Here is a 57,671-nt window from a genome sequence, read left to right as displayed (position 1 = left end):
GGTAAGCGGTGAGGCCGGCGGTGGGCGCGGTTGCGCCTGACACAGCAGATATCGCCGTGGCGCGCGGCATCAGGGCATGCAGGGGACACCGTTCGTCGCTGGAAAGACGAATCTGCGACCGGGTTAGCGCTTAGCGGTTCCGCTGCCGGGCTGCGCGCCGCCCTTAGGCAGCGCCGCAGTCAGATTGGTAGTGGAATTTTTACGTACGAAATATGTTCCATTTCCGCAGTTCTGGGCGCGTCGAAGGACCGCGGCCTTGAGCGCGTACGGCGGAATGCCTTGCGCCGGCGGCGCCGACAGCATGGCGCCGTCGCGCAAGGCGGTCAGATAGGCGCGCGATTCGCGGGTGGCGGGGCCCTCCGGTCCCTGGCGGCGCAGGTCGTCTTCGGCCGACTGGGTCAGCAGCGCCGCCGCATCGTCGTCGCGGCAGGTCTCATAGGCGTACAGCGCGCGGAACATCAGGCTCTCGTGGATGCCGGCGCTGGCGACATCGCTGTCGTCGGCGACATCGGCGGCCACCTGCCGCGCGAAGGCGGCGTCGGCGCGCGCGCGCTGTCCTTGCAGGTAGTCCAGCGAGATCGCCATCTGGCTGACCAGGCGGGTGAACGCGTCGTCGGTTTCGTAGTAGCGGGCCGCATCGGACTGGGCATGGCGCAGCAAGGCCTGCGCACGCGGCAGGTCGGCCGGCGTGCCGCGCAGCATCAGCACGCGCGCCAGCAGCTGCGCCTCGCGCGAGGAGGGCAGGCCGGCCTTTTCCTTGATGCGCAGGTTGTCGCTGAGCAGCGTTTCGATCTCGGCTGGATCGTCGGGCCGCTGGTTGCGCGGCGACAGGCTCAGCAGGCGCATCGCCAGCACGGTGTTCGCGCGTACCGTGGTTTCGTGGTTCCGGCCCAGGGTCCGCTCGCAGATCTGGGCGACTTCGCGCAAGGGAGCGATGCTGTCGCGGTTGTCGCCCGGCGCGGTGTAGGACGCGATCATCGACGCCATCGCGTATTCGGGGTGGTTACGCCCGTACGCGGCTTCGATCATCGCCAAGCCGGCCAGCAATTGCCGACGGGCGATCACCTTGCTGCCGGCCAGGTATTGGGTATAGCCGAGCAATATCCAGGCGCGGCCGGTCTTGGGATGGTGCTCGCCCAAGGTGCGTCGGCGGCTTTGCAGCAGGCGTTCGCTGAAGGCCGGGTCGACCCGGCGGCTCTTACGCAGCAGCATCATCACCAACTCGTCGCGGCCGTCGTCGGCGAGCACGGTGTTGGTCTTGTCGGCCAGCGCGATCGCCGAACTCAGATCGGCTTGCGCCTGTCGGAAGTAGGACACCCGCGAACGATAATTGCCGCGCCGGATCAGCACCTGCGCCTGCAGTTCTTCGTTGCCGGGCCCGAGTGCGCGCGCCTGCGCGACGGCTTCGTCCAGCGTGCGCAGCGCGGCCGGCGGATGGCCTTGCCCCCACTCGGCCTGGGCGAGTTCGGCGCTGAAGTTGACTTTTTCCCGGCGCGCGGACGCGTCGTTGCGGTCCGCCAACTGCGTCAGACGGGCCGTGGCCAAGCGCGCGGCGTCGTCGAAATGCGCGCGTGCATTGAGCATCGAAACCTGGGTGGCCGACACGTAGCCGTCGTCGTCCCCGACCTCGCCCAGGGCGCGCATCGCCTCGGCGGCCAGGTCTTCGGCGCGCTTGTAATCGCCGATCACCGCGTTGCCGCGCGCGAGCGTGGCCAGGCTGTGCGCGAGCAGTTGCGGGTGGTCGTGCAGCGACATTTGGCGCAGTTGCGCCTCGGTCTTGTTCAACAGGGCGCGCGAGGAAAACGGCGCGCTGCCGAGCCCGGACAAGGTGGCGGTGCCCAGCGTGGACGCGAACAGTTGGCCAACCGCGAGGGTGGCGCGCGCCTCGCGCGCGGCGCGCTGGCCTTGCCATAGGGTGATGCCGGTGCCCGCGATCAAGACCAGCAATAGCGACGCGGCCAAGGCGGTCGCGGCGCCGTTGCGACGCATCAGCTTGCCCAGGCGGGCCAGGCGGCCGAGCGGGCGCGCCAGCACCGGCCGACCTTGCTGCCAACGGCGCAGGTCGGCGCCGAGCTCGCTGGCGCTGGCGTAACGGTCTTGCGGTTGCTTGGCGACCGCCTTGAGCGCGATCGCGCTGAGGTCGCCGGCCAACGCGTCGGCCAAGGCCGCGACGCTGCGCGCGCCGCGCTGCCGCGCCACCGATGCGGGCGTCGACGCCTGCAGCAGGCGCTCCATGGGCTCGGCGGCCGCGGAACTCCAGCCGGGCATGAGTTCGTGCAGGCTGTGTTTGGGCGCCGGCCATTGCGCGCACAGCAGGCGATAGGCCAGCACGCCCAGCGAATAGATGTCGACCGCGGGGCCGCGAATGCCGTCTCGCAGGCTTTCCGGCGCGCTGTAGTCGGGCGTGGCCGCGAGCTGCGGATCGGCAAGCGCGCTGCCGGTGAACAGCGAGGAAATGCCGAAGTCGACCAGATGCAGATGGCCATCCGCGGTGACCAACAGGTTGGCCGGCTTGATGTCGCCATGCAGCACGCCCTGCGCGTGCGCATGCGCGAGCGCTTCGCAGGCCTGGATCAACAGGCCCACGCGGGTGCGCACATCGGCGTTGCGGGCGTCGCACCATTCGTCGATCGGGGTGCCGTCGACATAACGCATCGCGAACCAGGGCCGGCCATCGCCGTCGATGCCGCCATCGACCAGACTGGCGATGCCGGCGTGGTCCAGGCGCGCCAGGTGATGGCGCTCGTCCAGGAAGGCGGCGACCAGATCGGGCGAGACCAGTTCGTTGCGGATGCACTTGAGCGCGACGCGCTGCTGGTAATGGCCGTCGTCGCGATGCGCCTCGTAGACCGCGCCCATGCCGCCGCGCGCGATCAGGCGTTGCAGGCGCCAGGGCCCCAGGTGGGTACCGATGCGCGATTGGTCGGCGCAGTGCGCGTCGTCGTCGGGCGCGTCCTCGGAGTTGGCGGGCTGCTTGTCGGCCAGGAAATCCACGGCCGAGCGCCGCAAGACGACCTCGTCGCCGGCGTCGGCGTCCAGCAGCGCGCGCAGGGTCGCGTACAGCGGCGCGTCGCTGCGCGCCAGCGCCGCCAAGGCGCGCTCGCGCGCGGCCGATGGCATCGCCACGTACTCGTCGAACAATGTCAACGCACGCACGGACAAGGAGGTCATGGCGGTGTCGGCCAGGTCGGGCGTCCTGCGTTCAATGAGGTCTTACGTCGAGCCGTCGTCCGTGCCGCTCGGGTCCAGGGATGCGGCCAGGAAAGCGCGCGCTTTGCGCCAGTCGCGCCGCACCGTACGTTCGGTGACGCCTAGTACTTGTGCGATCTCCCCTTCGCTCATGCCGGCGAAGTAGCGCATTTCCACGACCTGACCCAGGCGCGGATCGACCGCGGCCAGATCGGTGAGCGCGCGGTCGATCGCGACCAACTGATCCAGTTCCGGGTCGTAGGAGGGTTCTTGTACGGAATCGATTTCGCCGGGGTGGTAGTGCTCGGCGCGCTTGCTGGCCTGCAGGCGCCGCACTTCGTCCAGCACGGCGTAACGCATCGCGCGCGACAGCACCGACAACAGATGCTGGCGATTGTTGAGCGTGACCTCGTCCTGGTTGAGGCGCAGCCAGGTGCGGTTGATCAGCGAAGTCGGCGAACGCTCGCTGCCGCGCCAGCGCCGGCGCAGGTGCAGCCCGGCGACTTTATGCAGTTCCTGATACAGCAAGGTGTAGACCCGGTCCCAGGCGCCGGCCTGGCCGTTCTGGGCGGCCAGGATCAGTTGGGTGACGGAATCCATGGTGTCGCAGCCGAATTCGAACCCGGACGGGCTGCCGTCCGGGGTGCCCTGAAGCGCTTCTTGGGCCTGCTGCGTCATGGTATGGAGTGTTTCCGAATACGAAAGTTGTGTCCTTGAGAACGATAAATACGCCAAAGGCCGTCCACTGTCGATTGTTGCGGGCGCAACCGATGGTGAGTGGTCAGGTTTCGCTAACTAAGCGCTGTGCGACGCAGGTGAAAACCCCTACGTTTTGTTAGTGATATGCGGTGATTGCCCGCCCGAGCCGTAGCAGGTTTTGCGTTGCACACGGGCTGTGCGCGGGCATCGCACGGTGCTTCCCTGCCACGCCGACGGACGGCGTCATTTCTCCCGGAAGGCGATGCTGTCGTGGGCGACGTTAGTGCTTCGCACTCCGTCATATTGTGACGATCGTCGCTTTCCGTGGCCGGTGCGCTCAGGCGGTTATGGCGGCCAGCCGCGCGCGCAGCGTCGCGTAGTCGGCGCGCAGGGGTTCGGCCGACGCCGGGCGCGCCAAGGCCTCGGCCAGGGCGTGGGGCGGCGGCACCGCGCGACCGACCAAGGGCTCGACGATGCTGTCGAACTTGGCCGGATGCGCGGTCGCGACCACCGCCCACGGCCGGCTATCGCCTTGCGCGCGCAAGCCTTCCAACAGGTGCAGGCCGGTGGCGGTATGCGGGCAGGGCACGATGCCGTGGCGCTGCGGTGCGCGTCGGATGGTGTCGGTGATGGTGGCGTCGTCGACGGCGGTGGCGACGATCGCGGCACGCAGTTGCGCGTCGCTGCCGAACCAGTGGCGCAGGCGCTCGTAGTTGCTGGGCGCGCCCACGTCCATGGCGTTGGCGAGGGTGGCGCGGGTCGGCTGCGCGGCGTAATCGGCGCCGGCGAAGTAGCGCGGCAGGGTGTCGTTGGCGTTGGTGGCCAGGCGGATCTCGCCGATCGGCGCACCCATGCGTTGCGCGACCAGGGCCGCGCAAGCGTTGCCCAGATTGCCGGTGGGCACGATGAAGTTGAGTGCTTGGCCGTTGCGCGCCTGGTGCTGTGCGGCGGCATGCGCGTAGTAGGCGGCCTGCGGCAGCAGGCGCCCCAGGCTGATGCTGTTGGCCGAACTCAGAGATAAGGTTGCGCGCAGGGCCTGATCGGACAGCGCCTGCTTGGCCAGGCGCTGGCAGGCGTCGAAATCGCCGTCGACGCGATAGGCCTGGACGTTGTCGCCCCAGCAGCCCAGGCCGTGGGCCTGGCGCGGCGAGACGCGGCCGTCGGGGTAGAGGATCGCCACGCGGAAGCCGGGCCGGCGATGGAACGCCGCCGCGACCGCGGCGCCGGTGTCGCCGGAGGTCGCGACCACGATGGTGGTGGTCGGCGCGTCGGGCCGGCGCAGGGCCGACAAGGCCTCGGCGAGGAAGCGCGCGGCGTAGTCCTTGAAGGCGGCGGTGGGGCCATGAAACAGCTCCAGCAGCAGGTCGTCGGCTTGCGAGAGCGCGCGCAGCGGCGCGGGGAAGTCGTAGGCGCGGCGGCACAGCTCGGGCAGGCGCTCGCGCAGGGCGGAGTCGGCGAAGTAGGGCGCGAGCAGGGCCTGCGCGGTATCGGCGAGCGCGTCGCGCGCGGGCTGCGGCGGCAGCTGCGGCAAGGCTTCGGGTACGTAGAGACCGCCATCGGGCGCGAGTCCGGCCGAGAGCGCGGCGTCGATCGAAGTCGCGGGCGTCTGGCCGCGCGTGCTGTAGTAATTCATGGGCGGTCTCTGGGCGGGGCGGCGTGGCTGCTTGGTGCGGTCGAAGAGCAAATCCCCCTCGATCCCCCTTTTTCAAAGGGGGAGGGCCAGCGGGTTTCTGGCGGGAAGGGGGATGTGTGCGGCGGTGGGCGACCGGCGGCGGTCGAAGAGCAAATCCCCCTCGGTCCCCCTTTTTCAAAGGGGGAGGGCCGGCGGGCTTTTGCGAAGGGGGAGGACCAATGGGTTTTTGCGAAGGGGGAGGACCAGCGGGACTTCAGCGTGATGGGAGATCCGTGCAACGGCGCAAGACGAGGCACGCGACGCCCTGCTGTTCCCCCCTTTGAAAAAGGGGGGCAGGGGGGATTTGCCGTTGCCGTTGCCGTTGTCGTTGTCGTTGTTGTTGTCGCTGCCGTTATCGCCTCACTCCTCACCGATCACCTCCGCGCGCGGTCCCGCTACCGGCGTCACGTAGGCGCGCGAATCGAAGCCGGCGTCGGCGAAGGCCTGGCGCATGGCCGCCGAGGCGGCTTGCGCCTGCGCCTTGGATTCGAACCAGGCGAAACAGCTGGGGCCGGCGCCGGAAATGCTGGCGCCCAGCGCGCCGTGGGCGAGCGCGGCCGCCTTGACCGCGGCGAAGCCGGGGATCAACGGCGCGCGTCGCGGTTCGACCAGCAGATCGACCAGTCCTTCGCGCAGCAGGCTGGCGTCGCCGCGCTGCAAGCCGGTCAGGAACAAGGCCAGGTGCGCGCTCTGCTCGACCACGGTGTGCAGCGGATAGGGTTCGGCGAGCACGGCGCGCGCGCGCCGCGTTTCCAGCACCTGGTCCGGATGCACCACCGCCGCATGCAGCCACTCGGGCACGGCCAACGGAATCATGCGCGTCGCCGTCGCCATGACCACGCCGCCGAGCAGCATCGGCGCGACGTTGTCGCCGTGGCGGCTGCCGCTGGAGACCGACTCGCCGTCCAGCGCGAATTCGTACAAGGCCTCGCGCGGCAGCGGCGCGTCCAGCAGCGCGTTGGCGGCGACCACCGCGGCCACGCAGGACGCGGCTGAGCCGCCCAGGCCGGAGCCCAGCGGGATGCCTTTCTCTAGTTCCAGCTCGAAGCCGTAGTCCAGGCTGAGCTTGTCGCGCAGCGCGATCAAAGCCTGGCCGGCGGTATTGCGCGCGGCTTCCAGTGGCAGGCCGGCGGCGCCGAGGCTGTCGCCGCGGATCGCGGCGATGCGCACCGTCGGCTCGGCGATGCGGCGCACCACGGCGACATCGCGCGGGCCCTCGATGGAATGCCCGAGCAGGTCGAAACCGACCCCGATGTTGCCGACGCTGCCGGGCGCGAAGGCGCGCACGCGGGAATGGGGTGTCGCAGCGCTCATGCGCGGGCTCCGAGGGTCTGCGCGATGGAAAGGATGTCGCCGAACACGCCGGCCGCGGTGACGTCCGGCCCCGCGCCGGGCCCTTGCACCACCAGCGGATTATCCGCGTAACGGCGGGTGCGGAACTGGATCAGGTTGTCGGTGAGCGCGCCATGCAAAGCGGCATGGCCGGGCGGCGGCGAAACCACGCCGACGCTGGCGCGGCCGTCGCGGTCCAGACGGGCCAGGTAACGCAGGCCCAGGCCGGCCGCGCGCGCCTCGTCGAAGCGCTGTTTCAGCGGCGCGTCCAGCTCGGACAAGCGGGCCATGAACTCGTCCTTGGAAACCGTGCGCAGCGCCTCGGGCACCAGGCTTTCGACCTCGACCTGCTCCAGCGACAAGGCGCGGCCGGCTTCGCGCGCCAGGATCACCAGCTTGCGGGCGACGTCGGTGCCGGACAGGTCGTCGCGCGGATCGGGCTCGGTGTAGCCCAGGCGATGGGCTTCGCGCACCAGCTCGGAAAACGCGGCGCTGCCGTCGTAGCGGTTGAACAGCCAGGCCAGGGTGCCGGACAGGATGCCTTCGACCTCGGTGAGCTCGTCGCCGGTGTCCAGCAGCGAGCGCAGGGTCTGGATCACCGGCAAGCCGGCGCCGACCGTGGCCTCGTAGCGGAACTTGGCGCCGCCGTTGCGGCTGGCGGCGCGGATCGCTTCGTAGCGCGGCAGCGGGCCGGCGCCGGCCTGTTTGTTGGGCGTGACCACGTGGATGCCGGCTTCCAGCCACTGCGGGTAGTAGGCGGCGACCGCATCGCTGCCGCTGCAATCGACGATCAGCGCATGCGGCAGGTGCTCGGCGCGCACGTGCGCGGCGAAACGCGCCAGGTCCAGCGCTTCGCCCTCGGCCAGCGCTTCGACCGCGCCCTGCGGCGCCATCGCCTTGGGCGTGAGCTGCATGCGCCGGCTGTCGGCGATCGCGCGCAGGCGCAGTTCCAGTTTCGAATCCGGGTGGTGTTCGGAACTCAGGCGCGGCTGCGCATCGGCCAGCTGCGCGAGCAGGGCGCGACCGACCTTGCCGGGGCCGATCAGCCCGACCGACACGCATTGCGGCGACAGCCAGAACGCGGAGTGGGCGGCGCGCAGCGCGCGGGTGGCGTCGCGCGCGCCGATCGCGACCGAGATGTTGCGCTCGCCCGCGCCCTGCGCGATCGCGCGCACGTTCACGCGCGCCTGCGCGAGTCCGCCGAGCAGGCGCGCGGCGACGCCGGGCGTGCCGACCATGCCGTCGCCGACCGCGGCCAGCACGCATACGTCCGGGGTGACGCTGACTTCCTGGGCCTGGCCGTCGGCCATGGCATCGGCGAACGCGGCGACGATGGCCGCGCGCCCGCGCTGGGCCTGATCGGCGCGCACCACGCAGCAGATCGAATGTTCGGACGAGCCCTGCGAAATCATGGTCACCGACACGCCGGCGCCGCGCAGCGCGCCGAACAGGCGTTCGGCGGTGCCGGGCACGCCGACCATGCCGTTGCCGACCAGTTCCAGCACCGCCAGATCGTGGACCAGGCTCAGGCCCTTCACCGGCGCGCCGTCCACCGACGGCTGCGGCGTGATCAGGGTGCCGGGCGCGTCGGGATTGCGCGCGTTGCGGATGCGCAGCGGGATGCCGCGCTGCTGCACCGGCGCCAGGGTCTGCGGATGCAGCACCTTGGCACCGAAATAGGCCAGCTCGCAGGCTTCGGCATAGGACATCGCCGGCAGACAGACCGCATCGGGCACCAGACGCGGATCGGCCGACAGCACGCCGTCGACATCGGTCCAGATGGTCAGCGCGTCGGCGTCGAACAGGTGGGCGAAGATCGCCGCGGAGTAGTCGCTGCCGTTGCGGCCCAGGGTGGTCGCTTCGCCCTGCGCGTCGCGGGCGACGAAGCCGGTGACGACGATGCGTTCGCCGGGATGGCGCGCGCGCCAATCGGCCAGGCGCGCGCGGCTGGCGTCCCAATCCACGCCCACGCCCATCTCGCCCGGATGCACCACCAACACCTCGCGCGCATCCAGGCGCAGCCAGCCGGCGGCATCGCCGCCGAGCGTGGCGTGCAGCAAGTACGAGGACAGCACTTCGCCCAGCCCGGGCAAGGCGGCGGCGATGCGTTCGGCCTGCTCCTCGTTCCAGTGCCCGGCCGCGAGTCGGTCCAACTGCGCTTTGAGTTCGGTCAGTTCCTGGCGCAGCGCAGGCGCCAGACCCTGCCTGCCGCTGGGGTCGAGCTCGGCGGCGACGTCGAGGTGGCGCTGACTCAGCGTGGACCATGCCGGTTCCAGCGCCTCGCGCCCGCGTGCGGCCGCGGCCAGCGCGACCAGGGCGTCGGTGACGCCCTGCATGGCCGAGACCACGACCATGCGCGCCTGCGCGCCGTCGTCGATCAGCGGCGGAACGGCGCGGTAGCGGACGGCGTCGGCGACGCTGCTGCCGCCGAACTTGTGCACGTGGCGAGCGGGTGGGGCGGCGGGCGAGGGTGGCGCGGACGACATGGCGAGAGCTCCGTTTGGGGCTCCGCGTCGCGACTGGGGTGTGGCCGGCAGGCCGCACCCGGATCGGGTGCGGAGCGGCGTGTTTGGATCAGTTGGACACGCCCGTCCGCACCACTGGAGTAGTGGTGGTACCGGTGGTGGTAATCGCCAGCGCTCGCGCGGCCGCGCCCCGGCCTTGCGGCTGGGCGGCGATGCGGGCGGTGGCGAGGGCGGGGTGCATGCGACAGCAATAACCGAGGTTTGTGCGGTGCGTCAAGCGGCGCGGATGGCCGTCACGCTCCGCAGGCGTTCGCCGGGCGCGGCGGACCTGGCGCGCGCGCGCGGATCAGCGCGGCTTCTTCGCGCGCGGCGCGCGCTTGGGCTTGGCCGGCGCGGGCGGCGGATCGCTCGCTCCCCAGGGCGGCGGCGGGGTCGCGATCGGCCGGGTCAGGTCGAACTCGACCCGGAACAGACGCCCGGGGCGCGCCAGCTTGTAGACGAAGCGGCGGCCGCTATCGAGTTCGATCGTCCATACGTTCTGCGCGGCCTCCGGCCGGCCCATGCGCCGGAACAGCGAACGCGAATCGGCATCCGCCGGGAATTGCGCTTCGGCGCTGTCGGCCGAGATCGCGATCTGCGCGCTGTCGCCGCCGTAGTGCGACAGAGGATCGGCGGCGCCGTCGGCGTGGCGGTGGTCGTGCTTGAGCCGCAGCTGGTGCCCGCGCGGGCTCAGCACCCAGGTGCGCGAGCGGTCGCTGCCGACGTGAAAGGGGATGCGGATCTCCTGCTTGTCGCATTCGCGCACGTGCATCACCAGGGCGCGGCCGGAATAGGGATCGGCCGCGTTCTCGGGGATGTCGGCGACCACGCGCCCCAGGTAGGCCTTGCCGCACAGGGCGGACAGGCGTCGAAACAGTTCGTGAGCGTCGTCGGCGACCGGTTCGGGCGCCGGCTCGCCGCGGAACGGCCATAGGGAGCAGGCGCTGGTCGCCAGCACGACGCAAAACAGGGCGATCAGGCGCGGCGAAGGTGGGTTCATGCGGCCGGAGCGTGCGTCGAGGTGATGACGTCATCGTGGCACGCGGTGCAGCCGTGCCGATAGGTGCAACCAATACGCTTCTAACGCACATCCGAGGCGCGCGATGTGAATACGGAAGCGGGGGGGCGTCCGGGCTTTCGATCGCCGATCCGGGCGGCGCCGGCCCGGCGGAATGGCTCATGTCGGAATGTAATAACAGAATTGGAGAATTGGTCTCATTTGAAACTAAATGAACGGGCCTGCGTCTCACGACAGCGCGGGCCATGCGCGCGAGAGTTTTTTTGCTGCGCGTTCCTCAAGGGCGACGGATGCCAGTGGAGTGGCGGGACGTTTAGCCGGACGTCACGGCTCGGCGCCGGGCCCGACGGCTGGGGCAGGCGCACGCAGTTCGCCCATTCGTTCATTCAAGGAGCAAGGCAATGAAGGACATATCCAAGGCAAGAAAGACGCTGCTGGCGTGCTCCATGGCGCTGGCGATCAGCGGAGCGGCCACGGCGGCGGAACCGGCCGGCGGCGGGCTGGCCGGGCGGGATCTGATCTACAGCTACGACGAGATGTTCGACTTCGACATCGACGCCTACCTGGCCAAGCGCGCGCCGCATCTGTCGCGTTACGGCGAGACGATCTCGCACTGGGCCGGCTACAGCGGCATCAGCCCGAAGGTGCTGATCGCATTGATGGAGCAGCAAAGCGGCGTGGTCACGCGCCGGCGCGCGGCGGCCGACGGCATGAGCCGGCCGTTCGGCAAGCTCGCCCAGAGCCGCGACTTCAGCGCGCAAACCCGCGAAGTGGCGGTGGCGCTGCGCGAGGCGCTGTACGCGCAGGACGCCGCCGACGCCAAGGGGCCGGTGTCGCTGGCGCGCGTCAATCCGCTGCAGACCTTGTTCGCGCGCACGGGCGTGAGTGCGGCCAGTGCGGCGCTGAGCGGCGACAGCGAGTTCCAGCAGGTCTACGCCAGCCTGTTCAACGAGACCCGCAAGGCGGCGACGCCGTCGCCGCGCTTCGCGGCGCAGGCCGGTCCGGACGTGGGCGCCCTGGCGGGGCCGGCGAACGGCTTTCTGCAGTTCCCGTTCCCGCGCGGTCAGCGTTGGCATGTGGGCGGCGCGCATACCAACACCGGCTCGGGCAACTACCCGATGTCGTCGCTGGACATGTCGATCGGCGGCGGCTGGGGCAGCAACCAGAGCAATACCTGGGTGTCCTCGTCGGCGGCGGGTTCGTTCAAGCGCCACTCGTCGTGTTTCGCCGAAGTCGTGCATAGCGGCGGCTGGTCGACCACCTACTACCACCTGATGAACATCCAGTACGCCACCGGCGCCAGCGTCGCGGCCAATACCCGCATCGCCAATCCGGCCAACACCCAGAGCCAGGCGCTGTGCAACGGCGGCTCCTCCACCGGCCCGCACGAGCATTGGTCGCTCAAGTCCAACGGCAGCCACTACCACCTCAACCAGGTGTATCTGTCGGGCTTCCTGATCACCGCGACCGGCAGCAGCTACGACACCAACTGCAATCGTTTCTATCTGACCAAGAACGGAACCAAGTACTGCTCGGGCTACTTCACCAACCCGTGATGCACGCGGGCGCGCCGGCGCCCGTGGTTTTCCCCGTGGCGCGTCCGGCCGGCGAATCCGGCCGGACGTCGCCGCGCTAGCGGAGCGCTCGCGCGTGGACGCCTTATCGGGGCTTGCCGGATGAGACGACTCCGCCATTGCCGCTGGTGGTAAACAGGAAGCGCGCCTCGGACGAGCCGTCGGGTAAGCGGATCAGGCGATGGGAAAAGACGGGCATGGGCAGGGTCGTCTGCTCGCGGAACTCGCGGGTCCATGCATTGAACGCTTTGCCCTCCTTGCCGACGTTGATCAAGCCCGCGCAGAATCTGAGGCCACAGGCGAAACGGCCCAGGGGGGCCAGCTCAGGGTGGCGTTGTAGCGACGCTTCGATTTCCATGCGGTAGGCGGCACTGCGCTCGCTCGCCTCCGCGGTGCTCCCCGCCTGCAGCGATACGATGAAATTGTCGAAATTCTTGGCGCCCAATGCGGCTTGCGCGTTGTCGTTGACCATGTCCTGGGTCAGCAATGCGGCCTCTATAGGCGGCAAGGCCTGCGCGCCGTTGGCATGGTCGTTTCCAGCGGAACGCTGAGCGGGATAGGGCGACGTCTGCCGCGCGTCCGACGGCTCGGAATAGGCGCTCGCCTCGCTTCCGTCCGTCCGCGTTTCCGGCGCGTCCGAGGCATCGTGCGCAATGGGCGCATTGGCCGCTCCCTCCGGTGCCCGCCGACCGACGAACCAAAACGCGGTGGCGACGGCCGCCAAGACCACGACGGCAACAATCAGTTTTCGCATTCGGGATGTCCTCGATCAGCGGTGATTAATAGCCAAGATGGCGACGCGATCCCGCTCAGCCGCCCCACGGCGGCGGAGGCGGCGCGATCGGCTGGCTGAGGTCGAATTCGACCCGGAACAAACGCCCGGGGCGCGCGAGTTCGTAGACGAAGCGCTGCGCGTCGATCTCGACCGCCCACACGTTCGGCACCGAGACCTCGCGGCCCAGTTTGCGGAACATGTCCTGGCTGTAGGCGTCGGCCGGAAATTCGTAGCGGCCGGCGATCTCGCCCGGGCGCTGCACGCCGGGCGCACGCTGATCGCCGCCGTACTGGGTGAGCGCATCGGGGCTGCCATCTGCGTGGCGATGATCGTGCTTGAGCCGCAGCCGGCCGTCGTGCGCGCTGAATACCCAGGTGCGCGAACGGTCCTCGCCGACATGAAAGGGCACGCGGATCTCGGTCAGGCCGCAATCGCGTACATGCATGATCAGCGGCTTGCCGGCGAAGGGATCGTCCGCGCTCTTGGGCGTGTCGACCACGACGCGGCCGGCGTAGGCCTTGCCGCACAGCGGGCGCAGGCGCTGCAGCGGATCGGCCGGGTTCGGCGCGGCAGCGGCATTCGGCGTCGCTGGCGCGGGCTTGGGCGCGGGCGCGGCGCAGGCCGACAGGGCCAGGAGGAGCGCTGCCGCCCATCCGGCAGGGCCTACGGCGATACGAGGCGAGGAAAGCTGACTGGGGTGGCTGGGCATCGTCACACGCTAGCCTGCGCGGCCACCGCAGGCAATGCGCGGACGCCAGCGCGCACAGGCCCGGCGCGCGCGGCGGACGCGCCCGCCGGAATCCGCTCGTGCCAGCCTGGGCGCGGATTGGCGCCGACCCGAATTTCCATGTCTAATGCGCACTGAAGCGGGGGTACCGCGGCGGTTCCAGGCCGGCGGTTGAGACAGTCCCTTCGAACCTGATGCGGTTGAGACCGCCGTAGGGAAGCTTCGCCGGCCGCGCTTCGCGTCCGTGCGCCGCCCGCTTTGTGCGAGTCCCTCGCATGCGCCCGCACGTTTCGTGCGGATGTCTTCATCAAAAAGCGGATCCGATCCCATGAATGCGGTGCCCTCCGAACTGCTGCAGCAGGCCGAACGTCTTTCGGCCGACGTCGTGCGTCCGATTCCCGGTTCGCGCAAGATCCACGTCGAAGGTTCGCGTCCGGACCTGCAAGTGCCGATGCGCGAGATCGCGCTGGCGCGCACGCCGACCATCTTCGGCGGCGAGGACAACGCCGCGCTCGCGGTCTACGACACTTCCGGCCCCTACACCGATCACGACGTCGAGATCGATCTCGCCGCCGGCCTGAAGCCGCTGCGCGCGAACTGGATCGCCGAGCGCGGCGACACCCAGGCGCTGAGCGGGCTGTCGTCGGAGTTCGGACGCAAGCGCGAGCACGACCCCAAGCTGGCCCACGTGCGCTTCGGCAACCGGCCGCTGCCGCGCCGCGCGATCGCCGGCGCCAACGTGACCCAGATGCATTACGCGCGCCGCGGCATCGTCACCCCGGAGATGGAATACATCGCGATCCGCGAGAACCAGCGCCTGGAAGCGATCCGCGAGGCCCACCTGCTCAACCAGCACGCCGGCCACAGCTTCGGCGCCGACATCCAGAAGATCATCACGCCGCAGTTCGTGCGCGACGAGGTCGCTCGCGGCCGCGCGATCATCCCCAACAACATCAACCACCCGGAAAGCGAGCCGATGATCATCGGCCGCAACTTCCTGACCAAGGTCAACGCCAACATCGGCAATTCGGCGGTGTCCTCGGGCATCGCCGAGGAAGTCGAGAAGTTGGTGTGGTCGATCCGCTGGGGCGCCGACACGGTCATGGACCTGTCGACCGGCAAGCACATCCACGAAACCCGCGAGTGGATCATCCGCAATTCGCCGGTGCCGATCGGCACGGTGCCGATCTACCAGGCCCTGGAAAAGGTCGACGGCCGCGCCGAGGAGCTCAACTGGGAGATCTTCCGCGACACCCTGATCGAACAGGCCGAGCAGGGCGTGGACTACTTCACCATCCACGCCGGCGTCTTGCTGCGCTACGTGCCGCTGACCGCCAAGCGCGTGACCGGCATCGTCTCGCGCGGCGGCTCGATCCTGGCCAAGTGGTGCCTGGCGCACCATAAGGAGAATTTCCTCTACACCCACTTCGAGGAAATCTGCGAAATCATGAAGGCCTACGACGTGGCCTTCTCGCTGGGCGACGGCCTGCGTCCGGGCTCGATCGCCGACGCCAACGACGCGGCCCAGTTCGGCGAGCTGGAGACCCTGGGCGAGCTGACCAAGATCGCCTGGAAGCACGACGTCCAGACCATGATCGAAGGCCCCGGCCACGTGCCGATGCAGTTGATCAAGGAGAACATGGACAAGCAGCTCGAGGTTTGCGGCGAGGCGCCGTTCTACACCTTGGGGCCGCTGACCACCGACATCGCGCCGGGTTACGACCACATCACCTCGGCGATCGGCGCGGCGATGATCGGTTGGTTCGGCACGGCGATGCTGTGTTACGTGACGCCGAAGGAGCATCTGGGCCTGCCCAACAAGCAGGACGTGCGCGAAGGGCTGATGGCCTACAAGATCGCCGCGCACGCGGCCGATCTGGCCAAGGGCCATCCGGGGGCGCAGGCGCGCGACAACGCGATGAGCAAGGCGCGGTTCGAGTTCCGTTGGGAAGATCAGTTCAATCTGGGGCTGGATCCGGAGCGGGCGCGCGAGTATCACGACGAGACGCTGCCCAAGGATGCGCACAAGGTGGCGCACTTCTGCTCGATGTGCGGCCCGCACTTCTGTTCGATGAAGATCACCCAGGACGTGCGCGATTACGCGAAGGAGCATGGGGTCGAGACCGATGCCGCGCTCGAAGTGGGCATGGCCGAGAAGTCGGCGGAGTTCCTGGCGGCCGGAGCGGAGCTCTATCGGGCCAGCTAAGCCGTCGCCCCGGGTGGCCCGGGGCGCGACGCGGTCGAGTGGAGGCGGCGATGTCCGCCTCCACCCGTCACCTGGGGCGAGCCGGCCTTATTCGGCCAGGCAGCGCATCAGCTTTTCGTCTTTCAGCAGGCTGTTGATCGCTTGCGAGACGACGTCGTTGACGAACAGGTTGTTGGACTTTGCGCCCTGCACTATCTGTACGTTCTTGCGGTACTCGCCGCGGTACATCTGCTCGTAGGGACGCGCATTGCCCTTGATGCAGATGCCCTTGAGCAGGAACTCGATGTTGAGCTTACCTGCCCAGAACCCGGAGTTGAGCACGTAGTCGAGGTTGCGGATTTCCACGCGCAGTTGGTTCTCGAGCGGGCCATTGGTGGCGAAGCCCTGCTTCTGCAGGCCCTGCACGATGGACGCTTCGAGGATCTTGGGCAGATCGCCGTCCACGGTCAGCTGTTCGCCGATACCGGACACGCCGCGTGTTCCCAGCGTCGAGCGCGGACGCTCGTCTGCGACATTGACCATGGTCAGCTTGCCGGAGCCGATCGTGCTTTGCGGCGCGTCGACCTTGGGTTCGATGCGGACGGCTTGTTTCTGAAAGGCGCAGCCAGACAGCACGACTGCCGCGATCGCTACGATCGCAGTCCTGAATAACGACATTTCGGTGTTCCCCCTGGTTTCATACGACCGCCCGCGTCGGGCGGCGGTAGATTCTCGGGGACGCTGATGGCCCATACAAGCGCGGTGCGACGAACCGAATCGGCGCGTGCACGCGGGCGCAGCGCCGGTGGTTGCGGACTGCGTTGAGCGCAGGCATTGCCGCCCGTCGCGGTGCGGTGCAGTTGCTGGAGAGGGGGCGTCGCAGCGGTCCGTGTCTTGGATTTCGAAAGAATTCGATATCCCGGCCTTTCGAGTCGACTCTGGCGGCGCTACCCGAGGGCGGCCTCAGACCGACGCTTCGGCACCGCCGCGACCCGATCCCCGCCCCCTGTGCGCCGCCCGCCAAGTCCTGCACACTCCGCCGCATGAGCGACCGCAACTACGCCTCCTTGAAATGGCGCGCCATCGCGCGCCGGCATCCGTCGGCGTTTCTGCTGGCCGCGCAGCTGCTGAGCATGCTGGCCTATCCGCTGTTCGAGCCCTCCGGCGGCGGGCGAGTCGTGTTCGGCGCGTTCGGCGTGCTGGTGCTGACCCTGGCGGTGTGGGTGGTGGACCGCAGCCCGGCGGTCAAGTGGATCGCGTGGCTGCTGGCGGTGCCGGCGTTCGCGCTGTCGATCCTGTCGGTGCTGATAAGCAGCGACCTGCTGCTGGTGGCCTCGTCGGCGCTGGAGGCGCTGCTTTATTTCTATGCCGCCGGTAGCCTGATCGCCTACATGATGAGCGACCACCGGGTCACCGCCGACGAGCTGTTCGCGGCGGGCGCGACCTTCACCTTGCTGGCCTGGGGATTCGCCTACGCCTTCCTGGTCTGCCAGGCCTGGTACCCCGGCAGTTTCGTCGGCGCCGAGCGCCCGGGCGAGCCGCGGACCTGGATCGAACTGTTGTTCCTGAGCTTCACCAATCTTTCCGCGGTCGGTCTGGGCGACGTGATTCCGCTGGGCTCGGGCGCGCGCGTGCTGGTGATGCTGGAGCAGTTCGCGGGCGTGGGCTACATCGCCGCGGTGGTGTCGCGTCTGATCGGCTTGACCATCCTGCGCCAGGAGCGTCGTTGAGCCCGACGCCGATCGGGCGCGGCCGGGCCCGTCGTTAAGCACGCATGCAGCGAAGGCGCGGAAAAAAATCGCGCCCCGGCCCCGTGAAGGCCGCGACGCGAAAGTGGAACGATACGTTCTGTAGGACGTCGGCGAGAGAGGGCCTGTGTGCCACCCGCGATGAATGCGGAGGTACCCGGCGACGTTAGAATGGCGGCCTCAGGCGCGTTAGCCCGTTCGCGCCCCAGCGTTGTGCCGGGTATGGCCGTTGGCCTTACACGTCTTCAGGCACATGACGCCGTAGCGGACCGCCGCGACCATTGCAGGATTCATGTCACGACCCCCCGAGCCATCGCCGCCGCCGCTGCCGTCCGAGCGACTGCGCGTGGGCGACTGCCTGGTCGACGTGCCGCTGCGCGAGATTCTCGCGCCCGGCGCGCGGCGGGCGCGCCGGATCACGCCCAAGGCCATGGGCGTGCTACTGAGCCTGGTCGAGCACCAGGGCCGGGTCGTGAGCCGCGATGCCTTGCTGACCGAGGTCTGGCCCGACACGCTGCCGACCAACGACGTCATCACCCAGGCCATCACCCAACTGCGCAAGGCCTTCGACGACGAGCGCGGCAATCCGCGCTACATCGAAACCATCGCCAAGAACGGCTATCGCCTGCTCACGCCGGTGGTCTGGCTGGACGCCGCATCGGACGCGCCCGCGCGCGCCGAACGCGCGCGTCAGGATGCGGCGCTGGTCGATCCTTCGCGCACCACCGCCGAACATCCGGCGTTTCCCGAGCCGCGGCGCGACGAGACGGTGGCCGCGATCCCGGTCGTCGCCGCGCCCAGCGCGCGCGGCGCTTGGACTTCGATCGTCGGCGCGATCGTCGCGGTGTCGGTGCTGGTCGGCGCGATCCTGCTGTGGTCGATGTTGCGCACGCCGGCGCCGCAGGAGGTGCGCGCCAATAGCGCGATGCCCCTGCCCAGCGAGCGCCCCTATCGCCTGATCACCTCGATGCCGGGTTTCGAGCTGGCGCCCACGCTGTCGCCGGACGCCTCGATGGTGGCCTACGTCGCCATCCCCGAGCGCGCGCGCGCGACCGCGATCATGGTCCAAACCACCGACCAGACCCAGCCGCGCGTGCTCAGCCATCCCGGCGGCAACGCCGAGGACAGCGCGCCGGCCTGGTCGCCGGACGGGCGTTGGATCGCGTTCGTGCGCCTGGACCCGGGCGTCGCCTGCCGGATCATGATGATCGCGGCCAACGGCGGCGCCGAGCGCGAGGTCGGCACCTGCGACCACCGCAGCCCGCCCAGCTTCGACTGGACGCCCGACAGCCACGGCCTGGTGTTCGGCAGCATGCCCACCGCGCTGGGCGTGGCCGGCATGCGCCAGCTCGATCTGGCCAGCGGCGAATGGACCGCGCTCAACTACCGCCGCGGTCGCGACGATCTCGACACCGCACCGCGCTACTCGCCGGACGGACGCTGGATCGCGTTCGTGCGCAATGCGCCGCTCGGCGATTTCTGGCGCGTGCCGGCCGAGGGCGGGGAAGCCGAACGCCTGACCGAGCTGCGCGCCGACGTGCGCGGCTGGGACTGGTTGCCCGACGGCAGCGGTCTGTTGTTCGGGCGCGCCTCCGACGGCGACGTGCGCATGTACCGGCTCGACTTCGACAGCGGCCGGATCACCGACACCGGCATCGCCGACGCCCAGAGCCCGGTGTCCGCGCGCAGCCGCGAGGCCGCGGTGTTCGTGCAGCGCAAACCCTATTTCGGTCTGTACCGGGTGATGGTGCCGGAGCATTCCGGCGGCCTGGTGCACGTGGTCGAACCGCTGTTTGCGTCTTCGGCGCGCGACGTGCTGCCTTCGATCGCGCCGGACTCGCGCCAGATGGTGTTCGTGTCGGATCGCTCCGGCAGCAACGGCCTATGGTGGGCCGATCTGGAGCGGCCGGAATCGCTGCGCATGATCGCCGGCGTGCAGCCGGCCACCCGTTACGTCTCCAACTGGTCGGCCGACGCGCGCAGCGTGCTGGTCAGCGGCCGCGACCGCGACGGCCGGGCGGTGGTGCACGAGGTGGTCCCGTCCAGCGGCCGGGTTTCGCAGCTGGACCTGCCGCTGACCGAACCGGTGCAGGCCCTGTACCTGCCCGACCCGGACCGGATCCTGGTCCTGGCCGGGGCCGGCGACGGCCATCTGCGCCTGCACCTGTTCGACCGCCGCCACAACCCGATGAAAGCCCTGGCCACGATCGACGACGTGTCCCAGGTCCAGCTGGACCCGGTCGGCCAGCGCGTGCTGTTCACCCGGCCCACCCGCAGCGGTCTGTGGCAGGCCGACCTGGCCCTGACCGCAGGCAGCGTGCGCGAGCTGAACGCGGAAATGCCGATCTCCGACCGCTACCGTCTGTGGGCGGTCGCCGGCGACGGCCAGATTCGCTACCTCGAACAGCTGCAGAGCTGTGCCGCACGCCTGCGTCGCATCGGCCTGGGAGACGCCACCACGTCACCGCCGCTGTGCCTGGACCAAAGCCGCCGCGCCGCCATCAACGGTTTCTCGGTCAGCCCGCGCGGCGACGCCGTGTACGTGGCTCTGGTCGAGTGGGATGGCGCTGATATCGGTTACATGGACCTGTTGCCCGCGCCGAAGACCGAAGTGCCGGGTTGGTTCAAGTAATTGATCCAAAAGCGAAACATGCTTTCGGAAGTTCTTCGGTTTTGCTCTCGTTGCGATTTCGCATAACTGTCCGACAACTTTCCTGAAGCCGCACTCCGGCTCCGGCAAAACCTTTGGCCATTCTCGGCACATGAGGTGGACCAATGGAGCAATCGCAATGGGCGGATCGCGGGCAGCTGCTGCAGCTCGACAGCCCGGACAACGCAGCGCTGGGTAGCTGCGTCGGCGTCTCCCGCCTCGGCAGCGCACAGCTGTCGGGCGCCAACTTCTCGATCTGGGTGCAGCTGCGAGGCGCGTCCTGGGTCGAAGCCAAGGAAGGCAAGTTCCGTCTGCGCCGCGGCGACTGGATCGCCTTCGAGCGCGACTCCAAGCCGGTGCTGCAGGCCGACCGCCACGGCCTGTGCGTGGGCCTGAACCTGAGCGCGGACGCGCTCAAGGCGATGGCGCGCTTCACCGACTGCGGCCTCTATGCCGGCCGCGGTCGCATGACCCGGCGCGACGCCCGCGTCGCCCTGCGCCTGTGGCGCCAGGCCAGCGTGCACGCCGCCGACACCGAGGCCCCGGCCGAGGTCACCGCGCTGCGTCCGATCCTGCTGCACCTGGCCGGCATCCAGCGCGAGCTGGCCGCGCGCATCCCGCGTTGCCCGGGCCGCTCGCGCAGCCGCAAGCGTCAGGTGTTCGGCCGTCTGCAGCGCGCACGCCTGTATCTCGAAGGCAATTGCGATCGCGTGGTGCGCATCAGCGAACTGGCCGAACTGACCAGCTTCTCCAGCTGGTACTTCTCCAAGACCTTCCACAGTCTTTATGAAGAGAGCCCGCAGGCCGCATCCGCGCGCATGCGTCTGGAGCACGCCGCCGACTTGCTCAAGAGCACGACGATGATGATCGGCGAGGTCGCCGCGGCCAGCGGCTTCGACAACTGCTGCAGTTTCGCGCGCGCGTTCCGCGCACGCTTCGGCGTATCGGCCACGCGTTATCGCAGCGCGGCGGCGAGCGGAGCGAATGCGCGGACCGATTCGGCAAAGTCCACGGGCGTCGTGCGTAAAGCCGCGTGAGTTCGGCGCCAACGATGCGGAATCGCGCACATATATAGATGTGCGCGCCGCGACGCATCGGCGTGCAGTGAGAACGACGAGCGAAGCCGCTGACATCAGCGGCTTCGCTTTTTTGTTTGCGCGTGTTACGCGCGTTCGCGTTGCTTGTGCGACGACGCAGCGCGTGTGAGCTCGCGGACCGACTTGGCAAAGTCTCTCAGCGCCGCGCGCAAAGCAGCGATGGCCAGCGGAACGTAATTTTGCTGGGCGTTTTAACACGCCCATAACGATTACTGGAGAGAGATAGATGAACCATCGCAATTTGCGTCCCGCGGTGCGGCTCGGCTTGCTGCCGGCCGGTATCGCGATCGCACTGGTGCCGGCGTTTGCCAGCGCCCAAGAAGCCGATGCAGCTCCCGCCCAAGACGCTACGACGCTCGATCGCATCGAGGTCACCGGCTCGCGCATCAAGCGCGCCGACATCGAAACTTCGCAGCCGATCTTCACCCTGACCCGCGCCGAGATCGACAAGCAGGGCGTGACCTCGGTCGCCGACGTGCTGCAGCGCATCTCCAGCAACGGCGCCGCGCTGAACTCGACCTTCAACAACGGCGGCGACGGTTCCTCGGGCATCAGCCTGCGTAACCTCGGCAGCAGCCGCACCCTGGTGCTGGTCAACGGCCGCCGCTGGACCACCCAGCTCGACGGTTCGGTCGACCTCAACACCATCCCGGCCTCGATCATCGAGCGCGTGGAAGTGCTGAAGGACGGCGCGTCGACCATCTACGGTTCCGACGCCATCGCCGGCGTGGTCAACATCATCACCCGTCGCAACTTCGAAGGCGCCGAAGCCGGCGCGTACTTCGGCCAGTACAACGCTCAGGACGGCGACCGTCAGGCGTACGACTTCTCGCTGGGCGTGAGCAACGACCGCTCCTCGCTGCTGCTGGGCGCTTCCTACGTGAAGGAAGAGGCCGTGATGGCCGGCGCGCGCAAGATCTCCGCGGGCGGCGCTCCGTTCTACTCCGGCCAGAGCGGCACCGGCTTCCCGGGCTCGTTCGTCGACAACAAGGGCACCGCCGCCACCGCGGACGACGTGCGTTACGTGCTCGACGCGCAGGGCAACAAGGTCGTTTACGACTCGGCCGTGCACGGCTACAACACCGCGCCGGACAACTACCTGCTGACCCCGCAGGAGCGCACCTCGCTGTTCGCGCAGGGCACGTTCGACATCACCGACAACCTGACCTTCCGCACCGAGACGCTGTACAACCAGCGCATCTCCGAGCAGCTGCTCGCGGCCATGCCGGTCACCGGCCTGACCCTGAGCAAGGACAGCCTGTATGCGCCGGCCGAGTACAAGGGCGTGCGCGACCTGGTCGGCGTCAACCGCCGCTTCCAGGAAACCGGCGGCCGTTCGTACAACCAGGACGTCAAGAACTTCCACTTCTACGGCGGTCTGGAAGGCTACTTCAGCGTCGGCGAGCGTCAGTTCGATTGGGACGCCGGCTACCGCTACGACAAGTCCGACGAGAACACCCTGACCTACGGTCTGTTCAACCTGGCCGCGCTGCGCAACGCCTACGGTCCGTCGGAAATGCGCGACGGCAAGGCCGTGTGCGTGTCCGCTCCGGGCGGCGCCATCATCGCCGGCTGCGTGCCGATCAATCCGCTCGGCGGCCTGGGTTCGATCACGCCGGAAGGCCTGGCGTACACCGGCTTCACCGCGCACGATTCGGCCAAGGTCGAGTCCAAGAGCTACACCCTCAACGTCAGCGGCGACATCGTCGACCTGCCGGCCGGCCCGCTGGGCTTCGCCGCGGGCTATGAGCACCGCACCGAGAGCGGCCAGTTCGATCCGGACGCGTTCATCGCCGCCGGCCTGAGCACGGGCAACGCGCGTTCGCCCACCGCCGGTTCGTACTCGCTGGACGAGTTCTACCTCGAAGTCGCCGTGCCGGTGCTGTCCGACCTGCCGTTCGCCAAGCTGCTCGACTTCTCGGTCGCCACGCGTTACTCGGACTTCAGCAACTTCGGCAACACGCTGAACAGCAAGTTCGGTTTCCGTTGGAAGCCGATCGACGACCTGCTGATCCGCGGCAACTGGTCGGAGGGCTTCCGCGCCCCGAGCATCAGCAACCTCTACGGCGGCAACACCGATTCGTTCGAGAGCTACATCGACCCGTGCTCCAGCCACTCGCCGCTGCGTAGCAACCCGCAGGTCGCGGCTCGCTGCGCCGCCGAAGGCGTGCCGGCGAACTACGTCCAGCCGGGCAACGGTTCGTCGCGTCAGACGCTGGAAGCCTTCACCTGGACCTCCAACGACAAGCTGTCGCCGGAAACCTCGACCAGCAAGACCCTGGGCTTCGTCTACAGCCCGAGCTGGCTGCAGGGCTTCGACATCGCTCTTGACTGGTACAAGGTCAAGATCGAGAACGCGATCACCCGTCCGGAAGCGCAGTTCATCCTCGACAAGTGCTACGCCGGTACCCCGGGCGAGCAGGCGGCTTACTGCGGCCTGTACCAGCGCGGCGGCACCTCCGCCGGTAACCCGAACATCATCGACAACCTCGAGATGCCGCTGCTCAACCTCGCGCAGTACGAGGTCGAGGGTTACGACATGACCTTGAACTACCGCCTGCCGGAAACGGTCTACGGCAAGTTCTCGATCACCTGGGACACCAGCTACACCTCCAAGTGGATCGCCACGGCCACCAAGGACTCCGTCGCCGAAGAGCGTCAGGGCCTGTACCTGCCGAACGATCCGTACTGGCGCATCAAGTCCAATCTGTACCTGGATTGGACCAAGGGCGACTTCGGTGCGACCTGGGGCATGCGCTACAAGTCGGGCATCGACGAGGTTTGCCCGTTCACCGGCGCGAGCGCGCAGGCTTACTGCTCGGATCCGAACCGCGTGACCGCCGATGGCGCTTCGCCGCGCAATCACCTGGGCGCGACCACGTACCACGACATGCAGTTCCGCTACAACACGCCGTGGAACGCCACCGTCTCGGTCGGCGCGAACAACGTGTTCGACAAGGATCCGCCGCTGTCGCTGACCGCGAAGTACAACATGTTCGATCCGCAGTACGACCTGCCGGGCCGTTACTACTACCTGCAGTACCGTCAGCGCTTCTGATCGACGGTTGCCGTAGTAGGCAGCACGCAGTACCGGGAGGCGGGCCATGGGCCCGCCTCCTTTTTTTTGGGGCGCCGTCGTGGCGACGGCTCGACGGTCCTGTGTACGATAGGCCGGTCGCAAGCCCGGATCGCCCGATGAAATTGCAGGTGCCGTTCATCCAGTTGCCGCTGACCATCGATGCGGCGCGGCTGGCCGCCGAGATCGCCGCCTTGGGCGAGGGCCCCTGGCGCCCGCACCCGCAGGGTTTCGCCGGCAATTCGATGCTGCCGCTGGTCGCGGTGGACGGCGATCCGGCCAACGAGGCCTTCTCCGGGCAGATGCGTCCGACCCCGGAACTGTTGCGCTGCCCGTACCTGACCCAGGTGTTCGCCAGCCTGGGCGCCACCGTCGGCCGCAGCCGCCTGATGCGCTTGTCCGGCCACGCCGAGGTCACCCGCCACGCCGACCAGGGTTACTACTGGGCCGAGCGCGTGCGCGTGCACGTGCCGGTGGTGACCCAGCCGACCGTGCGCTTCGAGTGCGGCGACGCCGCGATCAATATGGCGGCGGGCGAGTGCTGGATCTTCGATACCTGGCGCCAGCACCGCGTGATCAACGATGCGGTGGAGTCGCGCATCCATCTGGTCGTCGATACGGTCGGCGGCGGCGAGTTCTGGGAGCTGGTCGCACGCGGCCGCCCGCACAATGTCGCGCCCGTCGGCTGGCCGCAGCAGGCGGTGGTGCCGCGCGCCAATGAAATCGCCGATTTCGCCTGCGAAACCGTCAACGTGCCGGCGGTGATGAGCCCCTGGGAGCTCAACGCTCACTTCGGCCTGCTGTTCGCCGATGCCGAGCCGCATCCGCAACTGCAGCAGGTGCGCCAGGCCTCGATGCGCTTCGCACGCGTATGGCAGGGCCTATGGTTCGAGTACGGCGAGCGCCCGCAAGGCCGCGCGCGTTATCGCGATGCGTTGCAGCGCTTCATCGACGAGGTCAAAGGCCCCAGCCAGACCATCCGGCTGAAGAACGAGCTGCGCTGGTTCAACGCCATGATGACCATCGTCGCCAAGTTCGCGGTGGGCAGCGAGACGCCGGCGACGGGCAATAGCGCCGAGCAGCAGCGCGCGGTGGGCGATAACGCCTAGCCGTCGCTATCCTCTCCGCCCTGCGGGGCAGCACCTTCTCCGCTTCGCGCTTCCTTCGGTCGCCGCAAGCGGGCGTGGGAATGGCAGGTGGCAACGCTGCGAAAACACGAAGGCCGCCCTGAGGCGGCCTTCGTCGTCGTACCGGAATCGCGACGGCCTCAGAACTTCGGCTTGTCGCTCTCTTCGGTGGCGTTGTAGCGCTCGATCGCTTCCAGCAGGATCTGCTTGGCTTCGGCGGCGTTGCCCCAGCCGTCCAGCTTGACCCACTTGCCCTTCTCCAGATCCTTGTAGTGCTCGAAGAAGTGGCCGATGCGGTCCAGCCAATGCTGGCTGACCTGCTCGATGTCGGAGATGTGGCTGTAGCCGGCGAAGACCTTGTCGATCGGCACCGCCAGCAGCTTCTCGTCGCCGCCGGCTTCGTCGGTCATGCGCAGCACGCCGACCGGGCGGCAGCGGATCACCGAGCCGGGGATCAACGGCAGCGGCAGCACCACCAGCACGTCGGCCGGATCGCCGTCGCCGCACAGGGTGTGGGGCACATAGCCGTAGTTGCACGGGTAACGCATCGGGGTCGACAGGATGCGGTCGACGAAGATCGCACCGGAGGCCTTGTCGACCTCGTACTTGACCGGCTCGGCGTCCTTGGGGATTTCGATGATGACGTTGATCTCTTCCGGCGGGTTCTTGCCGGTGGGGACGAGGTCCAGGCCCATGATGCGTAGCTCCGACTGCTGGTGGCCCGTCGGGGGACGGGCCGATGAAAGAGCGGGCATTCTACGCGGCCGGCTGCTGCGATGCAGCATCGACCCGGCCCAGCCGCCGGTTCGGCCCGGCGCGCGCCCGCGCCGGAGCCCGGCATGGTCAAGGATGCGCCGTCCCGGCATGCTGGGTCGCACGCAAGCCAGGGGTGTGGGCGGGCCGATCGGGTCCCGCCGCGACCGAGACCGACCAGGGAGCGACGATGCGATACAGGACAGGACTCGGCTTGGCGGCGATGCTATGCCTCGCCCCGGCCGCGACCGCCGAGGCCAGAACCGCCGGCGAGCCGGCGAGCGCCGACGAAGCGCGCACGGCCGCGCGTTTCGAGCGCATCGCCGACAGCCCGCCGCAACTGCGCATGTTCCTGCAGGCCATGCCCAAGGGCGGCGACCTGCACAACCACGCCAGCGGCTCGGTCTACGCCGAGGACTACCTGCGCTGGGCGGCGGAGCGGGGCTACTGCGTCGCCGCCGACAGCCACCGCATCGTGCGTCCGCCCTGCGAGGCGCCGGGGTCGGTCGCGGCGCGCGATCTGGCCAGCCGGGACTACGCCGCCTACAGCCGCGCGATCGATGCGTTGTCGATGCGCAATGCGACGCTGCCCGATTTCGACCGCTTCTTCGCCAGCTTCGACGGTTTCCGCGCGGTCTCGGCCGACGACGCCGGACGGGTGGTCGCGGCCGCGCGCGAACTGGCCGCCGACGATCAGGTGGCCTATCTGGAACTGATGTCGATGCCGCGCAGCGCGCAGGGCCTGCTGGACGCGGCCAAGGCCAGCGGCCAGGACGGCGGCGATCCGGACGCGCTGCTGGCCGTGTTGGCGCCGCTGCTGCCGGCCGCGATCGCCGAGGCGCGCGCGGAGCTGGATCGCGACGAGGCCGCGTTCGCCGCCTCGCATGCCTGCGCGAGCGCCGCCGCCAAGCCCGCCTGCGCGGTCGAGGTGCGCTATCAGATTCCGGTGGCGCGCCATCGGCCGCCGGCGCAGGCCTTCGCCGCGATGGTGTTCGGTTTCGCCTTGGTGCAGGCCGATCCGCGCTGGGTCGGCGTCAACATCGTCGGCCCCGAGCATCACCCGGTGGCGCAGCGCGATTACTCGCTGCACATGCGCCTGTTCGCTTACCTGAAACAGCGTCACCCCACGGTGCCTTTGTCCCTGCATGCCGGCGAACAGACCCTGGGCCTGGTCGCGCCGCGCGAGCTGCGCTACCACGTGCGCGAGGCGGTGACGGTGGCCGGCGCACGCCGCATCGGCCACGGCGTGGACATCGCCTACGAGACCGACGCGCGCGCAGTGCTGGAGCGCATGGCGCGCGAACGGATCGCGGTCGAGATCAACCTCAGCAGCAACGCGGCCATCCTCGGCGTGCAGGGCGCCCAGCATCCGCTGCGCGCCTACCTGGACGCGGGCGTGCCGGTGGTCCTGGCCACCGACGATCAGGGCGTGCTGCGCAGCGACATGACCCACGAGTACCAGCGCGCGGTGCAGGAGCAAGGCCTGCGCTATGCGCAGCTCAAGCAGCTCGCGCGCGACAGTCTGGAATACGCCTTCCTGGCCGGCGACAGCCTGTGGCAGGGGCGCGCCGGCGGCGCGCGCGTGGACGCCTGCGCGCGCGACATCGCCGCGCCGGCGTGCGCGGCCTTGTTGCAAGCCAGCGCCAAGGCACGCCTGCAATGGCGCCTGGAGCAGGAGTTCGCGCGCTTCGAACGCGGCCAGCGCTGAGCGCGCCGGAAAAGAAAACGGCGGCCGTGGCCGCCGTTTCCCGAACTCCGAAGCTTGGCGTTTACTCGAGGCGGACCTCGACCCGGCGCGCTTCCTTGGCGGTGCCGTCGCCTTCCATCTGGACCGGCTTGTCCATGCTCACGCGATCGGCGGACAGGCCCTGCTGGATCAGCCAGTCCCTGACCACCGACGCGCGCTGCTTGGCCAGATCGGCATTGCGCGCGGGATCGCCGCTGCTGTCGTGAAAGCCCGACACGCGCGCCTTCAGCGCAGGATCGCGCTGCATGCGGTGGTAGGCCTTGGACAGCACGGTTTCGAACTCGGCCGGCAGCGCCGCCGAACCGCTTTCGAAGTACAGCGTGGCCAGCGAGTCCGGCGCGACGTCGGCGGTAGCCGGCGCGGCCCCCATCGCCGGCGCCGACAGCTCCGCCACCGGCGCGCCGTGCGCGGCCGCGGCCGCGTCGGCAGGACCGGCGCCGCTGGGCAGCAGCGGCACCAGCAACAGCGCGACGATGTTGATGATCTTGATCAGCGGATTGATCGCCGGGCCGGCGGTGTCCTTGTACGGGTCGCCGACGGTGTCGCCGGTGACCGCGGCCTTGTGCGCCTCGGAGCCCTTGCCGCCGTGGTGGCCGTCCTCGATGTACTTCTTGGCGTTGTCCCAGGCGCCGCCGCCGGTGGTCATCGAGATCGCCACGAACAGGCCGGTCACGATGGTGCCGATCAGCAGGCCGCCCAGCGCCTTCGGCCCCAGCAGCAGGCCGATCACCACCGGTACCGCGACCGGCAGCAGCGAGGGCACGATCATTTCCTTGATCGCCGACTTGGTCAGCATGTCCACGGCGCGCGAGTAATCGGGCTTGCCGGTGCCTTCCATGATGCCGGGGATGTCGCGGAACTGACGGCGCACTTCCTCCACCACCGCGCCGGCGGCGCGGCCCACGGCTTCCATCGCCATGGCGCCGAACAGATACGGGATCAGGCCGCCGATCAGCAGGCCGATGATCACGTAGTGGTCGGACAGGTCGAAGGAGAACACGGTGCCCGGATGCGCGGCCTGCAGGTTGTGGGTGTAGTCGGCGAACAGCACCAGCGCGGCCAGCGCGGCCGAACCGATCGCATAGCCCTTGGTCACCGCCTTGGTGGTGTTGCCGACCGCGTCGAGCGGGTCGGTCACCGCGCGCACCTCCGGCGGCAGCTCGGCCATCTCGGCGATGCCGCCGGCGTTGTCGGTGATCGGGCCGTAGGCGTCCAGGGCGACGATCATGCCGGCCATCGACAGCATCGAAGTGGCGGCGATGGCGATGCCGTACAGGCCGCCCAGCGCGTGCGCGCCCCAGATCGCCAGGCACACCGAGATCACCGGCAGCGCGGTCGACTTCATCGACACGCCCAGGCCGGCGATGATGTTGGTGCCATGCCCGGTGGTCGAGGCCGCCGCGACGTGCTGCACCGGCTTGAACTGAGTGCCGGTGTAGTACTCGGTGATCCACACGATCACGCCGGTCAGCACCAGGCCGATCAACGCGCACCAGTACAGGTTCATCGCGCCGTAGGACGAGTCGGCCATCAGCTGGGTGGTGATCGGGTAGAACGCGATCGCCGCCAGCACCGCCGACACGATCACGCCCTTGTACAGCGCGCCCATGATCGAGCCGCCGGCCTTCACCTTGACGAAGAATGCGCCGATGATCGAAGCGATGATCGACACGCCGCCCAACACCAGCGGATACAGCACCGCGTTGTGGCCGGCCTGGGCGATCATCAGCCCGCCCAGCAGCATGGTCGCGATCACGGTGACCGCGTAGGTCTCGAACAGGTCCGCGGCCATGCCGGCGCAATCGCCGACGTTGTCGCCGACGTTGTCGGCGATCACCGCCGGGTTGCGCGGGTCGTCCTCGGGGATGCCGGCTTCGACCTTGCCCACCAGGTCGGCGCCGACGTCGGCGCCCTTGGTGAAGATGCCGCCGCCCAGTCGCGCGAAGATCGAGATCAGCGAGGAGCCGAAGGCCAGGCCGACCAGCGCGTGCAGCGCCGCTTCGCCGGTGATGCCCATCTTGGCCAGCACCAGCCAGTAACCGGCCACGCCCAGCAGGCCCAGGCCGACCACCAGCATGCCGGTGATCGCGCCGCCGCGGAAGGCGACGTCCATGGCCGGGCCGATGCCCTTGCGCGCGGCTTCGGCGGTGCGCACGTTGGCGCGTACCGACACGTTCATGCCGATGTAGCCGGCCGCGCCGGACAGCACCGCGCCGATCAGGAAGCCGATCGCGGTGGGCCAGTTCAGGAAGAAGCCGATGACCACGAACAGCACGACGCCGGCGACGCCGATGGTGCTGTACTGGCGATTGAGGTAGGCGCGCGCGCCTTCCTGGATCGCGCCGGCGATCTCCTGCATGCGTGCGTTGCCGGCGGGTTGAGCGCTGATCCAGCGCGCGGAAATGATCCCGTACAGGATCGCGATGACGGCGCAAGCCAGCGCCAAGGTCAAACCGTACTGCTCCAGCATGAACCCCTCCCCAGAGTGGACATCAGGAATTTCTGATCACCTAAAGTTTTAGGTCGCAGGCCGAAGTCCCGGCGCGGCAACGCTGGGACTATCGCACAGGGCTTGGGCCTGTGAAACCTCGTGAAACCAGGGTTCAGCCCCGGCGTGCCAGCCTGCGACCCCAGTCACGTATCGATGGAGCCTGTTCATGCGCATCGCCGCCGTCCTGCTCGCCGCGCTGTCGCTGCCGGCCCTGGCCGCCGCCGCCGGTACCGACCCCGCCCCGGAAATCCAGCGCCCGGTCGGGCAGCCGCAGGCGCTGGGCGCCGTCCACACCCTGCGCCAGATCCCCGAGGCCTGCGCCCGCCTGGAGGGCCAGTTCACCGGCCAGGCCGCGCTGCCCTACAAGTTCGCCGTGGTCCGCACCAGCCCCAGTTGCCAGCCGCGCGCGCGCTTCGTCGACGCCGCCAAGGCCCAGCCCTCGCTGGCCGCGGGTTGGACCTTCAACGATCTGATCCGCGTGCCCAACGCGGCCTGCCCCTCGCAGCAGGCGGTGGTGCGGGTGTGGCGCAAGCCGGCCAACGTCGCTCCGCCCAAGCTGGACGGTCAGGGCCAGGCGCGTCTGTACCTAGCCGACGAAAAGGCCAAGGCCGCGGCCAAGCAGCTGGCGGCGGTGCCGATGTTCGCCGCCGTCATGGCGGTCGAAGGCAAATCCTGCGGCGGTTAGGGCGCGCCGCGCGCCGATCACTTGCACGCAAACGGGCGCCGTGTCCGCGGCGCCCGTTGCGATCGATAAGGCTTACTTGGCGAGCTTGAGCTTGTCGGCCAGCGCGTTGAACGCCGCGGCGTCGGTCGGCGCCAGGTTCGGACGACCGGCCACGATGCCCATGCCCAGCGTGCCCTGCACGTAGTAGGTTTCGCCGGCTTCGATTTCCATGGTCAGCACGTCCTTGGTCTCGCCATGTACGCGGTACTCGTGCGTGCCCGGCTCGGCCACATGGACGAAGTACTTGCCGCTGCGCAGCTTGCCCAGCTCGGTCTCGCCCTCGCGCACCTTGAAACCGACCGCGCCGCCGACGAACTTGGACGGGCGGAAGAACACGATCTGGCCCTTGCCCTGCGGCGGCACGCCGATCTTGCCGGCCGGCTGCGCGTCGGCGGCGGTGTCTTCGGCCTCTTCGGCGCTGGCTTCGGTCGCGGCGGGCGGGGCGGTGTCCTGGGCCAGCACGGCGCCGGAGAACATCAGGCCGAGCGCGAGAGCGGAAACACGGAACTTCAGGTTCATCTAAGAACTACTCCTGGGGTGGTTGAACGGCGTCGGCCGCGGTGGTCGGCGACGGAGAAACGGGTAAGGCAGGCGCGGTCGCGGCTGTGGTGCCGGGGACGGGCAGCTCCAGTTCCTGGGCGAGCTTGGCGCGCAAGGCGGTGTCGGCGGGGATCTCGATTTCGCGGCCGCGCACGAACATCGCGAACGGGCCGATTAGGAGGGACGCGCCCATCGCGCCGTTGATCTGGTCGCGTCCGCTTTGCCCCACCGACAAGCCGCGCAAGGGGATCTGGCGGCCGTTGAATTCCAGATAGCGGCCGGCGATCAGCAACTCGCCCGGATGGCCGCCGCCGCGCGAACGCGCGCCGTGCACCACCTCGCCGACGGCGGGCGTGCCGGCCGGTATCGGTTCGGCGCCGTCGACCGTCAACGGCTGGCTCAGACGCAGCGCGAAGCGGTCGCCGCGCTTGTGACGCGCGGAGGACAGGCTTTCGCCTAGCTGCAGTTCGACCGCGCTGCCCGCCGCGAGCCGGCAGCAAGGCGCGGGTGCGGAGACGTTGGCGTTGGCGTTGGCGGCCGTCGCGGGATCGTCGGCGGCGGCTGGCGCAGCGATGGGTTGTGTCGTCGGCGCAGGCGTTACGGCGGGGAGCGGCGCGGCGGCAACGGCGTCCTGCGCCTGCGTAACCGGAACGACCAGCAAAGCCGCCAGCGCGGCTGCGAACTTGAACATGAGCGACGCCCCCCCTGAGCGTGGCCGCACCTTAGCCAAGGCTCGGATTCCAGGCAAGCGCAGCGCGCGTGCGCGGGCAGGGGGCGCCGCGATCGCGATAGAGCGCCTACGACCGCAGGCCGGGCCGGCGCTAACGCCACGCACGAGGCGCCGAGTCAATGGCCGCAAGGGCTCGGCGTCGACGGGGGGCGGATGAGTCGCTGCTTACGTGACGCCAAAACGGCGCCTGGGATGGTGGCGCGGCTTCAAGGCCGCGCGCCAGAACGGTAGCGCCTAGCGCCGAAGCGGTAGGGCCCGCGCTGGCTGGGGTAAGCGGCGCACAGACGGCGCCGAAGCGCCGCCCGCGCGTTGTCGCCAGGGCTTACTGGATGCCGCGGCAGTTCTTCAGCCAGACCAGGTAGCTGGACTCGTCGTAGTGGTCGTAGGTGGCGTTGAGATACATCTTGTCGCCGTTGCGCATCGCCAGCGCGTAGGCGTTCTGGTCGGGCATCATGCGGCAGGCGATGCGCAGCTCGCCGCGCCGCGACTTGCTGGGGACGAAGCCCGGCACCAGCGAGGGGTTCATGTCGAAGTACAGCTCGAACGCGCCCTTCTTGCCGGCCACGCCCTTGTTGACGCCCTTGATGTTGTAGACCTTGCCCGCGAAGCGCACGTCGATCGCGGCGGAGTTCTCCACACCCTGGCGTTCGATATCGGTGGCCAGCGCGGTCGCCTGGATCTCGATCGGCTTGACCGCGGCGCGCGCGACCGGCGCCTTGCCCGGCTTGAGCTGGGTCAGCATCTTGCACATCTCGCTGCGGATGCCGTCGGCGTTGCCGAACGCGCCGCGGCGCGTCTTCATCAGCATCGACACCGTGCCGTCGGGTTTGGCGGTGACATACACCTGCAGGCCCTTGTGGGCCAGGTTCGCCGGTTCCTCCAGCAACAGCGAGCCGCTGTCGGGGCTTTCGTCCAGCACGTCCATGCCGTCGGCGATGGCGAGGTTGCGCATCTGGCCGATCGCGCTGGGCACGCTCAGGCCCGCGACCTTGTAGGAGGTCGAATACTCGGCGCCGGAGAGCGCATTGCCCTTCTTGCTGAAATTGTCGTCGCACTGGCCGGCCAACGCCGGCAGGGCGGGCAGCAACAGCAGCATCGGGAGCAATAGTGTGATCGGCTTGGCTTTCATGAGCTGTTCCTTGAAGTGATCGGTCTTCCGTGCGCCTTGCCGACGGCCGGCGACGCCCACGGCCGCAGATTGCCGGATTACCCCTGTCGATTCAACGACAATCCGGCACGAATTCCGCTATCGCGTTCGCATTCCTGCGTTCGAACGTGCGTTGCGCGCGCTCAAGCGCAGGGATCGGCGGGGTAGCGGCGCTGCATTTCCTCGGGCGTGAGCGCCTCGATGCTGTGACCGATGTTCCAGCGATGGCCGAACGGATCGATCACAGTGCCCGAGCGCTCGCCGTAGAAATGGTCGCGTGGCGCCATCGCCAGCCGCGCGCCGGCGGCGACCGCGCGCGCGACCGTCGCGTCGGCGTCGTCCACGTGCAGATGCAGGGTGTGGCTGTGGCCGTGCTCGGGCACCGGGCGACGGATATCGATCTCCGGATACTCCTCGCAGAGCATCAGGGTGCTGCCGCCCAGGTCCAGTTCGACATGGCCGATGCGGCCGCCGGGCTCGACCAGGCGGAACTTCTCGCTGGCCTCGAAGGCATAGGCGTAGAACTCGATCGCGGCCTGGGCATCGGCGACGCAGAGGTAGGGGAACAGTTCGTGTACGGCCATGGCGGCGCTCCTGGGTGGGTGTGCGCGTCAGCCTGCGGCCCGGGCGCGCCGCGCGATTGGACGAAATTTACCTGTTTGCTGCGGCCGCGGCGCGTGCGGCGACGCCTGCTCCCTGTGGGAGCGGCGTGAGCCGCGATGAGCCTGCGGCCACGACGAAACGCTGGGCGATGCGCGCGCCGTCGCGATTGCGCGATCGCGGCTTACGCCGCTCCCACAGAACGCCCACAGATCGCATCGGCGTGCGCGCCCGCGCTCAAGCCAGGGGCAGATGGTTGGGCGACGCGGGCGCACGCGCCGCGTACTCGCGCGGGCTCACGCCGGCGAACTCGCGGAACTCGCGGATCAGATGGGATTGGTCGAAGTAGCCCGCGTCCAGCGCCAGCTGCGCCCAGGCCGGGCGCGGCGTCGCCGCCAAGGCGGCGAGCAGACGCTGGAAGCGCAGCACGCGCGCATAGCGCTTGGGCGCCAGGCCGGCGGCATCGCGGAAGCCGGCGATGAAATGGCGCGGGCTGCGGCCGCAGGCATCGGCCAGCGCCGCCACGTCGGTCGCGGCCGGCGTGCGCTGCACACTGGCCAGCGCCTGTGCGATCTGCGGATCCAGCCCGCGCCCGCTGCGCGCGCGGCGCAGGCGCGCGCCCAGAAAGTCCAGCAGCAACGCGCGGCGGCGGCCGCGGTCGGCGTCGCCGGCCAGGCGTTCGTACAGCAGCTCGGCCTCGTGCCCGCACAACTGGGCCAGATCGACATGGCCGTCGGCGAGTTCGGCCGCCGACACCCCGAACAGCGCCAGCGCCGCGCCCGGCCGCAGCACCGCACCCACCGAGGCGGCGGGGTGGGCGGTGTCCTTGATGCAGTAGCCGGCGCGCACGCCGCCGACGGTGGCGGCGCTGTAGCCGCGACCCTGGCGATCGTCGGCGCTGGCGTAGATCCGCAGCGGCGGGCCGTCCAGGCGGATCGACAGATGCATCGCGCCGCTGGGCAGCGAGTGCTCGCGCGCATGCGCGGGCGGCGCGGGCGGACGCGCGCAGGCCCAGACCTGCGCGACCCAGGGCCGCAACGCCGCCGCCTCCTGCATGCCCGCGTCCTCAGCCCTCGAACGCCGGCAGCTTGCGCTTCACCGCCACGTTCTTCAGCGTCACGTACTTGGGCAGGCCGTCGCGGCCGTAGGGCGGCGGCGCCTCGCCGCGGATCAGCGGCTCCAGGTATTTGCGCGCGCTGGCGGTGATGCCGTGGCCGTCCTTGCGGATGAAGCCGGCCGGCATCTTCTTCTCGTGGTTGGCGACCTTGTCCAGCGGCGCCGGCGCGATCTTCCAGCGGTAGGGCGCGTCGGAACCGCGCACGATCGCCGGCATCACCGCGTTCATGCCCTTGAGCGCGTACTCGACCGCGGCCTTGCCCACCGCGCGGGCCTGCTCGACGTCGGTCTTGGAGGCCAGGTGGCGGGCCGAGCGCTGCAGATAGTCGGGCAGGGTCCAGTGGACCTTGTAGCCCAGTACGTCCTTGACCCGGCCGGCCAGGTGCGAGGCCACGCCGCCGAGTTGGGTATGGCCGAAGGAGTCCTTGCCGCCGCCGGCATCGGCGACGAAACGGCCGTCGGCGGTCTGGATGCCCTCGCTGGCGACCACCACGCAATAACCCACGCGCTCGACCACGGCTTTGACGCGCCGGAAGAAGTCGGCCTCGTCGAACGGCCGCTCCGGGAACAGGATCAGGTGCGGGGCGTCGTCCGGGCCCTGGCCGGCCAGGCCGGCGGCCGCGGCCAGCCAGCCGGCGTGCCGGCCCATGGCCTCGTAGACGAAGACCTTGGTCGAGGTCTCGGCCATCGCGGCCACGTCCAGCGCCGCCTCGCGCACCGACACCGCGGTGTACTTGGCGGCCGAGCCGAAGCCTGGGCAGCAGTCGGTCACGGCCAGGTCGTTGTCGACCGTCTTGGGTACGCCGATGCAGGTCAGCGGATAGCCGAATTCGGCCGCCAGGCGCGAGACCTTGAGGGCGGTGTCGGCCGAGTCGTTGCCGCCGTTGTAGAGGAACCAGCGCACGTCGTGGGCCTTGAGTACGGCCAGCAGGCGCTCGTAGCGGGCGCGGTCGGCGTCCAGGGATTTCAGCTTGACCCGGCAGGAGCCGAAGGCCCCGCCGGGGGTATGCGCCAGGGCCCGGATCGCGGCCGCCGATTCCTTGGAAGTGTCGATCAGGTCCTCGCGCAGGGCGCCGAGGATGCCGTTGCGGGCGGCCAGCACCTTGACCTTGCGCGCGCGGGCGGTCTCGATGACGGCCGAGGCGGTGGCATTGATGACGGCGGTCACGCCGCCGGATTGCGCGTACAGCAGGGTTCCAGAGGCCATGGGAGTTCCAGGATTGACGCCGGGATGCGGTAAGCTGACCGCAATATTGACGCCCGGCGGTGGGGTGGCGACGGCTGAGTGTAGCGCCGCGCCCCGGGCACGCGACCCAGGCCGCTCCCGAGAGAGCGCCGGCCGCGCGAGGCATTCTTGTTCTAGGAGCGATGTAGATGCGATTGGTACTTCTGGGCGCGCCCGGTTCCGGCAAGGGCACGCAGGCTGCGCGGCTCAAGGACCACCTGCAGGTGCCGCACATTTCCACCGGCGATTTGCTGCGCGCCGAAGTCGCGGCCGGCAGCAAGCTCGGCCTCGAGGCCAAGGCGGTGATGGATGCCGGCAATCTGGTCAGCGACGAGATCCTGCTGGGCATGCTCGAGGACCGTTTCTCGCGTCCGGACACCCACGGCGGCTTCATCCTCGACGGCTACCCGCGCAACCTGGCCCAGGCCGACGCGCTGGACGTGCTGCTGAAGAAGATCGGCCAGCCCATGGACTACGCCGTGCAGCTGGAAGTGCCGATCGAGCTGCTGGTCGAGCGCATCGCCGGCCGCGCCGCCGAGCAGGGCCGCAAGGACGACAGTCCCGAAGCCGTGCGCACCCGTTTGAAGGTTTACGACGACGTGACCGCGCCGGTGATCGAGTACTACCGCCAGCACGGCCGCCTCACCGCGATCGACGGCGTGGGCTCGTTGGACGAGGTGTTCACGCGGATCGTCGAGGCGTTGTCGCCGGCGCCGGTGGTTGGGTGAGTTTTCCGCTTCGTTTTTGCTTCCGCCTTTCGCTTTAGCCCCCTCTCCCGCTCGCGGGAGAGGGCTGGGGTGAGGGCACACGAATCCCAAAACCACGGCGCCAGTCTCGAAATCGCGACATCGGCTGCTAGCCAGCTTGCGTCGAACGCCAACTGTCGCGCGCCCTCACCCCTTGCCCTCTCCCGCAAGCGGGAGAGGGGGAGTAGGCCCTATGCGGGAGTCGCTGCGTTGAGCTTTCGCTGTTAATCCAGGACGTCGGATCTTGAAGCTACATATCTTGGGCATTGCCGGTACCTTCATGGGCGGCGTCGCCGCGCTCGCGCGCGAACTCGGTCATGAGGTCGAAGGCAGCGACCAGGCGGTGTATCCGCCGATGTCGACGCAGTTGGAGCAGCTCGGCATCGCCCTGCGCCAGGGCTATCGGCCCGAACATATTTCCGCCGATTGCGACGAGGTCGTGGTCGGCAACGCGCTGTCGCGCGGCAACGACGCGGTCGAGCAGGTGCTCGACGACGGCCGCCGCTATACCTCCGGCGCGCAGTGGCTGTCCGAGCGCGTGCTGCCGGGCCGCGACACCCTCGCGGTCGCCGGCACCCATGGCAAGACCACCACCACCACCATCCTGACCTGGCTGCTCGAAGCCGCCGGCCGTGCGCCCGGCTTCCTGATCGGCGGCGTCGCCGAGGATTTCGGCGTGTCGGCGCGCGTCGGCGGCGGTCGCGAGTTCGTGGTCGAAGCCGACGAGTACGACACCGCCTTCTTCGACAAGCGCAGCAAGTTCGTCCACTACCGTCCGCTGGTGGCGATCCTCAACAACCTCGAGTACGACCACGCCGACATTTTCCCGGACGTGGCCGCGATCCAGCGCCAGTTCCACCACCTGGTGCGCACCGTGCCGCGCCGCGGCCGCCTGATCGTCAACGGCGAGGACGCGCGCCTGGCCGAAGTGCTGGCGATGGGCTGCTGGACGCCGGTGGAGACCTTCGGTCTGGACGCCGACGCGGCCCAGGGCGGCGCCGGCTACACCTGGAGCGCGCGCCTGCTAGCCCAGGACGGTAGCGCCTTCGTCGTGGTCCACAACGGCCACGAGATCGGCCAGGTGCAGTGGCCTTTGCTGGGCCGTCACAACGTGATGAACGCCTTGGCCGCGCTGGCCGCCGCCCACGCGGTCGGTGTCGATGTGGCGAGCGTGCTGCCCGCGCTGGCCGCCTTCCGCAGCGTCAAGCGTCGCCTGGAAGTGATCGGCGAGGCCGACGGCATCACCGTCTACGACGACTTCGCCCATCACCCGACCGCCATCGCGACCACCCTGGCCGGCCTGCGCGCGCGCGTCGGCGCGGCCCGCATCGTGGTGGCGATGGAGCCGCGCAGCAACTCCATGCGCCTGGGCGCGCATGCGCAGGCGCTGGCACCGTCCCTGGACGGCGCCGATGCGGTGGTGTTCCTGCACCGCCCGGAACTGGCCTGGGACGCCGGCCAGGTCGTCGCCGGCCTGCGCGGCGAAGGCGTGACAGCGGCCGATGCCGACAGCCTGATCGCGGCCCTGCGCGCTCGCGTGCGCGCCGGCGACCACGTCGTCTTCATGTCCAACGGCGGCTTCGACGGCGCGCCGCGCCGTTTTCTCGCCGCCTTGCGCGACGGCGCCGCCTAAGCGCGTTCCGCGTGCCGGTGGCCGCAGTGTGCGGCCGCCGGAATGACAATTCAAACGTGCCAATTTGCGTGCCATCCAGCACCGCTCCGTGCACGCCTGAGCGTTATATGTGCCATTAGTGCACACTTTGAATACCTATAAATCACCTTGTTAGTGCCTCATTGCACGGCTGGGGCGCGCTAGGCTCGTGCTCGACGTCCTGTCTCAGATGACAACTGATAATTGTTATTTGTGCATATGAAAAGTGCCACTCCCGGCTGCGAGTTACGCAACAATGAGTTGCGTCACTCCCGCCGCCCGTGCGCCGCATCCCGCGCCCGCCCGGGCGGCCCGTTTCGGCCTGGCAGGATGCATGGGCGGTATTGCATGACTTCAAACCACGACGACTTCGCCCAGCGCCTGCGCCATGCGCTGGACTATTCGGGTTTCGCAAAGGGCCGCGGGCGCATCGGCGCGCTCGCGATCCAGTACAACGTCAGTCGCGAGACCGCGCGCAAATGGCTGGCCGGTCTGTCACTGCCCGAATTGCAGCGCATGATCGACATCGCCAAACAACAGCGCGTGAGCTTCGAATGGCTGAGCACCGGCCGCGGCAGCGTCGACGGCAACGGCGTATCGGTGCGCGATGCCGGCGGCCATTACGGCGATCCCGACGAACTGCAATTGGCCGGACTGGTGCAGCGGCTTTCGCGCAAAAAGCGCCGCGCCCTGATCGATCTGCTGGAGCCGCATTGAGGCGATAGCGGCGCGCGCGGCGCGGGTACACTGGCGGCATGTCGACCGCTACCGACGCCGCAGCTTCCAGCCCGGAATCGCTGGGCCTGTTTCCCTTGCACACGGTGCTGGTGCCCGGCGCGGCGCTCGGCCTGCGCGTGTTCGAACCGCGCTATCTGGATTTGGTGCGCGAGTGCGGCCGCCGCGGCCGCGGCTTCGGGGTCTGTCTGATCATCGACGGCCAGGAGGTCGGCGCGCCGGCCAGCGCCGCCGCGTTCGGCACCGAGGCGCTGATCGAGGATTTCGGCGCCGACGCCGACGGCCTGCTGACCTTGCGCGTACGCGGCGCCCGACGCTTCCACGCGCGCCGCGTGCGGGTGCGCGACAACGGCCTGCAGGTGGCCGAAATCGAATGGTGCGCGCCCGATTCCGAGCAGGTACTGCGGCCGGAACACGGCTTGCTGGCGATCCTGCTGCAGGAGCTGATCGACCGCTTCGGCGGCGAACACGCGCTGGCGCCGCGCGTGCGCATGGAGGATGCCGCCTGGGTCGGCTGGCGCCTTGCCGAACTGCTGCCGCTGCAGCATGCGCAGCGCCAGGCGCTGTTGCAGATCGACGACCCGCACGAACGCCTGGACCGTCTGCTGGTCCTGTTGCCCTGAGCCAGCGCCCGATGCCGGGTCGCCATACGATGCGCGTGCGGATGGGCCCTATGCCATCGCAAAGCCAGCCGTAGGATGCGATGAGCCGCCAGGCGAACCGCATCGCACCGCGTCACTCCGAACTGCATCGCTGCTCGCAGCGAAAGCGAAAGCGCCCAGCGCTCGCGCCCCGCCCTAAGGCGTGCGCGCCTTCACCGCCCCGGCATCGCCCGGTGCGACCGTGCGCAAGCGCAGCACCGGCGTGCCATGGAACCCGGTCGCCTCGATCGCGCTGAATTCCTTCAATGCCGCGCGCACGGTCGCGTGCGCGCGTGCGTCGTCGCTGGTCGGCAGCCACAACGCGGCCGCATCCAGGGGCTTGTTGAGTCGCAGCACCTGGCTGGTGCCCAGCCACAGCGGCGTGCCGTCCTCGAACGTCGCCGGCGCCGGCCACAGGCGCAGCGCGTATTGCTCGTCGGGGCGCGCGCCCGCGCGCAGCAACAGCAGGGATTCGGCCTGCGCATCCAGCGTGGCCGGCAGTACCGCCTGTTCCAGCGGCGGCGCGCTGTCGTTGAGCAGGGCGATCGTGGCCAGCCAATCGGCCTGCGGCTGCACCCGCCAGCCCTGCGCGATCAGGCTCGCGCGCAGCGGCTCCAGCGGGCCGGCGACCTGCAGGTCCAGCGGCCAGCGTCGGCGCAAATCGCGTTCGTTGCGATGCTCGGGCAGGGTCGCCCAATCGCGTCGCCACCAGTCGTCGATCGCCAGCACGCGGGTGGGCGCGGCCGCGGCGAACTTCGCCAGCAGCGCGTCGGCCGAGCGCGGCGCATGCCACAGCGCCGCGGCCGCGAAGCTGCCGTAGAACAGCCAGGCCAGCGGCCGCATCCAGAACGAACGCGCGACGTGGCGGCGATAGGCGATGCCCAGGATCAACAGCCAGACGATGCCGAACAGAGTGCCGCCGACCAGGTCGCTGGGCCAGTGCGCGCCCAGGTACAGGCGCGCGAAGCCGACCAGGGTGGTCACCACGCCCGCCAGCAAATACGGCCACACGCGTTGCCGCCCCGGCAACTCGCGCGCGATCAGCACCGCGAAGAAACCGAACACGATCGTGGTCATGGTGACCGCGACCGAGGGGAAGCCGAAGCCGGCCGGCGCGGTCGGCGGGCGTGGCATGTCGATCGCCGCCTCCAGCAGCGAGGTCAGGGCCAGGCCGAACACGATCGCCGCGACCCAGTGCGCGGCCGCCATCCAGCGCCGCCGCCACAGCAGATAGCCCAGCGCGACCAGCGCCGCCGGCGCCAGCACCGCCGCGTCGCCCAGGCTGGCCAGCGCGGCCATCAGGCGGTCGGCCAGCGGATTGCGCAGGCTCCACATCAGTTCGTGGATGCTGTGATCCAGCGCCAGCGGACCGCCGCTGGCGAGCAGGGTCGCCAGCAGGGTGAACCAGACCCAGCTGATCGCCAGCAGGCACACCGCCAGGATCGCCAGCGAGGCCGACTCGGGCCGGTTCGGGTCGATCAGGGCTTCGGCATAGCGGCCCATGCGCGGATGCCGGCGAGTCCAGCGCAGGGCGCGCGCCAGCAGGTTATTGGCGTGCGCGGCGAACCAGCGCCAGGTGTAGAGCACGCAGGCCCAGACCAGCGCCACCGCCACCAGCAGCCCGCCCAGCACCAGGGCCAGGCGGTCGGCGACCGCGGCCACCGCATCGTAGGACGCGCCCAGCACCCAGCCCGGGGCCAGGAACGCGGCCGCCCAGGCGATGCAGGCGAACAGGCTGGGCAGGGCGTAGCGGCGCGCCGGCATGTGCAGCATGCCCGCGATCGCCGGCACGAACGGCCGCACCGCGCCGACGAAGCGCGCGATCAGGATGCTTTTGCTGCCATGGCGGCGGAACAACTGCTCGCCGCGATCCAGCCATTGCGGATAGCGCGAGAACGGCCAGCGTTGGCGCAGCTGCGGCCCCCAGCGATAGCCGACCCAATAGCTCAGGCCGTCGCCGGCGAAGGCGCCCGCCGCCGCGCAGGCCAGCGCATAAGGCCCGCTGATGTGGCCCAGGCCGACCAGTGCGCCGACCGCGAACAGCAGCGGCAGGGCCGGCACCACGATGCCCGCCAGGATCAGGGCATCGCAGAACGCAATCAGAAAGATCACCGCGCCGGCGGCGGTGGGGTTCGCCGCGATCCATGCGGTCGCGCTTTCGAGCCAGGCTGAATCCATCGCTCGATTATAGGAGCCGGGATTGGCGATTCGGGATTCGGGATACGCAAAAGCGGCGATGCGTGGCGTCGGTACACTGGGCTCATGACAGTTGACATCGCCAAGGGCCGGGATTCGGGATTCGCGATTCGGGATTCGTAGAGCGCCGCCGCGGCGCGTCGGTACACTGGCCTCAGCCTGCCCCGGACCTTCGACACAGCGCCCTCCGCCTTTGCCAATCCCGAATCCTCCATCCCCAATCCCGGCCGTGGAAGTCGCCGCGCTCAAGGCCGACAGCTTCGGTCGCATCGCGCTGATGCGCGACGGCGACGGCCTGTTCGTGCGCCGCGACCTCGCCCACGTGCCGCTGTGGCTGCGTTTGCCAGCCTGGTGGCTGGCGCGGCGCGAGGCCCTGGCGCTGCGCCGCGTGCACGGCCTGGCCGCGCCGCAGCTGTTGCGCTGGGACGGGCGCCGGCTCGACCGCAGCTATCTCGACGGCGCCGCCATGTACCAGCGCCCGCCGCACGGCGATGTCGCCTACTTCCGGCGCGCGCGCCGCCTGCTGCAGCAACTGCATCGCAGCGGCATCGCCCACAACGATCTGGCCAAGGAGGCCAACTGGCTGGTGCTGGCCGACGGCGCGCCGGCGGTGATCGACTTCCAACTGGCGGTGCGCGGGCGCCCGCGCGCGCGCTGGCTGCGCCTGCTCGCGCGCGAAGACCTGCGCCATCTGCTCAAGCACAAGCGCACTTACTGCCCGCAGGCTTTGACGCCGATCGAGCGGCGCCTGCTCAAGCGGCCCTCCTGGCTGCGCCAGGCCTGGTTCGCGACCGGCAAACCGGTATACCGCTTCGTGACCCGGCGCATCCTGCATTGGGAGGACAACGAAGGGCAGGGGCCCAAGCCTTGACGGCAGGGATTAGGGGGTTGGGATTAGGGATTAGGATGTGGGCTTGCGGATGCTTGCGAATCCCTAACCTCTGATCCCTAATTCCGGCCTTCCACCATGACCAGCCTCTCCGGCAAGACCCTCTTCATTACCGGCGCCTCGCGCGGCATCGGTCGCGCGATCGCACTGCGCGCCGCGCGCGACGGCGCCAACATCGCGATCGCGGCCAAGTCCGACGTCGCCAATCCCAAGCTGCCCGGCACCATTCACAGCGTCGCCGCCGAGATCGAGGCCGCCGGCGGCCGCGCGCTCGCGCTCAAGTGCGACATCCGCGAGGAGGACGAGGTCCACGCCGCGGTCGCGGCCACCGTCGACGCGTTCGGCGGCCTCGACATCCTGGTCAACAACGCCAGCGCGATCTGGCTGCGCGGCACCCTGGACACGCCGATGAAGCGCTTCGACCTGATGCAGCAGGTCAACGCGCGCGGCAGCTTCCTGTGCGCGCAGGCCTGCCTGCCGCATCTGTTGAAGGCGCCCAACCCGCATATCCTGACCCTGGCGCCGCCGCCGAACCTCGATCCCAAGTGGTGGGCGCCGCACACCGGCTACACCCTGGCCAAGATGGGCATGAGTTTCGTCACCCTGGGCCTGGCCGCCGAGTTCGGGCCACAGGGCGTGGCGGTCAACGCGCTGTGGCCGCGCACGGTGATCGCCACCGATGCGATCAACATGATTCCGGGCGTGCAGGCCGAACGCTGCCGTAGGCCCGAAATCGTCGCCGACGCCGCGCAGGCGGTGCTGACGCGGCCGGCGCAGGGCTACCACGGCCACTTCCTGATCGACGACGAAGTGCTGGCCGCGCAAGGCGTCACCGACTTCGCGCCCTACGCAGTCGATCCGACCCAGCCTCTGCTGCCGGACCTGTTCCTGGACTCCGACCGCGCGCACCAGCCCCCGCGCTGAGTCCGCGCGCGCATCCGCCATCGCCTCCGTAGGATGCGGTGAGCGCAGCGAACCGCATCGCGTCGCATCGCCACGCGCCCGCGCAAGCGACGACAGCAGGGTGAGCGCGGCCCATCGCCGCGCCCACCGCATCGCCGCCTTACTTCTTCGCCGTCGCCTTCAGCGAATCCGACAGCGCATACATCAGATCGACATAGAAGCGCTCGGCCTGCGCCAGCCCGGCGATCTTCGATCCGGCCTGCGGTTCGACCACCATGTACTCGTTGGGCGCGTGCGCGCCGCTGCCGTGGCCGAGGCCGCCGGCGATCATCGGCAGGCCCAGGGTCTGGGTGAACACGTAGTAGGGCGCGCTGCCGGCCAGGCGCGGCGCGATGGTGGGGGTGAAGCCGTACTTGCGGTAGGTACCGATCGCCGCGCGCGACAACGGTGCGTCCACCGAGGTCTGCGCCGGCGGATAGCCGGACAGCTGGCGCACCACGATGTCGTCGAAGCCCTGCGCGTCGAGCTGCTTGCGGATCAGGCCCAGCGCCTGCTCCGGGGTCTGGTTGGGCACCAGCCGCGAATCGACCTTGGCCACCGCGCGGTGCGGCAGGATGGTCTTGACGCCTTCGCCGGTGTAGCCCGCGACCAGACCGTCGATGTTGAGGGTGGTGTCGAACAATTCCGACGCCACCGCCTCGCGCACGCTGCGCCCATTCTTCCAGCGCGTCGCGCCCAGCACCTCCAGGGTCTTGGCCGCGTCCTGTTCGCGGTCGCGGATCAGGCCGTTGTACAGGCGCTGTTCCTCGGCGTTGGGCGGACGGATCGCGTCGCGATAGCCCGGCACCGCGATCTCGCCCTCGGGCGTGGTCAGGGTCGACAGCGCCTGCACCAGGCGCCAGGTCGGCGAATCCAGGGTCGCCGCCATCGAGCCGTGCACCTCGCTCTTCTGCGAACCGCCGGTCTTGGCGTTGCCGCGCGCTTCCAGCTCGAAATACAGGATGCCCTTCACGCCCAGGAACATGCTGGGCTCGCCGTCGCGGCCCTGGGTGTTCATCGGGAAGAACACCCCGTCGGCCTTGCGCAGTTGCGCTTCGTACTTGGCCACCACTTCCGGATAGTGCGGCGAGCCCAGCTCTTCCTCGCCCTCGGCCAGCACGATCAGGTTCACCGGCGGCTTGCCGCGCACCTTGATCATCGCCGCCAGCGCATTGAGAAACGCGCGCTGCGGGCCTTTCTGATTGGTCGCGCCGCGCGCCATCAACACCTTGCCCAGGCCGGGCTCGTCGACCAGCTCGCCCTTGAAGGCGTCGACCTTCCAGCCGGTGGGCTCGATCGGCTGCACGTCGTACATCATGTAGACGACCAGCGTGTGCTCGGCACCGGCGTCGTAGTAGCCGTAGACGCCAGGATGCCCGGAGGTCGGCACCAGCGCGGTGTCGCGGAAGCCCAGGCCCTGCAGGTCGGCGCGCAGCAGCTCGGCCATTTCCTGGATGCCCTGGTTCTGCGCGCTGATCGACGGCTGCCGTACCCAGCGCTGCAGCTGTTCCAGATCCTGCGCACGGTGCTGTTCGAGATAGGCGTAGATGTCGGCGTAGTCGCCGGTGTAGGCGGGTACCGAGGCGGCGTCGAACGCGGCGGTCTCGGTGATCGAGATCTTGGGCGCGGGCGCATTGGGCGGCGCCGCGGCGGCGGAGCCGGCGGCGAGCAGGGCGGACAACAGACAGGCGAACGACGAGCGGCGCGGCTGGGTCATGAGCGTGGGGTCCCTGGAGTGGTCTGCCGATTCTGCGCGCGACCCCCGGTTCACCGCATGACGCAGCGCACAGTGCGTCCTGCCGCATTCCGCCTTGTCGCCCCTGCGCGGCCGGGCTAAGGTCTGCGGGCTTTTCGGTCGGAGGTGGGGATGTCGTACTTACAGGGTGTGCCGGCGTTCGCCGGTTATTTCGCGGTGGGGCTGGGGTTCGTCGCCTTGTTTCTTGCCGCGTATATCCAGTTCACGCCGTATCGCGAGTTGCAGTTGATCCGCGATGGCAACCTCGCCGCTAGCACCGCCCTGGCCGGCGCCCTGCTGGGTTTCTGCCTGCCGCTGGCCAGCGCGATGGCACACAGTCTCAGCCTGATCGATCTGGCCGTGTGGGGCGCGATCGCGATGCTGGCGCAAGCCGTCGCGCACGCGCTGACACGCTGGCTTTTGCCCGGATTTCCCGCGCGCATCGAGCGCGGCGAGCAGGCCGCCGCGGTGCTGTCCGCCGCCCTGCACTTGGGCGTGGGCCTGATCAACGCCGCGGCGATGACTTACTGACGATGGCGAAGAAGCGCAGTCCCTCGCAATACACGCCCACGATCACGCGCCCCGGTCCGCTCAAGCGCAAGCGCTCCTATACGGTGCCCTTGCTGTGGCTGGGCGCGGCTAGTTTGATCGGCTACCCGGTCGTGCGCGATCTCACCGCCGAGCCGATGCAGCGCGGCGGCTACGCCGATCGCTACAGCTGCGAATGCGATTACAACGATCGCTGCGTCTACGAGAACGGGCGTTGGTACGGGCCCTGGTACCCGCAGAAGGCGCAGGACCCACGCGACGAGCAAGCCGGCAACCGCTGCCGCCACCATCGCGGCTACTACGGCGGCTACGGTAGCTACGGCAATAGCGCCGGCTTGCGCAGCGACCCCGAATACCGCGCGCCGACGGTCGAACGCGGTTACCGCGGCGGTTTCGGCCGCACCGGCGCCGCGCACTCGGTCCGTTCCTGATGCGCCGCGAGCGTTGCGCGCCGCGGCCGGACTGGCGCGCGCGGGTGGAGGCGCTGGGCTTCGACTTCCACAGCCTTGACGGCGCCTACTGGGTCGACGACGCCTGCTACCGCTTTCGCGAAGACCAGATCGACCGCATCGAAGCCGCGACCGGCGAGTTGCACCAACTGTGCCTGCAAGCCGTGGCTCACGTCGTCGAACGCGGCGATTACGCCGTGTTGGGCTTGAGCGCGCGCGCCGCCGAACTGGCCGAGCGCTCCTGGCGCGCCAAGGAGCCGGCGCTGTACGGCCGCTTCGATCTGGCCTACGACGGCTATGGCGAGCCCAAACTGCTCGAATACAACGCCGATACCCCGACCTCGCTGTTCGAGGCCGCGGTGGTGCAGTGGTATTGGCTGGAAGACACCGCCGCCGGCGCCGATCAGTTCAATCTGATCCACGAGCGCCTGGTCGAGCGCTGGTCGCAGGTGCTGCCCGCCGGCGCGCAGGTGCATTTTGCCGGCTGCCTGGAGGCGCCGGAAGACCGCGCGACCGTCGAGTACCTGCGCGAGACCTGCGCCCAGGCCGGCTACGCGACCCAATCGCTGGACATCGCCGAGATCGGCTGGCTCGATTCGAACTACGTCGATCTCGACGACCGCCCGATCGCGCAGCTGTTCAAGCTTTATCCCTGGGAATGGTTGCTGGACGAGCCTTTCGCCGAACACCTGCCGGCGGCGCCGACGCGCTGGATCGAGCCGGCCTGGAAGCAGTTGCTGTCGAACAAGGCCCTGCTGCCGCTGCTGTGGCGCATGTTCCCGGGCCATCCCAACCTGCTGCCGGCCTCGCACGATCCGGCCGCGATCGACGGCCCGCTGGTCGCCAAGCCGCGCCTGGGCCGCGAAGGCGAGGGCGTGGCGATGTTCGAACGCGCCCCGCTGATGGCCGCGCCGGACACGGTTTACCAGGCTTATTCGCCGCTGTACCAAAGCGCCGCCGGCCACGCCGTGCTCGGCGCCTGGGTGGTCGGCGACGTCGCTGCCGGACTGGGCGTGCGCGAGGACGGCGACCGCATCACCCGCAACAGCAGCCGCTTCGTGCCGCACTGCTTCGACTGAACCTGCGCGCCAGCGCCGGCCGCCGACTTGGGCGAGAATATGCGTTCTCCCCAACCGATCCCGCGTCGATGACCGCCTCCACCGAATCGCTGTTCGCCCTTTCCGAGCGCTACTACCTGCCGGTCTACCGTCCGCGCCGGATCGTGCTCGATCACGGCCAGGGTGCGCGCATCTGGGACCGCGACGGTCGCGAGTACGTGGATTTCGGCGCCGGTATCGCCGTCAACGCGCTCGGCCATGCGCATCCGGCGCTGATCGCCGCGCTGACCGAGCAGGCCGGCAAGCTCTGGCACACCAGCAACGTGTTCGTGAGCGAGCCGCCGCTGCGCCTGGCCGAGGCGCTGGTGAGCGCCTCGGGCTTCGCCGAGCGGGTGTTCTTCTGCAATTCCGGCGCCGAGGCCAACGAGGCCGCGATCAAGCTCGCGCGCAAGTGGGCGACCGCGCAGGGCCGCGAGCCCGAGCGTCGCGCCATCCTGAGTTTCCGCGGCAGCTTCCACGGCCGCACCCTGGCCGCGGTCACCGCCACCGCCCAGCCCAAGTACCACGAGGGCTTCGAGCCGCTGCCGCCGGGCTTCCGCTACAGCGATTTCAACGATCTGGCCGCCGCCGAAGCGGCGATGGCCGACGGCGCGGTCTGCGCGGTGCTGGTCGAGCCGGTGCAAGGCGAGGGCGGCGTGACGCCGGCCACCGCGGAGTTCCTGAGCGGCCTGCGCGCGCTGTGCGATCGCCACGACGCCCTGCTGATCCTCGACGAAATCCAATGCGGCATGGGCCGCACGGGCCGCTTGTTCGCCTGCCACGGCTATGAGGTAGTGCCCGACGTGGTCACCTTGGCCAAGGCGCTGGGCAGCGGCTTCCCGATCGGCGCCATGCTGGTCGGCGCGCGCGCCGGTCAGAGCATGCAGTTCGGCGCTCACGGCACCACCTTCGGCGGCAATCCGCTCGCGGCCGCGGTCGCCAACGCGGCGCTGCGCGAGCTGTCGTCGCCGGCGCTGCTGGCCAATGTGCTGCGTCAGTCCGAGGCCTTGCGCGCGGCCCTGGCGGCGCTAGACGAGGAGTACTCGTTGTTCTCCGAAGTGCGCGGCCGCGGCCTGATGCTGGGCGCGCAACTGCGTCCCGAGCACGCCGGCAAGGCCGGCGAGATCCTCGACCGCTGCGTCGACCACGGCCTGCTCCTGCTGCAGGCCGGCCCCGACGTGCTGCGCTTCGTGCCGGCGCTGAACATCTCCGACGCCGACATCGGCGAAGGTTTGGCGCGCCTGCGCGCCGCGCTGGCGGCGTTCCTGGGCCGCTGATCGCCAAGCTCGGACGATGAGCGACGGCGACTGCGTCTTCTGCGCGATCGTGGCCGGCACCGCGCCGGCCGCGATCGTCCACGAAGACGCCATTGCCATCGCCTTCCTGGATCTGCGCCAAGCGGTGCCCGGCCACGTCTTGGTGGTGCCGCGCGCCCACGTGCCCAATATCTACGCGCTGGACGAAGCCATCGCCGCGCACCTGATGACGCTGGCGGTGCGCATCGCCAAGGCCCTGGCCGCCGACGGCGCGCCCGACGGCCTCAACCTCTGGCAGTCCAACGGCGAGGCCGGCGGGCAGGAAGTGCCGCATGTGCATCTGCATGTGCATCCGCGCCGTCATGGCGACGGCTTGCTCGACGTGTACCCAGCCGGAGTTCCCGCGCCCACCGATCACGCGACCTTGCGCGTGCTCGCACACACCATCGCCGCACGCCTGTCCGCGTCCTGACGACGCGACACGGTCCGGCCTCCTTCGTCGCGTACCTGTCCGGGCTGGCATCCGCTGCTTAACTAAACGATAATGATTATCGTTTGCATAAACAGCCGGAGACCCCATGCCCCGCTCTCGTATCACCCCGGCCCCCTTGGCCGTGGCGCTAATGCTCGCCCTGACCGCGCCCGTCGCGCTGGCCCAGACCTCTTCCAGCCCCGACGACGGTGACGCGGCGGCGGATCGGGCCACCACGCTGGACCATGTGGTCGTCGAGGGCGCGGCGGTGGAGGGCTACAAGGCCGACAGCGCCCGCAGCGCGACCAAGACCGACACCCCGATCTCGGAAACGCCGCAGGCGATCACGGTGGTGACCGGGCAACGCATGACCGACCAGGGCGCGCAGAGCGTGCAGGACGCGCTCAACTACGCCGCCGGCGTGCGTTCGGAAGCCTACGGCCTGGATTCGCGCGGCGACTGGACCCTGATCCGCGGCAGTTCGCCCAGCGAATACCTCGACGGCCTGCGCAACGCGTTCAACTACTACACCAGCAGCGCGCGCACCGATCCCTACATGCTCGAACGCATCGAAGTGCTGCGCGGCCCGGCCTCGATGCTGTTCGGGCAGGGCAGCACCGCCGGTATCGTCAACCTGGTCAGCAAGCGCCCGCAAGCGCAGACCCGGCGCGAGATCGGCGTGCAGGTCGGTAGTTTCGATCGCCGCCAGCTCAATGCCGATTTCACCGGTCCGCTCAGCGACGACGGCACCTGGTTGTATCGCCTGGTCGGCGTGTACCGCGACAGCGCCACCCAGGTCGATAGCGTCGACGACGACCGCCGCCTGTTCGCGCCCTCGCTGACCTGGAAGCCCAACGAGGACACCTCCCTGACCGTGCAACTGCGTTGGCAGCGCGATCGCACCGGTTCCACTTCGCAGTTCTTCGGTTGGAGCGGCCTGCTGGCGCCCAACCCGAACGGACGCGTGCCCGCGCATCGCTATATCGGCAATCCCGGCGATCACTACGACACCGACCGCAGCACCGCCGGCTGGTCGTTCGAGCATCGCTTCAACGAGAACTGGACGGTCCGCCAATCCTTCCGCGCCGCGCGCAACAAGGTCGATTACGCCAGCGTCTACGGCAATCCCTTCCTCAATCCGACCGATCCCTTCATCGATCCGCAACAACGCCTGCTGCCGCGCGAAGGCTGGTTCGCCAAGACCCAGGTACGGATGCAGAACATCGACCAGCACGTCGAGGGCCGCTTCAGGACCGGCGCGATCGATCACCAGATGCTGCTGGGGCTGGACGCGGTGCGCTTCAAGCAGGACGAGGCCCAGTTGTTCGACAGCAACGTGCCGCCGGTGGACATCTTCGATCCGGTGTACACGCCCTATACGCCGCCGGCGTTGGGCGCACCGGTCAAGACCCGCCAACGTCAGGTCGGCCTGTACCTGCAGGACCAGATGAAGTTCGGCGAGCATTGGATCGTGGTCGCCGGCTTGCGCCACGACCGGGTCAACAACGGGCTGGCCGGCGCCGCCGACCAAGACACCAGCGCCACCACCAAGCGCCTGGGCCTGATGTTCCACGATTGGGCCGGCTGGTCGCCGTACCTGAGCTACAGCGAATCCTTCACTCCCTTGGCCGGCACCAACGCCATCACCGGCGCGCGTTACACGCCGCAAAAGGGCGAGCAGGTCGAAGCCGGCCTGAAGTTCGAACCGGCCGGGCGCGATCTGAGCTTTAGCGCCGCCGCCTACGAGCTGCGCGAGGAAAATCGCCTGGTCCCCGATCCGCGCAACCCCAACACCAACATCCAGGCGGGCAAGACCAAGGTCAGCGGCGTGGAGCTGGAAGTCGGCGGCCGGCTGACCGAAACGTTCGACATCACCGCGCACTACAACTACCTGGAGAACGACAGGCAGCTCGAAGCCACGCCGCGCCACCAGGCCGCGGTCTGGGGCAAGCAGCGCTTCCGCATCGGCGGCCGCGAAGGCTACGCCGCCGGCCTGGGCCTGCGCTACATGAGCGCCTTCGACAGCCTGCCCGCGCCGACCACGCCGGCGGTGACCCTGGCCGATGCGATGCTGTCCTACGACACCGGCGTCTGGCGCTGGGCGCTCAACGTCAACAACCTGACCGACAAGCGCTACTTCAGCATCTGCATGGGCCGCGGCGACTGCTGGTTCGGCGCGCGCCGCAACATCGGACTGAGCGCGACGTTCGTGTTCTGATGTGGCTCGAGAGTGGGCGTAAACGACCGGCGAATTCGCCGGCCGTTTACGCCGCTACACGGTTGCGACGCGCCGCCTCGGATGGCGACAGCCATCGCTCGTGCCGATCCTGGGCGCGCCGCGGATCAGTGCAAGCGCGGAATATCGTTCAGGGGCACACCGTTGTTCGCGGTCGGGTTGCCATTTCCGTCCCATTCGAAGTAGCGGCCGTACGCGGTCACCGTTTCGATGATGCCGTTCGGGCCGCTCCGCTGCTCGCGACTACCGAACTTGCAAGTCGTTCCCGCCGGCCGATAGGCACAGGGACCGTTGGCATAGCGCGGAGTGCTCAGCAGCGTGTTACTGGCGATCAGCGAGCCGGCTGCGTCGTAAGTCCAATAACGTCCATAAGCGGTGATCGATTCGTACAGTCCGCCCCATTGCGGCGGATTGAACATGTCGCGCGTGTCGAAGGTGCAAGGCGCGCCGCCTGCGTAGGCGCAAGGCCCATTGGCGTAGCGAGGTACGCTGGTCAAAAGCGATCCGCTGTTGCCCAAGGCGTTGTTGTTTTGGTCGAAGTTCCAATAGCGGCCGTAGGCGGTCACCGATTCGATATAGCCGAACCCCGGATAGTCGAGCGCGGTCACCGAATCGAGCGTGCAAGTCTGGCCGGCCGGCGCGTACTGACAAGGGCCGTCCTTATAGTGCGGGAACGCGTTGAGCTTTTTCGCCACGCCGTTTTGATTGCCAGCTGCATCGAACTGCCAGCGGTAACCGTACGCATAGACCGATTCCACCAGCGTGCCGCTGCCGTTGACGTACTGGCTGTGGCCTTCGATGCTGCAGCTCAACGGGTAGGATGGATTGCCGGCGCTGCACGGCCCGGTGCTGGTGGTCGCCGCCAATGCCACTGAGTTCGCGACGTTGAGCAGGCCGGGGCCGCAGTTGGGGCCGCAAGACAGGAGTGCGGTCGCGGATTGCTGCAAGATTCGACCGACTTGATCGGGCCGCAGATTCGGCTTGACCGACAGCATCAGGCCGACGGTCCCGGATACGTGGGGCGCGGCCATCGAGGTGCCCGATAGGTAGCGATAGCAATGCGAATTGCCGCTAGCCGGGGAGGTGGTCCAGGCCGATACGACGCCGCGTTGCTTGATCTGGGAATTGAAGGCGCTCGCGGGGTCGGAGTTGCACAGCGGAACGCCCAGCACGCTCAGCATGCCGCCATAGACCGTCGAAGTCGGTAGGACGTTGCCTTGCGAATCGTACGAGAACGAGCCGCCGCCGCCGGGAGCGGTGATGCCGATGTTCGACCCGCGATTGCTGTAGAGCGCGAGGGAGCTGCTGGGATCGATGGCTGCGACCGAGATCACGTCGGGGCAGGATGCCGGCGTCGCGTTGTCGACGTTGCCAGCCCCGTTGCCCGCGGCGGCGACCAGCGTCACGCCATTGTCCCGGGCACGCCGGATGGCCGCGCGCAGGACTGGAAAAGACCCCTGAGTGCAGGCGCCGGGAAACTCGAAGCTCATATTGATGACGCGCGCGCCTTTGTCGGTTGCCCAGTCGATGCTATTGGTGATCCACAGCGTGTTCGGGTTGTCGAGGCCGTTGCCCGGAGCGACGATGCCGGTACCGCTGTCGCCGACCTTCGCGTTCATCAGCGTGCAACCCGGACAGACCCCAGCGCCGCCTGTGTTGTTGTCGACCGTGGCGCCGACGATGCCGGCCACATGGGTGCCGTGGCGCCAGCTTCCATTGTCCGTAGCGGGCTGACCAGGCGCTGGGGCGTTGTACTCGTCGATCATGTTGTACTGGTCGACCATGAAGCGGCCGCTCAAATCCGGATGATCCGAGCGGCCCGTGTCGAGTACGGCGATGCGCACCGAGGCGTTGCCCCTGCCCGAGGCGGCCCATGCGTTTGACAGCGAGATGGCCGGGTAGTGCCATTGCTCCGCGAACAGGGGGTCGCTGGAGAAAGCGAACAGATAGTTCAGCTGCGCGTATTCCACATCGTCGCGCTGGCGCAATTCGGCCAGCAGGGCCAAGGTTTCGGCCTTCGCCGCATCCTTGTCGGAACGTGCGGCGTTCGGGCGGCGGATCTTCGCGACCCAGAAATGCTGGGACGGCCGCTCCAGTGCGATATCGGCCGAGGCGGCGGCCAGCGCCGACTTTTCCCCGCCGGGCTTGAACTTGACGAGGACTTCGTAGGGAATGAAACGCGGTTGAGTGTCGGTTCCGGGCGGCGGGGCCGCCATCGCGCTATGGATCGAGGCCGCGCTGAGCAGCGCGACGAGCAGGTACGGGTGGGGCTTCATGGTTGGTCCTTGTGGTTATTCGCATTCGAGAGGAATCGAAAATCACAACCTAGTAGCCAGACCAAGCATACCTGCGGCGATCCGGGCGCGCTTGCGCCCGAATCGGATGCGTATCACGGAACAATCGAGGCGAGTTCGAGTGTCTGAGAACTTGCATGTCGCCGCCGCGAACGCGGGGCGGGCGCGTATCACAAGGCCGCGAAACTCGCGCGCGCGGCCTCCAGCGTGTGCGCGATCTCGGCCTCGCCGTGCGCGCTGGACAGGAAGCCGGCCTCGAACGCCGACGGCGCCAGGTACACGCCGCGCTCGAGCATGCCGTGGAAGAAGCGGTTGAAGCGCTGGGTATCCGAGGCCATCGCGTCGGCGAAGCTGTTCACCGGCCCTTCGCGGAAATACAGGCCGAACATGCCCGGCGCGCGAGTGGTATGGAAGGCCACGCCGGCCTCGCGCGCGGCCGCTTCCAGGCCGTCGCACAGCGCGTGCGTGCCGCGTTCCAGCGCCTCGTGGAAGCCCGGCGCGCGGATCAGGTCCAGCGTCGCCAGGCCCGCGGCCATCGCCACCGGGTTGCCGCTCAAGGTGCCGGCTTGATAGATCGGGCCGCTGGGCGCGACCTGCTTCATCAGATCGCGACGGCCGCCGTAGGCGCCCACCGGCATGCCGCCGCCGATGATCTTGCCGAAGGTGCTCAGGTCCGGCTTGATGCCGTAACGCTGCTGCGCGCCGCCCAGCGCGACTCGGAAACCGGTCATCACCTCGTCGAAGATCAGCAGCGCGCCGTAATTGCTGCACAGGGCGCGCAGATGCTGCAGATAACCCTCGCGCGGCAGGATGCAGTTGGCGTTGCCGACGATGGGTTCGATGATCAGGCCGGCGATCTGATCGCCGACATCGTCGAACAAGCGCGTCGCCGCCTCGAAATCGTTGTAGGGCAGGGTCAGGGTCAGATCGGCCAGCGCCGAGGGCACGCCCGGCGAATTCGGCAGGCCCAGGGTGAGCGCGCCGCTGCCGGCCTTGACCAGGAAGCTGTCGCCGTGGCCGTGATAGCAGCCCTCGAACTTGACGATGCGCGTGCGCCCGGTCGCGCCGCGCGCCACCCGGATCGCCGACAGCGTGGCCTCGGTGCCCGAATTCACCATGCGCACCATCTCGCAGCTGGGCACGATCGAAGTGATCGCCTCGGCCATGGTCACCTCCAGCGCATTGGGCACGCCGAAGCTCAGGCCGTCGCGCATGGTGCGCGCAACCGCGTCCAGCACCTGCGGATGGGCGTGGCCGGCGATCATCGGGCCCCATGACCCGACGTAGTCGACGTAACGGTTGCCGTCGACGTCGTACAGATACGCACCTTCGGCGCGCTGGGCGAAGAACGGCTCGCCGCCGACGGATTTGAACGCGCGCACCGGCGAATTGACGCCGCCGGGCAGCAGCTCGGAAGCGCGGGTGAACAGGGCGTGCGAACGGGCGTTATTCATGGGCAGGCAGGGGTCTTCGGGTAAGAGGAACGGAATCGGAATCGGAATCGGGGGCGTCGAAACAGGCCCGGTAAGCGCGCGTCGCGGCGGCCGGATCCGGCGCGTCGAACACGCCGCTGATCACCGCCAGCAGGTCGGCGCCGGCCGCGACCAGCGCCGGCGCATTGTCCGGGGTGATGCCGCCGATGGCCACCCGCGGCACGTTCAAATCCGCCGCGTCGCGCAGCAGCTGCGGCGCCGCGCGGCGCGCGTTGAGCTTGGTCGGCGACGGAAAGAACGCGCCGAACGCGACGTAGTCTGCGCCGGCTGCGACCGCCGCGCGGGCGAGGGCGCCCTGGTCGTAGCAGGACACGCCCAGGATCGCATCCGCGCCCAGAGCGGCGCGCGCGGCCGCGATGTCGCCGTCGTCCTCGCCCAGATGCGCGCCGTCGGCACCGATGCGCGCGGCCAGGCGCCAGTCGTCGTTCACGATCAGCGGCACCTGGTATTGCCGGCACAGCGCCAGCAAGGCGCGCGCCTGGCGTTCGCGGGCGACCTCGTCGGCGGCCTTGTTGCGGTACTGCAGCCAGGCCGCGCCCGCACCGAGCACGGTGCCGACCCGCGCCAGCAGGCGCGCGTCGTCGGCTTCGTCGGGGGTGATCGCATAGACGCCGCGGCGCGGCCAGGATGAATGCATGACGGCGCTTCCGTGGGCGCGGCGGGGGTGGGACAATGCTTGTCCCGCAAGACAGCCATTATCCGCCCATATGTCCGAGATCGCCGCCGCTACCGTGTTCCGCACCTGGATGTGCGTCGTTTGCGGCTTCATCTACGACGAGGCCAAGGGCCTGCCGGAAGAGGGCATCGCCCCGGGCACCCGCTGGGCGGACGTGCCCGATACCTGGACCTGTCCGGACTGCGGTGTGACCAAGGACGACTTCGAGATGATGGAGCTCTGAGCGCCTAGACGGTTCAGGGCTGGGGCAGACCGGGCCCGAAGGTCAGCACGGCGCCGTCCTGCAATTTCAGCTTGGCCGCCTGGCCGGCGTTGAGTTCCAGCACATAGCGCGCCGGCGCGGCGCTGGGGTAGGGCGGGCACTGGTTGCCTGCCGAGCACGGCGGCACGTCGCGCTGCTGCGACACCAGCTTGCGGTCGCTGTCGAAGTACAGGATGTCCAGCGGAATCTTGGTGTTTTTCATCCAATAGGCCTGCGGTTCCTGGCGCTCGTGGATGAAGACCATGCCGCGGTCGTCGGCCATTTCCTCGCGGAACATCAGGCCCATGGCGCGCTCTTCGTCGTCGTCGGCGACTTCCACCGTATAGCGCTGCCCGGCCAGCTCCACCCAGGGGTCGGCGCCGCTCGCGCAACCGGACAGGGCCAGGCCGCAGCAGGCGGCCAACAGACGTAGCTTGGACATCGAGCGTTCCTTGTTGCCTAAGGGTGCGGCGACCATCGGGCAGCGCGGCGCGGCGGTCAAGTCGAATTATTTTCGCTGACCCCCTTCCCTATTCAGCTTGAGCTGTGCACAATGCGCGCCCCGCTGAGCTGCATGGATTGAGCGCGGCGGGGCGGATCGAAAGCGGCATCGAAAACGGTTGACGGATTCGAAGGCTGCTGTAAGATGCGCGGCCCACCAGACGGGACGGCTTTNTTCCCTATTCAGCTTGAGCTGTGCACAATGCGCGCCCCGCCGAGCTGCATCGATTGAGCGCGGCGGGGCGGATCGAAAGCGGCATCGAAAACGGTTGACGGATTCGAAGGCTGCTGTAAGATGCGCGGCCCACCAGACGGGACGGCTTTAGGGCCTGAACGGAGCGGCGGGAAGCGGTAGAAAAAAGGTTTCGCAGGGTGTTGACGGTCGCGAAATCTGCTGTAAGATGTGCGGCTCCCTCGGGCACTTTG

At 69.0% G+C, this 57,671-nt stretch carries 45 protein-coding genes, 1 pseudogene and 1 riboswitch; of the genes and pseudogenes, 22 read left to right on the top strand and 24 right to left on the bottom strand.

The genetic code is table 11. The features are described from left to right. Positions 1–123: 123 nt before the first annotated feature. The 6 genes from ASE43_RS13750 to ASE43_RS13725 form a co-directional block, all read right to left on the bottom strand. A complete protein-coding gene (locus ASE43_RS13750; RefSeq protein ID WP_057160875.1) occupies positions 124–3,171 on the bottom strand; it encodes a serine/threonine-protein kinase in 3,048 nt (1,015 codons plus the stop codon). Between the two features lie 42 nt (positions 3,172–3,213). After that, complete coding sequence (locus ASE43_RS13745; RefSeq protein WP_057160874.1) at positions 3,214–3,867, bottom strand: ECF-type sigma factor; 654 nt, start codon at positions 3,865–3,867, stop codon at positions 3,214–3,216. A 358-nt stretch (positions 3,868–4,225) separates the two neighbouring features. Continuing rightward, positions 4,226–5,521, bottom strand: coding sequence for a threonine synthase (thrC, locus tag ASE43_RS13740; protein WP_057160873.1), 1,296 nt, complete (start codon positions 5,519–5,521; stop codon positions 4,226–4,228). A 399-nt stretch (positions 5,522–5,920) separates the two neighbouring features. Beyond that, positions 5,921–6,874 carry a homoserine kinase gene (locus ASE43_RS13735; protein WP_057160872.1) on the bottom strand — a complete coding sequence of 318 codons (954 nt, stop codon included), beginning with the start codon at positions 6,872–6,874 and terminating at the stop codon, positions 5,921–5,923. After that, the gene (thrA, locus tag ASE43_RS13730) at positions 6,871–9,378 is read right to left on the bottom strand and encodes a bifunctional aspartate kinase/homoserine dehydrogenase I (RefSeq protein ID WP_056180118.1); all 2,508 of its coding nucleotides are present in this window, start codon (positions 9,376–9,378) and stop codon (positions 6,871–6,873) included. Before thrA ends, ASE43_RS13735 begins: the two co-directional genes overlap by 4 nt. A 325-nt stretch (positions 9,379–9,703) precedes the next feature. Continuing rightward, the gene (locus tag ASE43_RS13725; protein WP_056180115.1) at positions 9,704–10,396 is read right to left on the bottom strand and encodes a hypothetical protein; all 693 of its coding nucleotides are present in this window, start codon (positions 10,394–10,396) and stop codon (positions 9,704–9,706) included. A 419-nt stretch (positions 10,397–10,815) separates the two neighbouring features. On the opposite strand from ASE43_RS13725, the gene ASE43_RS13720 reads away from it, so the two are divergent. Continuing rightward, positions 10,816–11,970 (top strand): M23 family metallopeptidase, encoded by a 1,155-nt coding sequence (locus ASE43_RS13720; RefSeq protein ID WP_157499927.1) that lies wholly within the window; start codon positions 10,816–10,818, stop codon positions 11,968–11,970. 103 nt (positions 11,971–12,073) lie between these two features. Here the strand turns inward: ASE43_RS13720 and ASE43_RS13715 are convergent, their stop codons facing one another. Further along, entirely contained in the window at positions 12,074–12,742 is a 669-nt protein-coding gene (locus tag ASE43_RS13715; RefSeq protein ID WP_057160871.1) for a hypothetical protein, read from the bottom strand. A gap of 55 nt (positions 12,743–12,797) precedes the next feature. Then, complete coding sequence (locus ASE43_RS13710) at positions 12,798–13,472, bottom strand: hypothetical protein (protein ID WP_057160870.1); 675 nt, start codon at positions 13,470–13,472, stop codon at positions 12,798–12,800. 149 nt (positions 13,473–13,621) lie between these two features. Continuing rightward, positions 13,622–13,726, top strand: a riboswitch (TPP riboswitch). A gap of 92 nt (positions 13,727–13,818) precedes the next feature. Here ASE43_RS13710 and thiC point away from each other — a divergent pair. Beyond that, positions 13,819–15,696 carry a phosphomethylpyrimidine synthase ThiC gene (gene thiC, locus ASE43_RS13705; protein WP_057160869.1) on the top strand — a complete coding sequence of 626 codons (1,878 nt, stop codon included), beginning with the start codon at positions 13,819–13,821 and terminating at the stop codon, positions 15,694–15,696. An 87-nt stretch (positions 15,697–15,783) separates the two neighbouring features. Here thiC and ASE43_RS13700 read toward each other — a convergent pair whose 3' ends face one another. Beyond that, the gene (locus ASE43_RS13700) at positions 15,784–16,353 is read right to left on the bottom strand and encodes a YajG family lipoprotein (RefSeq protein ID WP_082576544.1); all 570 of its coding nucleotides are present in this window, start codon (positions 16,351–16,353) and stop codon (positions 15,784–15,786) included. A 365-nt stretch (positions 16,354–16,718) separates the two neighbouring features. Here ASE43_RS13700 and ASE43_RS13695 point away from each other — a divergent pair, with 365 nt between their 5' ends. The 5 genes from ASE43_RS13695 (at position 16,719) to ASE43_RS13675 (ending at position 25,355) form a co-directional block, all read left to right on the top strand. Continuing rightward, a complete protein-coding gene (locus ASE43_RS13695) occupies positions 16,719–17,405 on the top strand; it encodes an ion channel (RefSeq protein ID WP_056180100.1) in 687 nt (228 codons plus the stop codon). Positions 17,406–17,715: 310 nt separating this feature from the next. After that, positions 17,716–20,055: a winged helix-turn-helix domain-containing protein gene (locus ASE43_RS13690; RefSeq protein WP_082607286.1), complete on the top strand. Its 2,340-nt coding sequence runs from the start codon at positions 17,716–17,718 to the stop codon at positions 20,053–20,055. A gap of 143 nt (positions 20,056–20,198) precedes the next feature. Further along, positions 20,199–21,110, top strand: a complete 912-nt coding sequence (locus ASE43_RS13685; protein WP_057160867.1) for a helix-turn-helix domain-containing protein — start codon at positions 20,199–20,201, stop codon at positions 21,108–21,110. 286 nt (positions 21,111–21,396) lie between these two features. Beyond that, entirely contained in the window at positions 21,397–24,228 is a 2,832-nt protein-coding gene (locus ASE43_RS13680) for a TonB-dependent receptor (RefSeq protein WP_056180092.1), read from the top strand. A gap of 137 nt (positions 24,229–24,365) precedes the next feature. Beyond that, positions 24,366–25,355, top strand: a complete 990-nt coding sequence (locus tag ASE43_RS13675; protein WP_057160866.1) for an aspartyl/asparaginyl beta-hydroxylase domain-containing protein — start codon at positions 24,366–24,368, stop codon at positions 25,353–25,355. A gap of 158 nt (positions 25,356–25,513) precedes the next feature. Here the strand turns inward: ASE43_RS13675 and ppa are convergent, their stop codons facing one another. Further along, positions 25,514–26,068 (bottom strand): inorganic diphosphatase, encoded by a 555-nt coding sequence (gene ppa, locus ASE43_RS13670; protein ID WP_056180085.1) that lies wholly within the window; start codon positions 26,066–26,068, stop codon positions 25,514–25,516. Positions 26,069–26,349: 281 nt separating this feature from the next. On the opposite strand from ppa, the gene ASE43_RS13665 reads away from it, so the two are divergent. Further along, entirely contained in the window at positions 26,350–27,834 is a 1,485-nt protein-coding gene (locus ASE43_RS13665; RefSeq protein ID WP_057160865.1) for an adenosine deaminase, read from the top strand. Between the two features lie 61 nt (positions 27,835–27,895). On the opposite strand, the gene ASE43_RS22675 is transcribed toward ASE43_RS13665, so the two are convergent. After that, positions 27,896–28,243 (bottom strand): OmpA family protein, encoded by a 348-nt coding sequence (locus ASE43_RS22675; RefSeq protein WP_235568761.1) that lies wholly within the window; start codon positions 28,241–28,243, stop codon positions 27,896–27,898. Positions 28,244–28,318: 75 nt separating this feature from the next. After that, positions 28,319–30,343: pseudogene (locus ASE43_RS13660) on the bottom strand (sodium-translocating pyrophosphatase); the annotation flags it as partial. Positions 30,344–30,530: 187 nt separating this feature from the next. Here ASE43_RS13660 and ASE43_RS13655 point away from each other — a divergent pair. Continuing rightward, positions 30,531–31,049: a hypothetical protein gene (locus tag ASE43_RS13655; RefSeq protein ID WP_200956262.1), complete on the top strand. Its 519-nt coding sequence runs from the start codon at positions 30,531–30,533 to the stop codon at positions 31,047–31,049. Between the two features lie 72 nt (positions 31,050–31,121). On the opposite strand, the gene ASE43_RS13650 is transcribed toward ASE43_RS13655, so the two are convergent. The 6 genes from ASE43_RS13650 to ASE43_RS13625 form a co-directional block, all read right to left on the bottom strand. Then, on the bottom strand, positions 31,122–31,607 hold the full coding sequence (locus tag ASE43_RS13650; protein ID WP_056180076.1) for a DUF2846 domain-containing protein: 486 nt from the start codon (positions 31,605–31,607) through the stop codon (positions 31,122–31,124). Positions 31,608–31,614: 7 nt separating this feature from the next. Then, complete coding sequence (locus ASE43_RS13645) at positions 31,615–32,319, bottom strand: hypothetical protein (protein WP_057160863.1); 705 nt, start codon at positions 32,317–32,319, stop codon at positions 31,615–31,617. Between the two features lie 361 nt (positions 32,320–32,680). Then, the gene (locus ASE43_RS13640; RefSeq protein ID WP_157489454.1) at positions 32,681–33,487 is read right to left on the bottom strand and encodes a hypothetical protein; all 807 of its coding nucleotides are present in this window, start codon (positions 33,485–33,487) and stop codon (positions 32,681–32,683) included. Between the two features lie 161 nt (positions 33,488–33,648). Beyond that, positions 33,649–34,089 (bottom strand): VOC family protein, encoded by a 441-nt coding sequence (locus ASE43_RS13635; protein WP_056180066.1) that lies wholly within the window; start codon positions 34,087–34,089, stop codon positions 33,649–33,651. Between the two features lie 253 nt (positions 34,090–34,342). Next, a complete protein-coding gene (locus ASE43_RS13630; RefSeq protein ID WP_057160862.1) occupies positions 34,343–35,161 on the bottom strand; it encodes a helix-turn-helix transcriptional regulator in 819 nt (272 codons plus the stop codon). 10 nt (positions 35,162–35,171) lie between these two features. Then, positions 35,172–36,428 carry a 6-phosphofructokinase gene (locus ASE43_RS13625; RefSeq protein ID WP_057160861.1) on the bottom strand — a complete coding sequence of 419 codons (1,257 nt, stop codon included), beginning with the start codon at positions 36,426–36,428 and terminating at the stop codon, positions 35,172–35,174. Positions 36,429–36,595: 167 nt separating this feature from the next. Here ASE43_RS13625 and ASE43_RS13620 point away from each other — a divergent pair, with 167 nt between their 5' ends. The 4 genes from ASE43_RS13620 to ASE43_RS13605 all read left to right on the top strand — a co-directional run bounded on the left by ASE43_RS13620 (position 36,596) and on the right by ASE43_RS13605 (position 40,201). After that, the gene (locus ASE43_RS13620) at positions 36,596–37,174 is read left to right on the top strand and encodes an adenylate kinase (protein WP_056180057.1); all 579 of its coding nucleotides are present in this window, start codon (positions 36,596–36,598) and stop codon (positions 37,172–37,174) included. A 259-nt stretch (positions 37,175–37,433) separates the two neighbouring features. After that, positions 37,434–38,825, top strand: coding sequence for a UDP-N-acetylmuramate:L-alanyl-gamma-D-glutamyl-meso-diaminopimelate ligase (gene mpl / locus ASE43_RS13615; protein ID WP_057160860.1), 1,392 nt, complete (start codon positions 37,434–37,436; stop codon positions 38,823–38,825). 366 nt (positions 38,826–39,191) lie between these two features. Next, complete coding sequence (locus tag ASE43_RS13610; protein WP_056180051.1) at positions 39,192–39,560, top strand: hypothetical protein; 369 nt, start codon at positions 39,192–39,194, stop codon at positions 39,558–39,560. Between the two features lie 38 nt (positions 39,561–39,598). Continuing rightward, entirely contained in the window at positions 39,599–40,201 is a 603-nt protein-coding gene (locus ASE43_RS13605) for an LON peptidase substrate-binding domain-containing protein (protein WP_057160859.1), read from the top strand. A 174-nt stretch (positions 40,202–40,375) separates the two neighbouring features. Here ASE43_RS13605 and ASE43_RS13600 read toward each other — a convergent pair whose 3' ends face one another. Next, entirely contained in the window at positions 40,376–42,397 is a 2,022-nt protein-coding gene (locus ASE43_RS13600) for a bifunctional DedA family/phosphatase PAP2 family protein (protein ID WP_056180047.1), read from the bottom strand. 247 nt (positions 42,398–42,644) lie between these two features. Between ASE43_RS13600 and ASE43_RS13595 the strand changes: the two genes are divergently transcribed. Continuing rightward, a complete protein-coding gene (locus tag ASE43_RS13595; protein WP_235567240.1) occupies positions 42,645–43,286 on the top strand; it encodes a serine/threonine protein kinase in 642 nt (213 codons plus the stop codon). 96 nt (positions 43,287–43,382) lie between these two features. Beyond that, entirely contained in the window at positions 43,383–44,228 is an 846-nt protein-coding gene (locus tag ASE43_RS13590; RefSeq protein WP_056180044.1) for an NAD(P)-dependent oxidoreductase, read from the top strand. A gap of 139 nt (positions 44,229–44,367) precedes the next feature. Here the strand turns inward: ASE43_RS13590 and ASE43_RS13585 are convergent, their stop codons facing one another. Continuing rightward, the gene (locus tag ASE43_RS13585; protein ID WP_082607285.1) at positions 44,368–45,963 is read right to left on the bottom strand and encodes a M20/M25/M40 family metallo-hydrolase; all 1,596 of its coding nucleotides are present in this window, start codon (positions 45,961–45,963) and stop codon (positions 44,368–44,370) included. Positions 45,964–46,113: 150 nt separating this feature from the next. On the opposite strand from ASE43_RS13585, the gene ASE43_RS13580 reads away from it, so the two are divergent. The 6 genes from ASE43_RS13580 (at position 46,114) to ASE43_RS13555 (ending at position 52,022) form a co-directional block, all read left to right on the top strand. Beyond that, on the top strand, positions 46,114–46,512 hold the full coding sequence (locus ASE43_RS13580; protein ID WP_057160858.1) for a DUF350 domain-containing protein: 399 nt from the start codon (positions 46,114–46,116) through the stop codon (positions 46,510–46,512). A 2-nt stretch (positions 46,513–46,514) separates the two neighbouring features. Further along, the gene (locus tag ASE43_RS13575; protein WP_057160857.1) at positions 46,515–46,961 is read left to right on the top strand and encodes a hypothetical protein; all 447 of its coding nucleotides are present in this window, start codon (positions 46,515–46,517) and stop codon (positions 46,959–46,961) included. Continuing rightward, positions 46,961–48,058 carry a glutathionylspermidine synthase family protein gene (locus ASE43_RS13570; RefSeq protein ID WP_057160856.1) on the top strand — a complete coding sequence of 366 codons (1,098 nt, stop codon included), beginning with the start codon at positions 46,961–46,963 and terminating at the stop codon, positions 48,056–48,058. Before ASE43_RS13575 ends, ASE43_RS13570 begins: the two co-directional genes overlap by 1 nt. 68 nt (positions 48,059–48,126) lie before the next feature. Further along, positions 48,127–49,353 (top strand): acetylornithine/succinyldiaminopimelate transaminase, encoded by a 1,227-nt coding sequence (locus ASE43_RS13565; protein ID WP_056180032.1) that lies wholly within the window; start codon positions 48,127–48,129, stop codon positions 49,351–49,353. A gap of 16 nt (positions 49,354–49,369) precedes the next feature. Further along, positions 49,370–49,804, top strand: coding sequence for an HIT family protein (locus ASE43_RS13560; protein ID WP_057160855.1), 435 nt, complete (start codon positions 49,370–49,372; stop codon positions 49,802–49,804). Between the two features lie 106 nt (positions 49,805–49,910). Beyond that, positions 49,911–52,022, top strand: a complete 2,112-nt coding sequence (locus ASE43_RS13555; RefSeq protein ID WP_057160854.1) for a TonB-dependent siderophore receptor — start codon at positions 49,911–49,913, stop codon at positions 52,020–52,022. Positions 52,023–52,147: 125 nt separating this feature from the next. Here ASE43_RS13555 and ASE43_RS13550 read toward each other — a convergent pair whose 3' ends face one another. The 3 genes from ASE43_RS13550 to thiE all read right to left on the bottom strand — a co-directional run bounded on the left by ASE43_RS13550 (position 52,148) and on the right by thiE (position 56,464). After that, positions 52,148–54,316 carry a S8 family serine peptidase gene (locus tag ASE43_RS13550; RefSeq protein ID WP_057160853.1) on the bottom strand — a complete coding sequence of 723 codons (2,169 nt, stop codon included), beginning with the start codon at positions 54,314–54,316 and terminating at the stop codon, positions 52,148–52,150. Between the two features lie 188 nt (positions 54,317–54,504). Then, the gene (hemL, locus tag ASE43_RS13545; RefSeq protein ID WP_057160852.1) at positions 54,505–55,788 is read right to left on the bottom strand and encodes a glutamate-1-semialdehyde 2,1-aminomutase; all 1,284 of its coding nucleotides are present in this window, start codon (positions 55,786–55,788) and stop codon (positions 54,505–54,507) included. Next, a complete protein-coding gene (gene thiE, locus ASE43_RS13540) occupies positions 55,781–56,464 on the bottom strand; it encodes a thiamine phosphate synthase (protein WP_057160851.1) in 684 nt (227 codons plus the stop codon). Before thiE ends, hemL begins: the two co-directional genes overlap by 8 nt. A gap of 70 nt (positions 56,465–56,534) precedes the next feature. Between thiE and ASE43_RS13535 the strand changes: the two genes are divergently transcribed. Then, entirely contained in the window at positions 56,535–56,726 is a 192-nt protein-coding gene (locus ASE43_RS13535) for a rubredoxin (RefSeq protein ID WP_056180017.1), read from the top strand. A gap of 13 nt (positions 56,727–56,739) precedes the next feature. On the opposite strand, the gene ASE43_RS13530 is transcribed toward ASE43_RS13535, so the two are convergent. Continuing rightward, the gene (locus ASE43_RS13530) at positions 56,740–57,186 is read right to left on the bottom strand and encodes a DUF192 domain-containing protein (protein WP_057161132.1); all 447 of its coding nucleotides are present in this window, start codon (positions 57,184–57,186) and stop codon (positions 56,740–56,742) included. Between the last annotated feature and the right edge of the window lie 485 nt (positions 57,187–57,671).

It is taken from the genome of Lysobacter sp. Root983, assembly GCF_001429345.1.
GTDB lineage: Bacteria > Pseudomonadota > Gammaproteobacteria > Xanthomonadales > Xanthomonadaceae > Lysobacter.
The sequence above is the reverse complement of the archived record's forward strand: the minus strand, read 5'-3'. Positions and strand labels throughout refer to the sequence as shown.

Coding starts and splice junctions, on each gene's coding strand:
- ASE43_RS13750 (WP_057160875.1), bottom strand. CDS start 3,171: ATGACCTCCTTGTCCGTGCGTGCGTTGACATTGTTCGACGAGTACGTG.
- ASE43_RS13745 (WP_057160874.1), bottom strand. CDS start 3,867: ATGACGCAGCAGGCCCAAGAAGCGCTTCAGGGCACCCCGGACGGCAGC.
- thrC (WP_057160873.1), bottom strand. CDS start 5,521: ATGAATTACTACAGCACGCGCGGCCAGACGCCCGCGACTTCGATCGAC.
- ASE43_RS13735 (WP_057160872.1), bottom strand. CDS start 6,874: ATGAGCGCTGCGACACCCCATTCCCGCGTGCGCGCCTTCGCGCCCGGC.
- thrA (WP_056180118.1), bottom strand. CDS start 9,378: ATGTCGTCCGCGCCACCCTCGCCCGCCGCCCCACCCGCTCGCCACGTG.
- ASE43_RS13725 (WP_056180115.1), bottom strand. CDS start 10,396: ATGAACCCACCTTCGCCGCGCCTGATCGCCCTGTTTTGCGTCGTGCTG.
- ASE43_RS13720 (WP_157499927.1), top strand. CDS start 10,816: ATGAAGGACATATCCAAGGCAAGAAAGACGCTGCTGGCGTGCTCCATG.
- ASE43_RS13715 (WP_057160871.1), bottom strand. CDS start 12,742: ATGCGAAAACTGATTGTTGCCGTCGTGGTCTTGGCGGCCGTCGCCACC.
- ASE43_RS13710 (WP_057160870.1), bottom strand. CDS start 13,472: ATGCCCAGCCACCCCAGTCAGCTTTCCTCGCCTCGTATCGCCGTAGGC.
- thiC (WP_057160869.1), top strand. CDS start 13,819: ATGAATGCGGTGCCCTCCGAACTGCTGCAGCAGGCCGAACGTCTTTCG.
- ASE43_RS13700 (WP_082576544.1), bottom strand. CDS start 16,353: ATGTCGTTATTCAGGACTGCGATCGTAGCGATCGCGGCAGTCGTGCTG.
- ASE43_RS13695 (WP_056180100.1), top strand. CDS start 16,719: ATGAGCGACCGCAACTACGCCTCCTTGAAATGGCGCGCCATCGCGCGC.
- ASE43_RS13690 (WP_082607286.1), top strand. CDS start 17,716: ATGTCACGACCCCCCGAGCCATCGCCGCCGCCGCTGCCGTCCGAGCGA.
- ASE43_RS13685 (WP_057160867.1), top strand. CDS start 20,199: ATGGAGCAATCGCAATGGGCGGATCGCGGGCAGCTGCTGCAGCTCGAC.
- ASE43_RS13680 (WP_056180092.1), top strand. CDS start 21,397: ATGAACCATCGCAATTTGCGTCCCGCGGTGCGGCTCGGCTTGCTGCCG.
- ASE43_RS13675 (WP_057160866.1), top strand. CDS start 24,366: ATGAAATTGCAGGTGCCGTTCATCCAGTTGCCGCTGACCATCGATGCG.
- ppa (WP_056180085.1), bottom strand. CDS start 26,068: ATGGGCCTGGACCTCGTCCCCACCGGCAAGAACCCGCCGGAAGAGATC.
- ASE43_RS13665 (WP_057160865.1), top strand. CDS start 26,350: ATGCTATGCCTCGCCCCGGCCGCGACCGCCGAGGCCAGAACCGCCGGC.
- ASE43_RS22675 (WP_235568761.1), bottom strand. CDS start 28,243: ATGGGGGCCGCGCCGGCTACCGCCGACGTCGCGCCGGACTCGCTGGCC.
- ASE43_RS13655 (WP_200956262.1), top strand. CDS start 30,531: ATGCGCATCGCCGCCGTCCTGCTCGCCGCGCTGTCGCTGCCGGCCCTG.
- ASE43_RS13650 (WP_056180076.1), bottom strand. CDS start 31,607: ATGAACCTGAAGTTCCGTGTTTCCGCTCTCGCGCTCGGCCTGATGTTC.
- ASE43_RS13645 (WP_057160863.1), bottom strand. CDS start 32,319: ATGTTCAAGTTCGCAGCCGCGCTGGCGGCTTTGCTGGTCGTTCCGGTT.
- ASE43_RS13640 (WP_157489454.1), bottom strand. CDS start 33,487: ATGAAAGCCAAGCCGATCACACTATTGCTCCCGATGCTGCTGTTGCTG.
- ASE43_RS13635 (WP_056180066.1), bottom strand. CDS start 34,089: ATGGCCGTACACGAACTGTTCCCCTACCTCTGCGTCGCCGATGCCCAG.
- ASE43_RS13630 (WP_057160862.1), bottom strand. CDS start 35,161: ATGCAGGAGGCGGCGGCGTTGCGGCCCTGGGTCGCGCAGGTCTGGGCC.
- ASE43_RS13625 (WP_057160861.1), bottom strand. CDS start 36,428: ATGGCCTCTGGAACCCTGCTGTACGCGCAATCCGGCGGCGTGACCGCC.
- ASE43_RS13620 (WP_056180057.1), top strand. CDS start 36,596: ATGCGATTGGTACTTCTGGGCGCGCCCGGTTCCGGCAAGGGCACGCAG.
- ASE43_RS13610 (WP_056180051.1), top strand. CDS start 39,192: ATGACTTCAAACCACGACGACTTCGCCCAGCGCCTGCGCCATGCGCTG.
- ASE43_RS13605 (WP_057160859.1), top strand. CDS start 39,599: ATGTCGACCGCTACCGACGCCGCAGCTTCCAGCCCGGAATCGCTGGGC.
- ASE43_RS13600 (WP_056180047.1), bottom strand. CDS start 42,397: ATGGATTCAGCCTGGCTCGAAAGCGCGACCGCATGGATCGCGGCGAAC.
- ASE43_RS13590 (WP_056180044.1), top strand. CDS start 43,383: ATGACCAGCCTCTCCGGCAAGACCCTCTTCATTACCGGCGCCTCGCGC.
- ASE43_RS13585 (WP_082607285.1), bottom strand. CDS start 45,963: ATGACCCAGCCGCGCCGCTCGTCGTTCGCCTGTCTGTTGTCCGCCCTG.
- ASE43_RS13580 (WP_057160858.1), top strand. CDS start 46,114: ATGTCGTACTTACAGGGTGTGCCGGCGTTCGCCGGTTATTTCGCGGTG.
- ASE43_RS13575 (WP_057160857.1), top strand. CDS start 46,515: ATGGCGAAGAAGCGCAGTCCCTCGCAATACACGCCCACGATCACGCGC.
- ASE43_RS13570 (WP_057160856.1), top strand. CDS start 46,961: ATGCGCCGCGAGCGTTGCGCGCCGCGGCCGGACTGGCGCGCGCGGGTG.
- ASE43_RS13565 (WP_056180032.1), top strand. CDS start 48,127: ATGACCGCCTCCACCGAATCGCTGTTCGCCCTTTCCGAGCGCTACTAC.
- ASE43_RS13560 (WP_057160855.1), top strand. CDS start 49,370: ATGAGCGACGGCGACTGCGTCTTCTGCGCGATCGTGGCCGGCACCGCG.
- ASE43_RS13555 (WP_057160854.1), top strand. CDS start 49,911: ATGCCCCGCTCTCGTATCACCCCGGCCCCCTTGGCCGTGGCGCTAATG.
- ASE43_RS13550 (WP_057160853.1), bottom strand. CDS start 54,316: ATGAAGCCCCACCCGTACCTGCTCGTCGCGCTGCTCAGCGCGGCCTCG.
- hemL (WP_057160852.1), bottom strand. CDS start 55,788: ATGAATAACGCCCGTTCGCACGCCCTGTTCACCCGCGCTTCCGAGCTG.
- thiE (WP_057160851.1), bottom strand. CDS start 56,464: ATGCATTCATCCTGGCCGCGCCGCGGCGTCTATGCGATCACCCCCGAC.
- ASE43_RS13535 (WP_056180017.1), top strand. CDS start 56,535: ATGTCCGAGATCGCCGCCGCTACCGTGTTCCGCACCTGGATGTGCGTC.
- ASE43_RS13530 (WP_057161132.1), bottom strand. CDS start 57,186: ATGTCCAAGCTACGTCTGTTGGCCGCCTGCTGCGGCCTGGCCCTGTCC.